28 protein-coding genes (1 of these 28 running past the window's edge) are annotated in these 57,671 nt (G+C 72.7%); 12 read left to right on the top strand and 16 right to left on the bottom strand.

Translation table 11 applies throughout. From position 1 onward, the window contains the following. The 8 genes from ACWCYO_RS21330 to ACWCYO_RS21295 all read right to left on the bottom strand — a co-directional run. Positions 1-5,149, bottom strand: partial view of an amino acid adenylation domain-containing protein gene (locus ACWCYO_RS21330; protein WP_449785102.1) — the 5' portion only. It extends 416 nt beyond the left edge of the window; only the first 5,149 of its 5,565 coding nucleotides appear in the window; it begins with the start codon at positions 5,147-5,149; the stop codon falls past the left edge of the window. A 19-nt stretch (positions 5,150-5,168) separates the two neighbouring features. Further along, positions 5,169-17,417, bottom strand: a complete 12,249-nt coding sequence (locus ACWCYO_RS21325; protein WP_449785101.1) for an amino acid adenylation domain-containing protein — start codon at positions 17,415-17,417, stop codon at positions 5,169-5,171. A gap of 28 nt (positions 17,418-17,445) precedes the next feature. Next, positions 17,446-21,930, bottom strand: a complete 4,485-nt coding sequence (locus ACWCYO_RS21320; RefSeq protein ID WP_449785100.1) for an amino acid adenylation domain-containing protein — start codon at positions 21,928-21,930, stop codon at positions 17,446-17,448. Further along, the gene (locus ACWCYO_RS21315; RefSeq protein ID WP_449785099.1) at positions 21,927-28,139 is read right to left on the bottom strand and encodes an amino acid adenylation domain-containing protein; all 6,213 of its coding nucleotides are present in this window, start codon (positions 28,137-28,139) and stop codon (positions 21,927-21,929) included. The genes ACWCYO_RS21320 and ACWCYO_RS21315 overlap by 4 nt, the downstream gene beginning before the upstream one ends. Next, the gene (locus tag ACWCYO_RS21310; RefSeq protein ID WP_270149223.1) at positions 28,136-29,986 is read right to left on the bottom strand and encodes an ABC transporter ATP-binding protein; all 1,851 of its coding nucleotides are present in this window, start codon (positions 29,984-29,986) and stop codon (positions 28,136-28,138) included. Before ACWCYO_RS21310 ends, ACWCYO_RS21315 begins: the two co-directional genes overlap by 4 nt. Before the next feature lie 339 nt (positions 29,987-30,325). Then, positions 30,326-31,435, bottom strand: a complete 1,110-nt coding sequence (locus ACWCYO_RS21305) for a sensor histidine kinase (RefSeq protein ID WP_449785098.1) — start codon at positions 31,433-31,435, stop codon at positions 30,326-30,328. Continuing rightward, entirely contained in the window at positions 31,422-32,117 is a 696-nt protein-coding gene (locus tag ACWCYO_RS21300; protein ID WP_270149221.1) for a response regulator transcription factor, read from the bottom strand. Before ACWCYO_RS21300 ends, ACWCYO_RS21305 begins: the two co-directional genes overlap by 14 nt. A gap of 116 nt (positions 32,118-32,233) precedes the next feature. Continuing rightward, a complete protein-coding gene (locus ACWCYO_RS21295) occupies positions 32,234-33,145 on the bottom strand; it encodes a LysR family transcriptional regulator (RefSeq protein ID WP_270149219.1) in 912 nt (303 codons plus the stop codon). Positions 33,146-33,338: 193 nt separating this feature from the next. Here ACWCYO_RS21295 and ACWCYO_RS21290 point away from each other — a divergent pair, with 193 nt between their 5' ends. After that, positions 33,339-34,745 carry a TolB family protein gene (locus ACWCYO_RS21290; RefSeq protein ID WP_449785097.1) on the top strand — a complete coding sequence of 469 codons (1,407 nt, stop codon included), beginning with the start codon at positions 33,339-33,341 and terminating at the stop codon, positions 34,743-34,745. A 138-nt stretch (positions 34,746-34,883) separates the two neighbouring features. On the opposite strand, the gene ACWCYO_RS21285 is transcribed toward ACWCYO_RS21290, so the two are convergent. The 3 genes from ACWCYO_RS21285 to tdh all read right to left on the bottom strand — a co-directional run bounded on the left by ACWCYO_RS21285 (position 34,884) and on the right by tdh (position 39,031). After that, a complete protein-coding gene (locus ACWCYO_RS21285) occupies positions 34,884-36,476 on the bottom strand; it encodes a CocE/NonD family hydrolase (protein ID WP_270149216.1) in 1,593 nt (530 codons plus the stop codon). Between the two features lie 303 nt (positions 36,477-36,779). Further along, entirely contained in the window at positions 36,780-37,973 is a 1,194-nt protein-coding gene (locus ACWCYO_RS21280; protein WP_270149214.1) for a glycine C-acetyltransferase, read from the bottom strand. A gap of 29 nt (positions 37,974-38,002) precedes the next feature. After that, on the bottom strand, positions 38,003-39,031 hold the full coding sequence (tdh, locus tag ACWCYO_RS21275) for an L-threonine 3-dehydrogenase (protein ID WP_270149213.1): 1,029 nt from the start codon (positions 39,029-39,031) through the stop codon (positions 38,003-38,005). A 475-nt stretch (positions 39,032-39,506) separates the two neighbouring features. Here tdh and ACWCYO_RS21270 point away from each other — a divergent pair, with 475 nt between their 5' ends. Further along, positions 39,507-40,919 carry a serine hydrolase domain-containing protein gene (locus ACWCYO_RS21270; protein ID WP_449785096.1) on the top strand — a complete coding sequence of 471 codons (1,413 nt, stop codon included), beginning with the start codon at positions 39,507-39,509 and terminating at the stop codon, positions 40,917-40,919. A gap of 63 nt (positions 40,920-40,982) precedes the next feature. On the opposite strand, the gene ACWCYO_RS21265 is transcribed toward ACWCYO_RS21270, so the two are convergent. Next, complete coding sequence (locus ACWCYO_RS21265) at positions 40,983-42,044, bottom strand: ATP-dependent DNA ligase (RefSeq protein ID WP_449785095.1); 1,062 nt, start codon at positions 42,042-42,044, stop codon at positions 40,983-40,985. Between the two features lie 66 nt (positions 42,045-42,110). Between ACWCYO_RS21265 and ligD the strand changes: the two genes are divergently transcribed. From ligD to ACWCYO_RS21250, 3 genes are read left to right on the top strand one after another with little or no spacing between them, the layout of a single operon-like run. Then, a complete protein-coding gene (gene ligD / locus ACWCYO_RS21260) occupies positions 42,111-43,127 on the top strand; it encodes a non-homologous end-joining DNA ligase (RefSeq protein ID WP_449785094.1) in 1,017 nt (338 codons plus the stop codon). Between the two features lie 9 nt (positions 43,128-43,136). Beyond that, positions 43,137-43,739: a class I SAM-dependent methyltransferase gene (locus tag ACWCYO_RS21255; RefSeq protein WP_449785093.1), complete on the top strand. Its 603-nt coding sequence runs from the start codon at positions 43,137-43,139 to the stop codon at positions 43,737-43,739. 37 nt (positions 43,740-43,776) lie between these two features. Beyond that, entirely contained in the window at positions 43,777-44,424 is a 648-nt protein-coding gene (locus ACWCYO_RS21250) for an N-acetyltransferase family protein (protein ID WP_449785092.1), read from the top strand. Positions 44,425-44,428: 4 nt separating this feature from the next. Here the strand turns inward: ACWCYO_RS21250 and ACWCYO_RS21245 are convergent, their stop codons facing one another. The 3 genes from ACWCYO_RS21245 to ACWCYO_RS21235 are packed head-to-tail and all read right to left on the bottom strand — an operon-like array spanning position 44,429 to position 46,679. Further along, positions 44,429-44,893, bottom strand: a complete 465-nt coding sequence (locus tag ACWCYO_RS21245) for a hypothetical protein (protein WP_449785091.1) — start codon at positions 44,891-44,893, stop codon at positions 44,429-44,431. A gap of 50 nt (positions 44,894-44,943) precedes the next feature. Beyond that, positions 44,944-45,435: a hypothetical protein gene (locus ACWCYO_RS21240; RefSeq protein ID WP_449785090.1), complete on the bottom strand. Its 492-nt coding sequence runs from the start codon at positions 45,433-45,435 to the stop codon at positions 44,944-44,946. A 41-nt stretch (positions 45,436-45,476) separates the two neighbouring features. Beyond that, a complete protein-coding gene (locus ACWCYO_RS21235; protein WP_449785089.1) occupies positions 45,477-46,679 on the bottom strand; it encodes an 8-amino-7-oxononanoate synthase in 1,203 nt (400 codons plus the stop codon). 248 nt (positions 46,680-46,927) lie between these two features. On the opposite strand from ACWCYO_RS21235, the gene ACWCYO_RS21230 reads away from it, so the two are divergent. The 4 genes from ACWCYO_RS21230 (at position 46,928) to ACWCYO_RS21215 (ending at position 52,947) form a co-directional block, all read left to right on the top strand. Beyond that, the gene (locus tag ACWCYO_RS21230) at positions 46,928-47,353 is read left to right on the top strand and encodes a WXG100 family type VII secretion target (protein WP_270149195.1); all 426 of its coding nucleotides are present in this window, start codon (positions 46,928-46,930) and stop codon (positions 47,351-47,353) included. Between the two features lie 29 nt (positions 47,354-47,382). Continuing rightward, positions 47,383-49,614, top strand: a complete 2,232-nt coding sequence (locus tag ACWCYO_RS21225) for a hypothetical protein (protein ID WP_449785088.1) — start codon at positions 47,383-47,385, stop codon at positions 49,612-49,614. A 42-nt stretch (positions 49,615-49,656) separates the two neighbouring features. After that, positions 49,657-50,391 (top strand): hypothetical protein, encoded by a 735-nt coding sequence (locus ACWCYO_RS21220; protein WP_449785087.1) that lies wholly within the window; start codon positions 49,657-49,659, stop codon positions 50,389-50,391. Positions 50,392-50,454: 63 nt separating this feature from the next. Then, positions 50,455-52,947: a DEAD/DEAH box helicase gene (locus tag ACWCYO_RS21215; protein ID WP_449785110.1), complete on the top strand. Its 2,493-nt coding sequence runs from the start codon at positions 50,455-50,457 to the stop codon at positions 52,945-52,947. 55 nt (positions 52,948-53,002) lie between these two features. On the opposite strand, the gene ACWCYO_RS21210 is transcribed toward ACWCYO_RS21215, so the two are convergent. Beyond that, a complete protein-coding gene (locus ACWCYO_RS21210) occupies positions 53,003-53,890 on the bottom strand; it encodes a hypothetical protein (protein ID WP_449785086.1) in 888 nt (295 codons plus the stop codon). Positions 53,891-54,126: 236 nt separating this feature from the next. Between ACWCYO_RS21210 and bioB the strand changes: the two genes are divergently transcribed. From bioB to bioD, 3 genes are read left to right on the top strand one after another with little or no spacing between them, the layout of a single operon-like run. After that, on the top strand, positions 54,127-55,329 hold the full coding sequence (gene bioB / locus ACWCYO_RS21205; protein WP_449785085.1) for a biotin synthase BioB: 1,203 nt from the start codon (positions 54,127-54,129) through the stop codon (positions 55,327-55,329). A gap of 19 nt (positions 55,330-55,348) precedes the next feature. Continuing rightward, positions 55,349-56,653: an adenosylmethionine--8-amino-7-oxononanoate transaminase gene (locus tag ACWCYO_RS21200; protein WP_449785084.1), complete on the top strand. Its 1,305-nt coding sequence runs from the start codon at positions 55,349-55,351 to the stop codon at positions 56,651-56,653. Further along, positions 56,650-57,408 carry a dethiobiotin synthase gene (gene bioD / locus ACWCYO_RS21195; RefSeq protein WP_449785083.1) on the top strand — a complete coding sequence of 253 codons (759 nt, stop codon included), beginning with the start codon at positions 56,650-56,652 and terminating at the stop codon, positions 57,406-57,408. Before ACWCYO_RS21200 ends, bioD begins: the two co-directional genes overlap by 4 nt. Positions 57,409-57,671 lie beyond the last annotated feature (263 nt).

The raw sequence follows: 57,671 nt of genomic DNA, 5'->3' as shown, positions 1-57,671 counted from the left end.
CCCGCTCGCCCTCGGCCTCGAGCAGCGCGGCCATCGTCTGCGCGATCCGCCCGCCGAGGGACCAGCCGAGCAGGTGGTACGGCCCGGTCGGCTGCACGGTGCGGATCTGCGAGACGTAGTCGGCCGCCATCTCGTCGACGCCGCCGGGCAGGGCTTCGCTGCGGGCCAGGCCGCGCGCCTGGATTCCGTAGACCGGCTGGTTCGCCGGGAGCTCCCGCAGCAGCGGTCCGTAGTTCCAGCTCAGGCCGCCGCTCGCGTGGACGCAGAACAGCGGCGGACGGTCGCCGCCGGGGCGCAGCGGCAGCAGGACCTCGAAGTCGCCCGTGGCGGTCTTCACCGTGCCGCTGGACCGCCGCCGCTCGCCCAGGAGGGTCAGGGTTCCGGCCGCGGACCAGCGGGCGAGCGAGCCGGTGCGCAGCATGCGCCGCCCCTCGGTCCCGAACGGGCAGGCCAGGCTCTGCTCGGCCGGGACCGCGTCGGCCGCGGGGCCGGTGACGTAGAGATCGCCGACGGCTCCGGGCGCGACGGGGCGCAGCAGTTCGTCGAGCACGAGCGCGCCGAGCGGGCCGTCCTGGGCCAGGTCGGCCACTGCCGGGGGCACGGATCCGGTCCACACGGCCGGGGCCTCGGCCGGACGCTCGCGTTCGACGTCGTCCAGCAGGATGTCCAGGTCGCTGACGCGCCGGTGGGGGTCCTCCGCCACCTGTTCCAGGACGCGGATCAGCCGTCGTGCCAGCGATTCGGCCGTGGCCCCGTCGAACAGGTCGGTGGCGTAGCGGAGGTCGCCGTCGATGCCGGCGCCGTGGTCGCCCTCGTCGCGGTGCTCGGTGAGCTTGAACGCGAGGTCCAGCTCGATGGCCTCGGGCCGGCCGGGTTCGACACTGGTGCGCAGGGCCGGCAGTTCCGTCGCGGCCCACGCGCCGGCGTCCTCCTCGGCCACCTCCAGGCCGACCTGGAACACCGGGTGGCGGGAGAGCGAAGCGGGCAGGTCCAGCAGATCGACGATCCGCTCGAAGGGGACGTCCAGGTGCTGGCGGGCGTCCCGGACGGTCTCCTGCACCCGGGTGAGGACCTCCAGGAAGGTCGGGTCGCCCGCGACGTCGGTGCGCAGGGGGAACGGCCGGGCGAACGGCCCGATCATCGGCTCGAGGTCGATGAGGTCCTCGTCCCGCGGCAGCGTCGTGCCGATCACGAGGTCGTCGCCCGCGCCGTACCGGGTCAGCAGCATGGCGAGCGCGGCGTGCACCAACTGGTGGGCGTCCGCGCCGGACGGGTCCACGGCCGCCAGCAGCCGGGCGTGCGCGGCGCCGTCCAGCCGCAGCGCGATCGTGCCGGCCCGTCGCGACGGGACGGCCGGGCGCGGACGGTCGAAGGGGAGGACCGTGTCCCCGTCGATGCCGGCGAGGTGGTCCCGCCAGAAGGACATCTGGTCGTTGATCAGGCTCTCCTGCTCGCGCTCGCCCTCGAGCAGCCGTTGCTCCCAGATCGCGTAGTCGGCGAACTGCAGGGTCAGTGGCGCGCGCTCCGGGACCCGGCCCGCCCGCCGCGCGCCGTACGCGGCCGCCAGGTCGCGGAAGTACACGTCCAGCGAGTCGTCGTCGGCGGCGATCCGGTGCACCGTCAGCGCCAGTACGTGCTCGCGCTCCGCGACCGCGAAGAGGTCGCAGCGCCACGGCAGGTCACGGGTGAGGTCGAAGGGCCGCTCGGCCCGCTCGGCGAGCAGCCCGGGAAGTTCCTCCTCGGCGGCCGGAATCGGCGTCAGCCGAACCGCCGCGGAGTCATGGACGTGCTGGTGGACGGTCGTGGCCCGGCCGGGGAAGGTCGTCCGGAGGATCTCGTGCCGGGACGCGACGTCACCGAGCGCCGCCTCCAGTGCGGGCACGTCCAGACGGCCGCGCACGCGCAATGCGACCGAGGTGTGCAGGCCCGCGGTCGTCTCTCCGGGACGGGCCAGCAGCCAGGCGCGGAGCTGCCGGGCGGTGAGGGGCACCTGCTCCGGCCTGGTGGCGGCCTCCAGCGCGGGACGTGACTTCGCTGCCAGCGCGCGGGCGATGCCCGCGGGCGTGGGCGAGGAGAACAGCTGCCGGATGGGCAGGTCCGCGCCGATCTCCTCGCGGATCCGCGCGATGAGCCGCATGGCCAGCGCCGAGCTGCCGCCCAGGTCGTGGAAGGCGTCGTCGACGCCCACCCGCTCGAGGCCGAGGATCTCGGCGAACAGCGCGCACAGCACCTTCTCGGTCTCGCTCTCGGGGGCCTTCGCCGAAGCGCGTTCCGCGAAGTCGGGGGCGGGCAGGGCCCCGCGGTCCACCTTTCCGTTCGGAGTGACGGGCAGGCCCGGACGCAGGACGATCGCCACGGGGACCATGTAGGAGGGCAGGACGAGGCTCATCCGCCGCCGCATCTCCTCCACGTCGGCCTGGTTTCCGTCGGTGACGACGTAGCCCACCAGCCGCCGCTCGCCGGGCTCGTCCTCGCGCGCCACGGCGACCGCCTCGGTCACGCCCGGCTGGGCCGCCAGCACGGCCTCCACCTCGGCCAGCTCCACCCGGAAGCCCCGGATCTTCACCTGGTCATCGGCCCGCCCGACGAACACCGCCTCTCCGTCGCGGTTCCAGCGCGCCAGGTCGCCGGTTCGGTACATCCGCTCACCGGCGCGGAACGGGCACGCGACGAACCGCTCGGCCGTCAGGTCCGGCCTGCCGAGGTACCCGCGGGCCAGGCCGGTGCCGGCGATGTACAGCTCGCCGGTGATCCCCGGCGCGACCGGCCGCAGGAAGGCGTCGAGGACGTATATCCCGCGGTTCGCCATGGGGTGACCGATCGGCAGCTCGCTCCCGAGCACGTCACCGGGCTCGATCGGCTTCCACGTCGCGCACAGGGTGGTCTCGGTCGGCCCGTAGGTGTTCCGCACCCGCAGGCCGGGCTGGGCCCGCCGCAGGTTCTCCACCGCGTAGGCGGGGACGACGTCCCCACCGGTGCCGACCTCGATCAAGCCCGTGAAGCATTCCGGTGCCGCCTCCGCGAGGGCGCGGAAGGTTCCGGCGGTGAGGTGGACGGAGGTCGCGCCCCGTTCGACGGCCCGGCGCACCCCGCCGGCGTCCACCACTCCCGGCTCGGCGAGCAGGATCCGGCCGCCCGTGGCGAGCGGCACCCACATCTCGTAGACCGAGGCGTCGAAGACGTGCGTCGCGTGCATCAGCACGCCGTCCGCGGGACCGATCCGCCAGCCCGGGTCGCCCGCCAGACCGGCCACCGCGCCGTGGGTGACGGCCACGCCCTTCGGGACGCCGGTGGATCCGGACGTGTACATCACGTACGCCAGGTCGTCGGCGCGGACCCGGATCTCCGGAGCGGTGGCGGCCTGGTCGGCGACGGCCGCGCGGGTCTCCGGCGCGTCGAGGACGATGGCGTTCTCCGGCGCGACCGCGCTGGTCGCGGTCGTGCACACGACGGTCGCGACCCGGGGGTCGGCGAGTACGAGCGCGATCCGCTCGGCCGGGCTCCCCGCGTCGACCGGGACGAACGCGGCGCCCGCCTTCCAGATCGCCAGGAACGTGATCAGCAGGTCGGCGGACCTGTCCATGGCCACTCCGACCAGGGCACCGCGCCGGACGCCGCGCTCGGTGAGGTGTCCGGCCAGCCGGTTCGACGCCCGGTCGAGCTCGGCGTAGGTCAGGTTCGTACCGCTCGCATCGGTGATCGCCACCGCGTGGGGTGCGGCGGCGACCCGCCGCCCGAACAGCTCGACCATGGACTCCCCGGGCACCGGGCCCGTGGTCGCGTTCCAGTCGTCCACCACCACGGCGCGCTCGGCGACGCTCAGCAGGGTCAGCCGGCCGACCAGGACGTCGGGCTCGGCGACCAGCTGTTCCACCACCCGGACGAACGCGCCCAGGACGGATTCGGCGACCTCCCGGTCGAACAGACCCCGGTCGTAGTTGAGGATGACCGGCATCCGCTCGCCCGGCCCGGTGACCAGGGTGAACGGGTAGTGCGAGGAGTCGCGTCCCTTCCGCACGGGGCGCATGTCCAGGCCGTCGTGCTCCGACCGGTCGAGTCCGGTGCGGGGGAAGTTCTCGTAGATGACGAGGGTGTCGAAGACCGCTCCGGGTCCGGCGGCGGCCTGCGCCTCCTGCAGGCCGAGGTGCTGGTGGGGCATCAGCGCCGACTGGTTCCGCTGCAGCTCGGCGAGCGATTCGACGAACCGCCGCCCGCCGTCGAGCCGGACGCGCACCGGCAGGGTGCCGAGCAGCATGCCGACCATCGTCTCCACGCCGGCCAGCTCGGCCGGCCGTCCCGAGACGGTCGCGCCGAACACCACGTCGGTGCGGCCCGCCAGCTGTGCCAGCACGACGGCCCACACGCCCTGGACGACGGTGTTCAGCGTGAGCCCGTGGCCGCGGGCCAGCTGCGCCAGCTCGTTCGTCAGCTCCGGGGAGAGCTCGGCCAGCACCGTGTCGATGTCCGGGACTCGGCTCGGATCGGCCGGGACGACCGTGGAGGGGGTGTCCAGGCCGGCGAGCTCCTTCCGCCAGGCGGCCCGGGCCGCCTCCTTGTCCTGGCGGCCCAGCCAGGAGAGGTAGTCGCGGTAGGAGGTCGTCGCCGGCAGCCCGGACGGGTCCCCGCCCGCCGCGTAGATCGCGGAGAGCTCGCGGTGGATGATCGGCATCGACCAGCCGTCGGCCAGTACGTGATGAAGGGTGTGCACGAGCCGGTGGCTCTCCGGGCCGAGCCGGATCAGGTGCAGCTTCATCAGCGGGGCCGTCTCCAGCCGGAAGCGCTCGGCCAGCTCCTCCTCCGCCAGCCGCCCCACCTCACCGTCGGCCTGGTCGTCCGGGAGTCCGGACAGGTCCGTCTCACGCCACGGGAGTTCGACGTCACGTAGGACGACCTGCACCATCTGCGCGCCGCTGACGTACCGGAAGCAGACCCGCAGCGCGGCGTGCCGGTCCAGGAGCGCCTGCCAGGACGCCCTCAGACGCTCGGGGTCCAGCGGTCCCTCGATGCCGTAGACGGACTGCACGGTGTAGGTGTCCGGACCGTCCTTGTCGAGAGCGGTGTGGTAGAGCATCCCCTCCTGCAGCGGCGACAGGGGCCAGACGTCTTCCACACCGGAGCGCGGCTTCGCACGAGTGTTGTCAACGGTCATGATCTGCTCCTTGGGGAAGTCATTCATCGGCCGGCCCGGTCTGGAGTCGGTCCATCTGTTCGGGCGTGAGAGCCAGGAGCATGCCGTCCCGGGGCTCCGGCTGCCCGCTCTCCCCGCCCTCGGCCGGGAGCTCCTTGGCGAGCACCGCCAGCCGTTCGGGCGTCTTCTCCTCGAACACTTGCCAGGGCGACAGCTCCAGCCCTTCGCCGCGAAGCCGGGCCGACAGCTGCATCGAGCTGATCGAGTCGCCGCCGAGCTCGAAGAAGCTGTCCTCGACCCCGACCCGTTCCACCCCGAGGACCTCGGCGAACATCGCGCACAGCAGCTCTTCGACGGCCGTGCGCGGATCGCGTCCGGAGGAGTTCCCGGCGAAGTCGGGGGCCTGTAGCGCCCGGTGATCGACCTTTCCGTTCGGGGTCAGGGGCATCGCGTCCAGCGGTACGAACGCCACCGGCCTCATGTGCTCGGGCAGGCGTTCGGCCGCTGTCCCGCGGAGGGCGGCGATCAGCTCGTCGACCGGCTGCGCGGCCGCCGGGACGACGTACGCCACCAGCCGCTTCTCGCCGGGCCCGTCCGCACGAGCGGCCACCACCACCTGGGCTGCCCCCGGATGGTCCGCCAGCACGGCCTCGACCTCACCCGGCTCGACCCGGTGACCGCGCACCTTGACCTGCGCGTCGGCCCGGCCGACGAAGACCAGCTCTCCGTCGCGGGTCCAGCGGACCCGGTCGCCGGTGCGGTACACGCGGCCCCCGGAGGAGTACGGGTCGGCGACGAACCGCTCCGCGGTCAGGCCCGGACGTCCGAGGTATCCACGCGCGAGCCCTGCCCCGGTGACGTAGAGCTCACCGGCCACGCCGGGCGGCACCGGCTGCAGGAAGGCGTCGAGCACGTACGCCCGCACGTTGGTGATCGGGCGGCCGATGGGGACCACGTCGTGTCCCGGAGACAGCGGCGAGCTCATCGTCGCGCACACGGTCGTCTCGGTGGGCCCGAAGGCGTTGATCATCCGCCGGTCCCGCGACCAGCGGTCGACCAGCGGCAGCGGGCACGCCTCACCGGCGACGACCAGCGTCTCGAGGCAGTCCGGCAGGTCGTCCTCGACGGCCAGCACGCTCGGCGGCACGGTGACGTGGGTGATGCGCCACCGGCGCACCGCGTCGCCCAGCGACACTCGTGGCGGCATGCTGCCGGGGTCGGCCAGCACCACGGTCCCGCCTGACAGCAGAGCCATGCACAGCTCGGAGATCGCGGCGTCGAACCCGAGGGACGCGAACTGCAGGATCCGTGACGACGGCGACACGGCGAACCGGTCGATCTGTGCCGCCGCCAGGTTCCCCAGACCCGCGTGGGTGACCTGGACCCCCTTGGGCGTCCCCGCCGACCCGGAGGTGTAGATCACGTACGCTCCGTCGCCCGCCGCCACGGCCGGCAGCGCCACCGCCGGGTCGGCGGCGGGCCGCTCGTCCAGTGCGACCACCACGCCCGTGAACCCGTCCGGTACGGCCGTCCGGGTCGCCCTCGTGCACAGCAGCACCTCGGGCGCGGAATCCGCCAGCATCAGCTCGATCCGACCGGCGGGATAGTCCGGGTCGACCGGTACGAACACCCCGCCCGACAGCGACACCCCGACCAGGGCCACCACCAGCTCCACCGACCGTCCGACCAGCACGCCCACCCGCGTTTCGCGTCGGACGCCCAGCCCCACCAGCAGCCGCGCCAGATCCTCCGCCTCGCCCAGCAGCCCTTCGTACGACAGGCTCCGCGCCGCGTCCTCCACCGCGACCGCGTCCCGCGAGAGTTCCGCCCGGCGGCGGAACAGTACCGGCAGCGGCTCCGGCACGAACGGCGCATCGGTGGCGTTCCACCTCTCGACCACCAGGCCGCGTTCCGCCGTGCCGATCAGGCCGACCCGGCCCACCGGAGTCCGCGGATCGGCCGTCACCTGTTCCAGCGCCCGGACGACCGCCGCCAGCATCTCCTCCGCCCGGGTCCGGTCGAAGACGTCCGGACGGAAGATGAACTCGCCACGGACGCGGCCGTCGTGGGAGACGCGCATGGACATCGGATAGTGCCCGCTGTCGTTCGGGATCCCCGCAGGGCGCATGACGAGCGCATCGGGGTCTTCGGACGGGAGCGGCGGGTGGGGGTAGTTCTCGAACACCACGATCGTGTCGAACCCGGCGCCCTGCCCGGCGAACTGGACGATCTCCGACAGCCCGACGTGCTGATGCGCCATCATCTCGACCTGGCGCTCCTGCAGCTGCGTCAGCATGTCGCGGAACGGTTCACCGCCCGCGAGGCGGGCCCGGACCGGCAGCGTGTTCATGAACAGGCCGACCACGGACTCGACGCCGGGGATCTCGGGCGGACGCCCGGCCACCGCGGAGCCGAAGACCACGTCGTCCCGGCCCGTCAGCCGGGCCAGGAGCAGCGCCCAGACCCCCTGGAAGAGGGTGTTCATCGTGACGCCGTGCCGACGCGTGAACTCCACCAGCCGACGGCTCAGGTCGTGGTCGAGTTCGAACCGGACGCGTTCGGGATCGACGGGCGCGCCGTGGGTGTCCGGCGGCACGACGTGGGTCGCCTCGTCGAGCCCGGCGAGCTCGGTCCGCCACGCCTGCCAGGCGGCCTCCTTGTCCTGGCGGGAGAGCCAGGCGAGATAGTCGCGGTACGACGTCGGGGCGGACAGGGACAGGCCTTCACCGCCCGATTCGTAGGCCGCCATCACATCGCCGGAAAGGATCGGGAGCGACCATCCGTCGCAGGAGATGTGGTGGGAGGCGAGGGCCAGCCGGTGGCTGCGTTCGCCGATGCGCACCAGGTGCAGGCGCAGCAGCGGGGCCCGGTTCAGGTCGAACCGGTCGGCATGCAGCTCCTCCGCGAGTCGCTCGAACTCCGCCAGCGCCTCGTCCTCGGGCAGATGGGACAGGTCGGTCTCGGTCCAGGGCAGTGCCACCTCACGGGCGATCGCCTGGACGGCCCGGCCGGACCCGAGCTGATGGAAGCTCGCCCGCAGGGCGGCGTGCCGGTCGAGGAGCGCCTGCCAGGACGCGCGGAAGCGAGCGACGTCCAGCGGGCCGTCGAGGGCGAGGGTGCGGATGCCCGCGTAGACATCCGGGCCTCGCTGGTCCATGGCATGGAACAGCAGGCCCTCCTGGAGGGGAGAGAGCGGCCAGATGTCTGCGAGGCCCGGAACGGCGGCCTCGATCTCCTCCACCTCCGGCTGCGTCAGCTCGACGAGGGAGAAGTCGCTGGGGGTGTGCCCGCCGGCTCCGGGGACGGTGTGCGCGGCGAGGCCGGACAACAGGTCCAGCCAGGCCAGGCCGAGCGACTCCGCCTCGGCCTCGCCGAGGATCCGTCCGGCCCAGGTCACGGTCAGCCGGAGCTCTGGTCCGTCCGGGGAGTCGAGGAGGACGGCGTCGATCTCCACGGCGTGGCGCAACGGCGCGTGCTGCTCCGCCGCACCGCCGACGGTCCCCGTCATCTGCCAGGGCTGCGGATCGCCGTCGGGGTGGGCGGAGAACCGGCCCAGGTAGTTGAACCCGACCTCCGGCTTCGGCAACGCCGCCAGGACCGGTGCCGTCTCGGCGTTCAGGTGGCGCAGCATTCCGTAGCAGAGGCCGCCGTCGGGCACGGCCCGCACGTTCTCCTTGACCGTCTTCAGCAGGCGGCCGGCCGCCTCACCACCGGCGATCGCCTCGTCGGTGTCGATCCCGGTCACATCCAGCCGGAGCGGGTGGACGTCGGTGAACCAGCCGACCGTCCGCGTGGGATCCAGCTCCGCGACGGGCCGGCGGCCATGGCCTTCGACGTCCACCACGACGGAGTCGCCGCCGCGCCAGTGTGCGACCGCGCCCGCCAGGGTGGCCAGGAGCACCTCGTGGACACCGCAGTGGAAGGCCGAGGTGACCTGCTCCACGAGCACGTCCGCGCGGTCGCGCGGCAGGGTCCATGACCTGCGTCCCGCGGTCGCGACGGTGTCGCGCGTGGGGTCGAGGGAGGCCAGTCGCGGTTGCGCGTGGTCGAGGACCTCCGTCCAGGTCTCGAGTTCCCCGGCCCGGATCGCGGCCTGGTCGACCAGGGTCCGCGCCCACTGCCGGAACGGGACCTCCACCGGGTCGAGAGCGGGCTCCTCGCCCCTGATCACGGCCTCGCATGCCGCACGCAGGTCCAGCAGCAGGATCCGCCACGACACCGCGTCGACCACCAGATGGTGCGCCACCAGCACGAGCCGTCCGACCCGACCTGGTCCGGCATCCACCCACACCACCCGGATCATCACACCGGCGGCGGGATCCAGCCGCGCCGCCGCCTCGCCGGCACACCGGTCCGCGGCCTCGTCGAGGTCACCGGTGTCCGCCTCGACCCGCTCGACCAGACCCGCCGCGTCCACCGCCCCCCGGCCGGACACGACCAGGCGCGGCTCTTCGCCTCGGTCCGTGACGATCCGGCTCCGCAGCAGATCGTGGGCGTCGATCACCGCGCCCAACCCGGCCGCCAGCGCGTCCACCGACAGGTCGCCGGGAGCGCCCACGGTCACCCACTGGGTCAGGGCCCCTCCGGTCAGCGCGCCGGGGTCGCGTTCGATGAGCGCCCGCATCACCGGCGTCCACGCGACCTCGCCGACGCCGTCGGCGAGGTCCGCCCGCCTCGCGCCGCCGCGCTCGGCGACGGCCGCGATCCCCGCCGGTGTCTCGTGCGCGAAGACGTCCTTCGCGCCGAAGACGACGTCGGCGCGGCGGGCACGGGCGGCCAGTTGCATGGAGAGGATCGAGTCGCCGCCCAGCTCGAAGAAGCTGTCATCGACTCCGACCCGGTCCAGCCCGAGGATCTCGGCGAACAGTGTGCACAGCACCCGCTCCGCCTCGGTGCGCGGCTCGTGGCCGGCGGGCTTCCCGGAGAACTCGGGAGCGGGCAGGGCCTCGCGATCGACCTTCCCGTTGATCGTCAGCGGGAAGGCGTCCAGGACCACCACCGCGGCCGGGACCATGAACTCCGGCAGCCGCGCCGCGAGGTGTTCGCGGAGCGCGTCGGGGTCCGGGGCCTGGTCCGGTTCCGCGATCGCATAGCCGACCAGCCGCTTCTCACCCGGACGGTCCTCCCTCGCGACGACGACCGCCTGCGCGACCAAGGGAGCCTCGGCGAGTACCGTCTCGATCTCCGCCGGTTCGACCCGGTAGCCCCGGATCTTCACCTGGGAGTCGGCCCGTCCGGCGAACAGCAGCTCGCCGCGGTCGGTCCAGCGTGCCAGGTCGCCGGTGCGGTACATCCTCCCTCCTTGCCCGCCGCCGGGCAGGAGGGGCCCATTGCCGGGGGCGAACGGGTCGGCGACGAACCGCTCCGAGGTCGCACCGCGGGCCTCGGGATAGCCGAGCGCCAGACCGGCGCCCGCGAGGTAGAGCTCGCCGGTCACGTTCGGAGCGACCGGCTGGAGGAAGGCGTCGAGCACGTACGCCCGCCGCCCGGCCAGCGGGCGGCCGATCGGCAGGACGTCGCCCGTCTCGTCCCCCGGCTCGAGTAGCTGCCACGTGGCGCACAGGGTGCTCTCGGTCGGGCCGTACAGGTGCCGGACCCGCAGATCCGGGCAGGCCCGGCGCAGCCGTGCGACGGAGGCGAGGGGCACCACGTCCCCGCCGGTGAGGATCTCGCGCAACCCGCTGAAGGAGTCCGGCGACTCCTCGGCCAGCACCCGGAAGCTCCCGGCCGTCAGATGGACGGTCGTCACGCCGCGTGCGATCGCCTCCCGCAGGCGCTGCGTGTCGACCGAGCCCGGTTCGGCGACCATGACGCGGGCCCCGCTGACCAGCGGCGCCCAGATCTCGAGCAGCGACGCGTCGAACGCGTGCGAGGCGTGCATCAGCACGCAGTCATCGCCGTCGAGTGCCCAACCGGGGTCGCCGGCCAGCGCCGCGACGCTTCCGTGCGGCACCGCGACGCCCTTGGGCACCCCGGTCGATCCCGACGTGTACATCACGTAGGCCACGTCGTACGCCGTGACCGTCGGCGTCCGCCGCCCCGTTCCCCCGGTCCACGGCGCGTCCACGAGCACGGGCTCGACCCCGTCCGGCACCGCGTCGCGGGTCGTCCCGGCACAGACCGCCACCGCCACGCCGGCGTCGGCCAGCATCCGCTCGATCCGCACCGGCGGGTAGTCCACGTTCACCGGGACGTACGCGGCCCCGGCCTTCCAGACCCCGAGGAACGCGACGAACAGGTCCGCGCCGCGCTCCATCACCACGCCGACGCGGTCGCCGCGCCGCACACCCATCGCGGCCAGCTGCCCTGCCAGCCGGTCCGATTCCCGGTCGAGGTCGCCGTAGGACAGGGTGCGGTCCCCGTCGATGACGGCCACCGCGTCCGGCGCGCCCGCCGAGCGCCGCCGGAACAGTTCCACCACCGACGATCCGCCGGCGGCCTCGCCGGTCGCGTTCCAGCGCTCCAGCACGGACGTGCGGGTCAGGTCACTCGTCACGCCCAGGCGGCCGACCGGAAGCGAGGGCTCCGCCAGCAGCCGTTCGATGACCCGCACGACCTGCCCGGCGACCTCGACGGCGGTCTTCTCCTCGATCCGGTCGGGCCGGAAGGACACCCGGATCTGCAGGCGCTCGCCGGGACTGGCGCTCATCGTCAGCGGGTAGCCGGTACCGGTCCGGGTGAGGGCCGAGCTGATCGTGACACCGCCGTCGTCGCCGAGGCCGGCCGCGTCGCGCGGGTAGTTCTCGACCATCATGATGGTGTCGAAGGCGGCGCCCGGCCCCACCGCCTTCTGGATCTCCGACAGACCCATGTACTGGTGCTCCGACAACTCCGACTGGCGTCGCTGCAGGTCCTGGAGCAGCTCCAGCACCGGCAGGCCGCCGTCGAGCCGTACCCGGACCGGAACGGTGTTGATGAACATCCCCACCATCCGCTCCACGTCCGGTACGTCCGCCGGGCGGCCCGACACCACCGTCCCGAACACCACGTCCGTCCGGCCCGCCAGCCGGGCCAGCACCAGGGCCCACGCGCCCTGCACGATCGTGCTCAGCGTCAGCCCGTGGCCGCGGGCGAAGTCGGTGAGCGTCCGGGTCGTCTCGGCGGACAGCCACGCGCAGTGCTCGTCCGGCATCACCATCGCCTTGCCCGCCTCGGCGTCCACCACGGTCGGCTCGTCCGACCCGGCGAACTCCGACCGCCACGCCGATCGCGTCGCGTCCTGGTCCTGACGGCTCAGCCACGCCAGGTAGTCGCGGTACGAGGGTGACGTCGACGAGCTCGGTCCGCCCGCGTAGCCGGACGACATCTCGCCCAGGATGATCGGCGTCGACCAGCCGTCCAGGAGGACGTGGTGCGACGTCAGGACGAGCCGGTGCCGGTTCTCGCCGAGACGGATCAGCAGCAGCCGGAGCAGCGGCGGGCGGGACACGTCGAACCGCTCCGCCTGGTCCTCCGCGAGAAGGCGTTCGACCTCGAGGGCCGCGTCGGCCTCGCCGAGGTGCGACACGTCCGCCGTACGCCAAGGGATGTCGGCCTCACCCACGACGACCTGCACCGTCTCGCCCGAGCCGAGCTGGTGGAAGCTCGTCCGGAGCGACTCGTGCCGGGCGGCCAGCGGCTGCCACGCCGCGCGCAGCCGTTCCGGGTCGAGCGGCCCGTCGAGGTCCAGGATCCGCTGGCTCTGGTAGACGTCCACTCCCTCGTCGTCGAGGGCCCGTTCGAAGAGCATGCCCTCCTGCAGGGGCGACAGGGGCCAGATGTCGATCAGCCCGGGCGCGGCGGCCTCCAGCTCCGCCACGTCCCGCTGCGACACCTCGACGAGGTCGAAGTCGGACGGCGTGTGGCCTCCGGCGCCGGGGACGGCGGCGTGGGCGGCGAGGCCGGTGAGCATCTGCAGCCAGGCCTCCCCCAGCCGCTCCACCGTGGCGGGGTCGAGATCCCGGCCGTCCATGGTGAGCCTCAGCAGGGGACCGGCCGGCGTGTCCTGAACGTCCGCGCCGACCTCCAGGGCGTGGGCGAGTACCGGTTCGGGGCCGGCGGCCCCCGCGCCGAGCGGCCCTTCGCTGACCTGCCACGGAGTGTCCGGGGAGGTGGCGGCCGACCGGCCGAGATAGTTGAACCCGATCTTCGGGGACGGCAGTTCGGCCAGCCTGGCCCCGGTGCCGGGGTTGAGATGGCGCAGCAGCCCGTAGCCGAGCCCGTCGCCCGGCACCGCGCGGACCTGCTCCTTCACGGCCTTCAGCAGCTCTCCGGCCGCCGCGTCGCCGGCCGCCGCCGCTGCCAGGTCGACGCCGGAGACGTCGAGGCGGACCGGATGGACGCTGGTGAACCAGCCCACGGTGCGCAGCAGGTCCTCGCCGTCGGCCGGGTGGCGGCCGTGGCCCTCCACGTCCAGGAGCACCCCGGCGTCACCGCCCCGCCGGCGCGCCACCGCGCCCGCCAGGCCCGCCAGCAGGACTTCTCGGATTCCGCAGTGGAAGGTTCCCGGGGCTTGGTCGACCAGGCCCCGCGCCGTGGGCCCGGACAGTGTCCAGGACCATGAGTGCGGCCGCCCCTCGTGCTGCGCGGGGAACGGGTCCGCGCCGTCCAGGACCCCGACCCAGTGGTCGAGCTCGGCGACGGTGCGCTCGCTGAACGCCTGCTCGGTCAGCCGCTGCGACCACTGCCGGTACGACGTCGTCGCGGGTTCGAGGGACGGGGTCGCTCCGGAGATCACCTGGTCGTAGGCCGTGCGCAGATCCGGCAGCAGGATCCCCCACGAGACGGCGTCGACCACCAGGTGATGCGCCACCAGCGCCAACCGGCCCGGCTCGGCGTCTCCGGCATCGATCCACACGGCCCGCACCACGGTCCCCGTCGACGGGTCCAGGCGGCCTGCGGCCGTCGCGGCCTCGCGTCCGGCGGTCTCATCGAGGTTCCCGGTCCCGGCCTCCACCCGGGTCACCAGTGCGGCCGGGTCCACGGTGCCCCGATCGGGCACGATCAGCCGTCCGTCGGGCTCCACCCGGCCGCGCAACTGGTCATGGACGTCCAGCACCGCTCCCAGGGCGGCCACCAGCGCGTCCCGGTCGAGGCCGGGCGGGGCGACGACGACCCGCGCCTGGGCGAAGCCGGGGCGCAGCGCGTCGGCTCCGAGGGCGCGCATCACCGGCGTCCAGGGAACCTCCCCGATGCCCGCGTCCGGCTCGGAGCGGCCCCGCCGCGTCGTTCCGGCGGCCCCCGCCAGCGCGGCCAGCCGTCCGGGGGTCCGCTGCTCGAACACCTGCCGGGGGGTGAGGGCGATTCCCTCGCGCCGGGCGCGGGCGGCCACCTGCATCGAGGAGATCGAGTCCCCGCCCAGCTCGAAGAAGCCGTCCTCGACCCCGACCCGTTCCAGGCCGAGGACCTCGGCGAACACCCGGCACAGGATCCGCTCGGCCTCGGTGGCCGGGTCCCGGCCCACCGACTTCGACGCGAAGTCCGGTTCGGGCAGGGCCTGCCGGTCCACCTTCCCGTGGACCGTCAACGGCAGCGCGTCCAGCACGATCACCGCCGCCGGCACCATGAAGTCGGGCATCGTCTCGACGAGGCGGTCCCGGAGCCGGACCGGGGCGAGGTCCCGTCCCGCTTCGGCCACCACATAGGCGGTCAGCCGCTCGTCCCGGGCGGCGACCACGGCCTGGCCGACGCCCGGAAGCCCGGCGAGAACCGCTTCGACCTCTCCCGGCTCCACGCGGTAGCCGCGGATCTTCACCTGATCGTCGGCCCGTCCGCCGAACACGAGCGTGCCCTGGTCCGTCCAGTGGGCCAGGTCACCGGTCCGGTACATCCGCCCGCCGGGGACGAAGGGATCGGCGACGAACCGCTCGGCCGTCAAGGCCGGACGACCCAGGTAGCCGCGCGCGACGCCGGCCCCGGCGACGTAGAGTTCGCCCTTCACGCCCGGAGGCACCGGGCGCAGGAACGCATCGAGGACGTAGCCGCGCCGGCCCGCGAGGGGACGTCCGATCGGCAGCACCGGACCGGTCTCGTCACCGGGTTCGAGCAGCCACCAGGTCGCGCACAGCGTCGCCTCCGTCGGGCCGTAGAGGTGCCGCACCCGGACGTCCGGGCACGCCCGCCGTACGCGCTCCACCGCCGCCGGCGGCACCTCGTCCCCGCCGGTCAGCACCTCCCGGAGCCCGGCGATCGACTCCGGTGACTCCTCGGCCAGCACCCGGAAGGTCCCCGCGGACAGGTGGGCGGCCGTGACGCCGCCCGCCACGTACCGGGCCAGGGCCTCCCCGTCCACCGCACCCGGTTCGGCGATCACCAGTCGGGCGCCCGACAGGAGCGGGACCCAGATCTCGAACAGGGAGATGTCGAAGGCGTGCGAGGCGTGGGTCAGCACGGCGTCGCCGGGCCCGATCCCCCACCGCGGCTCCCCGACCAGCCCCGCCACGTTGCCGTGCGACACCGCGACGCCCTTGGGCGTGCCCGTCGACCCCGAGGTGTACATCACGTAGGCGAGGTCGTCGGCTCCGACCCCCACCGTGGGGCGGGCACACTCCGCCACGGCCCGCCGCGTCCCGGGATCGTCCAGGACGATCGGATCGAGCCCGCAGTCCAGCACCGCCGCCCGGCTCGCGGTCCGGCAGACCACCGCGGCCGGATCCGCGTCCGCCAGCATGAACTTCACGCGTTCCACCGGGTAGGCGGGGTCCACCGGCACGAACGCCGCCCCCGCCTTCCACACCGCGAGCAGCGTCGCGATCAGGTCGGAGGACCGTTCCATCACCACGGCGACCCGGTCCCCGCGCCGGACGCCGCGGCCGGTCAGGTAGCCCGCGAGCCTGTCCGCACGCCCGGCCAGGTCCCGGAAGGACGTCGGCCGGTCCCCGTCGGTGATCGCCGTCTCGTCCCCGCGACGCTCCACCTGGCGATCGAACAGGGCCAGCGGCAGTCCTCCCGGCTCGGCGCCGGGTGCCGTGCCCCAGGCGTTCACCAGGTCGCGCTCGGCGGCGGTCGTCACGGCGACGTCGGCCACGGTGATCCCGCTGTCGGCCGTCAGCCGGCGCAGGACCCCCTGGAACCGCTCGAGGACGGCGAGCGCCGCGCCGGTGTCGAAGAGGTCGGTCAGATGGTCGAGCTTGAGGAGCATCGTGTCGCCGGGGACGGCGACCAGCGTCAGCGGATAGTGGGCGGCCTCCCTGCCCTGGTTCACCCGGACGGTGAAGGTCTCGGCGGAGTCCGGTTCGCCGAGGTCGCGGGGAAAGTTCTCGAACACGAGCAGGGTGTCGAAGACCGCGCCGGGGCCGGCCGCCTTCTGGATGTCCGTCAGCCCCACGTACTGCTCCGGGATGAGCGCCGACTGCCGCCGCTGCAACTCCGTCAGCAGCCCGATGACCGGGGTGGCGCCGTTCAGCCGTACGCGCACGGGCACGGTGTTGAGGAACAGCCCCACCATCGCCTCCACGCCGGGCAGGTCCGCGGGGCGTGCCGACACGGTCGCCCCGAACACCACGTCCGTCCGGCCCGACAGCTGCGCCAGCACCAACGCCCACGCGCCCTGCACGACCGTGTTCAGCGTCAGCCCGTGGCTGCGGGCCAGGTCTTCCAGTGATCGGCTGAGGTGTTCGGGGAGCTCGACCGTGACGCTCTCCGGTATGCCGGGCGCCCGGCCCGGGTCCGCGGGCGCCACCAGGGTCGGCTCCTGCGCTCCGCGCAGTTCCGCCGCCCATGCCGCCAGCGCCCGCTCCCGGTCCTGCCGGTTCAGCCAGGCGAGGTAGTCCCGGTAGGACGCCACTTCCGGCAGTTCCGGAAGTTCCGGCCGACCGTCGGCCGCGTACAGCGCCAGCAGCTCGTTGAAGACGATGGGCAACGACCAGCCGTCCATGACCGCGTGATGGCAGGTCACCACCAGGCGGTGCCTGGCGTCGTCGAGACGGATCAACGTGAGGCGCAGCAGTGGGGCCTTCGCGAGGTCGAACCGCCGTAGCCGGTCCTCCTCGGCCAGCTCCCGCACCGCCTCGTCGGGATCGTCGAGGTGGGAAAGGTCGACCACGCGCCACGGCAGCTCCACCCGGCTCGCGATGACCTGCACCGTCTCGCCCGACGCACGCTGCCGGAAGCCCGCCCTGAGCGCGGCGTGCCGGGTGAGCAGTTCCTCCCACGCCGCACGCAACCTGGCCGGATCGACCGGACCCTGCAGCTCCAGGATCCAGTGGCCCAGGTAGATCTGGGGCCCTTCGTCGTCGTAGACCGTGTGGAACAGCAACCCTTCCTGCAGCGGCGACAGCGGCCAGATGTCCTCGATCCGCGACTGAGCCATCGGTGTCTCCCTCGATCCAGCAAACGGCTTAAAGGTCGTCGTCGAACTCGGCTTCGAGTTCCTCGATCTCGTCCTGGTTCAGGTCGAGGAGGTCGAAATCGGACGCGGTGTGCCCCCCGGCGGAGGGATCACCCGCCAGGCGGGCCAGGGCGGACAACACGTCCAGCCACACCCGGCCGAACCGTTCGATCTCGGCCTCCGGGAGGAGACCGGCCGGCCAACTCACCGCGAGCGCCAGTTCCAGGCCGTCCGGCAGTTCCCGGACGACCGCCTCGGTTTCCAGTGCGTGCGACGGCCTCGTGTCGGGGGCCGGTGAACGGCCGATTCCTCCGGACCGCTGCCACTCCCGCACTTCGCCCGTGGCGGACCGGCCCCGGTAGGCGAACCCGATCCGGGGCGACGGTGCGGCTTCCAGTACCGGTCCCGTCTCACCGTTCAGATATCGCAGCAGCCCGTAGCCGAGTCCGTCGCCGGGCACCGCCCTCGACTGCTCCTTCACCGCCTTCAGCAACGACCCGGAGGCCGGGTCGGTCCCGCCCACGTCCAGCCGCACGGGGTGCACGCTCGTGAACCGGCCCACCGTCCGGGACGGATCCATCCCGCCGGCCGGGTGACGGCCGTGATCCTCCACGTCCACCAGCACCACGTGGACTCCGCGCCACCGCGCCACCGCGCCTGCCAGGCCTGCCAGCAGCACCTCGTGGACACCGCAGTGGAAGGCCGAGGTGACCTGCTCCACGAGCGCGCCCGCGCGGTCCTTCGGCAGGGTCCATGACCGGCGTCCCGCCGCCTGGCCGCCGCCGGGCTCGCCCAGCCGTGGCTCCGCCTCGTCGAGGAGCGCCGTCCACGCGGTCAGCTCCGCGACGCGTGCCGGGGCGGTCGCCTGCTCCGCCAGTGCGGCCGCCCATCGCCGGTACGAGACGTCCGAAGGGGCGAGCACCGGCTCCCTGCCCGCGGCGACGGCCTCGTAGGCGGCCTTGAGGTCCGGCAGCAGGATCTGCCACGACCACGCGTCGACCGCCAGCGGATGCGCCGCCAGCACGAGCCGTCCGACCCGGCCGGGTCCCGCGTCCACCCACACCGCACGGACCATCACACCCGCGGCGGGATCCAGCCGCGCGGCCGCCTCCCGAGCACACCGCTCCGCGACCTCGTCGAGGTCCCCGGGGTTCGCCTCCACCCGCTCGATCAGGTTCGCGGCGTCCACCGCGCCCCTGCCGGACACGACCACCCGGGGCTTCGGGGCCGCCTCGACGATCCGGCTCCGCAGCATGTCATGAGCGTCGATCACCACGCTCAGCCCGGCCGCCAGCGCGTCCACCGCCAGATCGCCGGGAGCGCCGACGGTCACCCACTGCGCTGGTCCCGTCCCCGCCACCTCCATCATCGGCGTCCAGGCGACGTCTCCGGTGCCCTCGGCCGGGTCGGGCGACGCGGCCGGATCGCCGTCCAGGTCGAGGATCCGGGCGATTCCCGCCGGGGTCCGGTGCTCGAACACCTCGCGCGCGCCGAAGGCCATTCCGGACCGACGGGCCCGCGCCGCCAGCTGCATCGAGGTGATGGAGTCCCCGCCCAGCTCGAAGAAGCCGTCATCCGCGCCGACCCGTTCCAGGCCGAGGACCTCGGCGAACAGCGCGCACAGCGTCCGCTCGGCGTCGGTGGCCGGTTCCCGGCCGGTGACGCGTCCGCCGAAGTCGGGGTCCGGCAGCGCCGCCCGGTCCACCTTGCCGTTGGCCGTCACCGGCAGTGCGTCCAGGACCACCACCGCCGCCGGCACCAGGTAGCTCGGCAGCGCCCTGGCGACGTCCTCGCGCAGCCGTTCCGGATCGATGCCGCCGCCGGACACGACGTAGCCGATCAGGCGCCCTTCGCGGGCCACCACCACGGCCTGGTCGATGCCCGGCCGCTCGGCCAGCACCGCCTCGACCTCGCCCGGCTCGACCCGGTAGCCGCGGATCTTCACCTGGTCGTCGGACCGCCCGACGTACACCAGCTCGCCCTCGTCCGTCCAGTACGCGACGTCGCCCGTCCGGTACATGCGCTGCCCGGGGGCGAACGGGTCCGCGACGAACCGCTCCGCAGTCAGCCCCGGACGGTCCAGATAGCCGTGCGCCACCCCTGCGCCCGCGATGTGGAGATCGCCCGCGACGCCCGGAGGCAACGGACGCAGGAAGACGTCCAGCACGTACAGCCGCCGGCCCGGCAGTGGGCGACCGATCGGCAGGACCGATCCCAGCCGGTCGCCGGGCGCGATCGCCTTCCAGGTCGCGCACAGGGTGGTCTCCGTCGGACCGTAGGTGTGCCAGACGACCAGCTCGGGGCAGGCCCGCCGGACCCGCTCCACCTCGCTGAGCGGCACCACGTCGCCGCCCGCCAGCACGTCGCGCAACCCCGCGAAGGACTCCGGCGACTCCTGCGCCAGCGCCCGGAACTGGCCCGCCGTGATGTTCACCGAGACGAGGCCCTGGGCGACCTGGGCGGCGAGGCGCTCCGCGTCGACCACACCCGGCTCGGCGAGCATCACCCGTGCGCCCGAGACGAGCGGCACCCAGAGGTCGTACAAGGAGGCGTCGAAGGTGTGCGGCGCGTGCATCAGCACGGCGTCGCCCGCTCCGACGCCCCACACCGGGTCTCCCGCCAGGGCCGCGACGCCGCCGTGCGGGACGGCGACGCCCTTCGGCGCGCCGGTCGACCCCGAGGTGTACATCACGTACGCCAGATCGTCCGCCCCGATCGGGACCAGCGAGGTCTCACCGTCGACGGCGGCGTCCATCGTGATGAGCTCGTGGCCCGGGGGCACGGCGGCCGCGGTCCCGGCACTGCACACCACCGCGGCGACCGCGGCGTCGGACAACATGAACGCGACCCGGTCCGCCGGGTAGTCCGGATCGACGGGCACGAACGCCGCTCCCGCCTTCCACACCCCGAGCCATGCCGCCGGCACGTCCGGCGAACGTTCCAGCAGGACACCGACGCGGTCGCCGCGTCGCACGCCCCGGTCCTTCAGCACCCGCGCCAGCCGGCCTGACCACTCGTCGAGTTCCGCGTACGACCAGTCCCGGCCGCCGGCCGTCATCGCCGTCGCGTCCGGAGCCTTCTCCACCTGCCGGCGGAAGAGGTCCACCGCCGTCGGCGCGGCGATCGGGTCGCCCGTCTCGTTCCACCGGTCGACGACCAGCTCACGTTCGGCGTCGCTCACCAGGTCCAGGCGGCCCACCGGGGTGCCCGGCTCCGCGACCATCCGTTCCAGGGCTCGAACGAGCCAGTGGAGAGCGGTCTCGGCGACCGAGGCGTCGACCATCCCCGGCTGGTACTGCAGCTCGGTCTCGATGCTCTCGCCCGGCAAGACGCCCAGAGTGATCGCGTAGGGGGACGCCTGGTGGAACTCCCGCAGGGTCAGGCTCAGATCGCGCGGGGACTTCGAGCCCGCCGCGGGATCGACGTAGTTCTCGAACACCACGATCGTGTCCAGGCCCGCCCCTCCGAGCTTCTGGATCTCCGGGAGCCCGAGGTGCTGGTGCGCGATCAGTGCGGACTGCCGCTCCTGCAGCTCCGTCAGCGTCTCCAGGACGGTCTTCGCCCCGTCCAGCCGCACGCGCACCGGCACGGTGTTGATGAACAACCCCACCATGCCCTCCGCGCCCGGCAGGTCTGCCGGACGCCCGGAGACCGTCGCGCCGAAGAGCACGTCCCGGCGGCGCGCCAGTCGGGCCAGCACCAGCGCCCACGCGCCCTGCACCACGGTGTTCAGGGTCAGCCCGTGGCCGCGGGCGAACTCCACCACGGCGGAGGTGAAGGCCGGTGAATGGCGGATCACCTTCCGGACCGGCAGTTCCGGAGCCCGGCCGGGCCGTTCGGGAATGCCGAGCGCCGATCCGTCGACACCGGACAGCTCCGCGCGCCAGGCCGCCCGGGCGGCGTCCTTGTCCTGCCGCCCCAGCCACGCCAGATGGTTCCGGTAGGAGGCCGCTGACCGCGGACCCGACACGACGCCGCCGGCCGCGTAGACCTCGAGGAGTTCCGACTCGAGGATCGCCCGCGACCACCCGTCCATGAGCAGGTGGTGGCTCGTCGTCACGAGACAGTGCCGCTCCGGGCCGAGCCGGATCAGCGTCAACCGCAGCAGCGGAGGCCGCGTCAGATCGAATCCCCTGGCGCGCTCCTTCTCCGCGATCACGGTCGCCTCGGCGAGCGCGTCCTCCTCGGCCAGGCCGGACAAGTCGCGTTCGGTCCACGGTAGTTCCGCCTCCCGGGGAATGAGCTGGACCGTCTGGCCGGACTTCCGCCGGTGGAAGGAGGCCCGAAGCGTCGCGTGCCGGTCGAGGAGGGCCTGCCAGGACATCCGGAGCCGCTCCGGGTCCAGCGGCCCGTCGATGAGCTGGGACTGCTGGATGACGTAGATGTCGGGGGCCTCGTCGTCGAAGGAGGAGTGGTAGAACATTCCCTCCTGCATCGGTGACAGCGGCCAGATCTCCGCGAGCGCCGATCCGGGGGACGTGGTCGACTCGGTCACGATTCCTGGCCTCCTCCGAAGTGCGCCGCTATCGCCTCGAAACCCTCGATCTCGTCCTGATCGAGGTCGAGAAGACCGAAGTCGGACGCGGTGTGTCCCCCGGCGGAGGAATCGTCCGCCAGGCGGGCCAGGCCGGACAGCACGTCCCACCACAGCCGGCCGAACCGTTCGATCTCGGCCTCCTCGAAGAGGCCGGCCGGCCAGCTCACCATGAGCGTCAGTTCCGGGCCCTCCGGCGTTTCCCGGACGACCGCATCGGCCTGCAGCGCATGCGGCAGTGCCATGGCCGGATCCAGGGAACCGCCGATGTCTCCGGCCTGCTGCCATTGCGCCACGTCGTTCTGCCAGCCCACGACGAACCGGCCCATGTAGTTGAATCCGATCCGGGGCGCCGGCATGGCCTCCAGCACCGGTCGGGTCTCGGCGTTCAGATGACGCAACAGCCCATGGCCGAGCCCGTCACCGGGCACCGCCCGCGACTGCTCCTTCACCGCCTTCAGCAGATCTCCGGACGCCAGGTCGATCCCCGACGTGTCCAGTCGCACCGGATGCACGCTGGTGAACCAGCCGACCGTCCGGGACAGGTCCAGCCCGCCGACCGCGTGACGGCCGTGGCTCTCCACGTCCACCAGCACCACGTGACCGCCGGACCAGCGCGCCACCGCCCCCGCCAAGCCCGCGAGCAGCACCTCGTGGACCCCGCAGTAGAACAGCACCGGAACCGGGCCCAGCAGCGCCGACACCTCGGCCCCCGACATCGCCCACGACCGTGAGCGCGTGCTTCCCGGGCTCACCTGCGGCCCGCCGATCGGCCCGTCCCCCTCGCCCAGGATCGCCTGCCACGCCGGCAGTTCGCCGACCCGTTCCGCCGTGGCCGCCCATTCCTCCAGCAGGCGCGCCCACTGCCGGTACGGCACCGCCACCGGCTCCAGCGCGGGAGTCCGTCCCGCCGCGACCGCCTCGCACGCTTCCCGCAGATCCGGTACCAGGACTCGCCACGACATTCCGTCGACGGCCAGATGGTGCACCACCAGCACCAGTCGGCCCACCCGGCCGGGCCCGGCGTCCACCCACACCGCCTGCACCATCACGCCCGTCTCCGGGTCCAGCCGTCCCACGGCGTCCCGCACCGCGCCCGCCACGGCCTCGTCCAACGAGCCCGCGCCGAGCCCCACTCGCCGGACCTGACCGGCCGGGTCCACCGAGCCGCGGTCACCCACGATCAGGCGTCCCTGCTCCACGCGTGCTCGCAACATGTCGTGCGTGTCCACCACGGCGCCCAGCGCGGCGGCCAGGACCCCCTCGCCCAGATCCACGGGCGCGCCCACCACCACCCACTGCGCGAATCCCGCACCGGTGATCCCGTCGCCCAGCATTCTCATCACCGGCGTCCACGGCACCTCGCCCACACCGTCGGCCGTCGCGGGCCGGGCGCGTTCCGGCAACGGCGACTCCGGCACCAGCCGCGCGAGTCCCTCCGGCGTCTTCTGCCCGAAGACGTCCTGCTCGGCGAGGGCCAGTCCGGCCCGCCGCGCCCGCGCCACCAGCTGCATGGCGGTGATCGAATCTCCGCCCAGGGCGAAGAAGCTGTCGTCCGCGCCGACCCGCTCCAGGCCGAGCACCTCGGCGAACAGCCGGCACAGCACCCGTTCGTACTCCGTGACCGGCTCTCGACCGACCGTCCCGGCGGTGGGATCGGGGTCGGGCAACGCGCCGCGGTCGATCTTCCCGTTCGGGGTGGTGGGCAGCGCTTCCAGCACCACCACAGCGGGCAGCATGTGCTGGGGCAGCCGGGAGGCGAGGTACTCCCGCACCGCGTCCGGATCGACCTCGGCCGGCGACACGTAGGCCAGCAGCCGGTCGTCCCGGACGACCGCCACCGCCTGAGCGACCCGCGGGTGGCCGGACAGGACGGACTCGATCTCGCCGAGCTCGATCCGGAAGCCACGGAGCTTCACCTGGTCATCGGCCCGCCCGGCGAACACCAGCTCACCGCGGCTCGTCAGATGGGCCAGGTCTCCCGTCCGGTACATCCGCTCGCCGGCGGCGAAGGGATCGGCGACGAACCGCTCCGCCGTCAGCGCCGTACGGCCCAGGTAGCCACGGGCCAGCCCTATCCCCGCCACGTACAGCTCGCCGGTGATCCCCGGCGGCAACGGCCGGAGGAACGCGTCCAGTACGTGGCAGCGGCCTCCCGCGATCGGTGCCCCGATCGGGACCACGTCCCGGCCCGCCGTCAGCGGCGTGCTCATCGCGGCACACACCGTGGTCTCGGTCGGCCCGTAGGCATTGATCAGCCGCCGTCCCTCCGACCAGCGATCCGCCAGGCCCGGTGGGCAGGCCTCCCCCGCCACCACCACCGTCTCCAGCCCCGCCGGCAGCATGTCGGCCGTGGCGAGCACCGACGGCGGAACCGTCACGTGAGTGGCGCCCCACCGCTCCAGTGCCTCGGCCAGCGACACCCGCGGCGGCAGGTCCCGCTCCGGCGCCATCACCAGCGTCGCCCCCGAGAGCAACGCCATCAGCGCCTCCGAGACCGTGGCGTCGAAGCCCAGCGCCGCGAACTGCAGGACCCGTGACGACGGCGACACGGCGAACCGGTCGATCTGTGCCGCCGCCAGGTTCCCCAGGCCCGCGTGGGTGACGACGACCCCCTTCGGGGTTCCGGTCGATCCCGACGTGTAGATCACGTACGCCGCGTCGTCCGGCCCCACCCGCGGCGGCACCGCATCCGGGCCCGCCGCGAGATCCACTTCGTCGATCACCACCGACCGGTCGGCGAACTCCTCGGGCACCGCGTCCCGCGTCCTCCCCTCGCACACCACCAGCACGGGATCCGCGTCTCCCAGCAGCAGTCGCACGCGCTCGGCCGGATACCCGGGATCCACCGGAACGAAGGCGCCTCCGGCCAGCGACACCCCCAGCATCCCGACCACCCACCACGCCGACCGCCCCACGACGAGGCCCACCCGGGACTCCGGTCCGGCCCCTCGGGCCCTCAGCACAGCGGCGAGCGCCGACGCCCGTTCCCAGAGCCGCTCGAAGGTCAGCTCGCCGTCGCCGTCCACCACCGCCACCTCGTGCGGCCGCTCCGCCACGACCCGCGCCACCAGCACCGGCAAGGACTCCCCCACCGCCAGCGCCGCGTCCGAGCGGCTCACCCGGCCCCCGGCCACACCGAGCCGCCCCACCAACCCGGAAGGGTCGGCGGCCAACGCGCCGAGGGCACCGACGAACCATCCCAGCGCGGACTCGGCGACGGTCTCCTCGATCTGCCCCTGCCGGTAGGCGAGTTGGATCCTGAGTCGGTCCCCCGGGATGATGCCGAGGGTCAGTGGATAGTGGGTGCCCTCGACCGTGCCCAGGTACGTGAACCGGTCGGCGAAGTCCCGCGGATAGTTCTCGAACACCAGCAGCGTGTCGAACTTCGCACCCGGCCCGCCCGCTCTCTGGATCTCGGGCAGTCCCAGGTGCTGATGCGGGATCAGGGCCGCCTGCCGCTGCTGCAGACCGGTGAGCAGGTCGGCGACCGTCTGCCCGCCGTCCAGCGCCACCCGGACCGGCACGGTGTTCATCATGAGACCGGGCATCGACTCCACCCCGGGGAGCTCCGCGGGACGGCAGGCGACCGTGGTGCCGAACACCACCTCGGTGCGCCGCGCGAGCCGGGCCAGCACCATCGCCCACGCGCCCTGCACCATCGTGTTCAGCGTCAGCCCGTGGTCACGGGCCACCTGCGTCAGCCTGGTGTAGAGCTCCGGCATGACGTGGGCGATGCGGTACTCGTATCCCGTCCCGGCGGCCGTCCTCGCGATCGACGCGTCCCCGTCGAGGCCGGACAACTCCGCCTGCCAGGCCGCGCGGGCCGCGTCCTTGTCCTGCCGATCCAGCCAGGCCAGGTAGTCCCGGTAGGACGCCGCACCGATCCGCTCCGGGAGCCGGCCGCCGCCCGCGTACGCCTCGGCCACCTCGTTGAGGATGACCGCCACCGACCAGCCGTCGGTCAGGATGTGGTGGTGGACGACCAGCAGGCGGTGCCGGTCCTCGCCGATCCGGACCAGCAGCAGCCGGAACAGCGGGCCCGCGGCCAGGTCGAACCGCTGTTCCTGTTCCCGCCGGGCGAGGGCCTCGACGGCCGCCTCGGCGTCGTTCACGCCCGTGAGGTCGACCTCCCGCCAGGGCAGGACGACGTGTCCGGCGACGGCCTGGAGCGCCCTCCCCGACGCGAGCCGTACGAAACTCACCCGGAGCCCGGCGTGCCGTGCGAAGACCGCCTCCCACGCGGCCCGGAGCCGGGCCACGTCCAACGGCCCGTTCAGCTCCAGGATCCACTGCGCCTGGTAGATGTCGAGGCCTTCTTCTTCGAGGCTCGACTGGAAGAGCAGCCCTTCCTGGAGCGGGGCGAGCGGCCAGACCTCCTCGGCACCCGGTACGGCGGTCGCCAGCTCGCTCTCCTCCTCCGCGGTGAGAGCGACCAGGGGACGGGCGTCGGGGGCGTCGGCGGGTACCGGACGCGCCGCGGACGCCAACCGTGCGGGGGTCCTCTCCTCGAAGACCTGGGAGGGCGTCACCAGCAGACCGGCCCCGGACGCGCGGGCCGCCAGCCGCATCGCGGAGATCGAGTCGCCGCCCAGGGCGAAGAAGTCCTCGTCGACACCGACCCGGTCCAGGCCGAACAGCTCGGCGAACAGCCCGCTCAGGACGCGCTCCGCCTCGGTGGCGGGTTCGCGGCCCCCGGCATTCCCCCCGAAGACGGGCGCGGGCAGCGCCGCCCGGTCCACCTTGCCGTTGGCGGTGAGCGGAAGCCGGTCCAGCGTGATCACGGCAGCCGGGACCATGTACTCCGGCAGCATCGCCCCGAGACGCCCACGGAGGACGACGGGATCCACGTCCGTCACCGCGTAGCCGATCAGGCGACCGTCGATCGCCACCACGACGGCCTCGTGGACATCCGGCCGGGCGGTCAGCGCGGCCTCGATCTCACCCGGCTCGATCCGGAACCCGCGGATCTTCACCTGGTCGTCGGCCCTGCCCGCGAACAGCAGCTCGCCGTCGGCGGTCCAGCGGGCGAGATCCCCTGTCCGGTACATCCGGCCGCCGGGTACGGACGGATCCGCCACGAACCGCTCCGCCGTCAGCGCCGCCCGGTCCAGGTAGCCGTCCGCGAGGCCGGCGCCGGAAAGGTAGAGGTCGCCGACCCTACCCGGCGGCACGGGCAGCAGCGACGCGTCGAGCACTTGGGCCCGGCGGCCCGGAAGCGGACGGCCGATCGGCAGGGCGGGGCCCAGCGCATCGCCCGGCCGGAGCAGGTGCCACGTCGCGCACAGCGTCGTCTCCGTCGGACCGTACAGGTGCCGGATCCGCGCTCGGGGGATCGCCCTTCGCACCTTCTCCACCGCGGCCGCGGGCACCACGTCGCCGCCCGTCAGCACCTCGTGGAGGCCGGCGAAGGATTCCGGTGACTCCTCGGCCAGCGCGCGGAAGCTCCCCGCGGTCAGATGCACCTTCGTCACGCCGGCGGCGACCGCCTCCCGCAGACGCCGGGCGTCCACCGCGCCCGGCTCGGCGATCACCACGCGGGCGCCCGAGGCGAGCGGTACCCAGATCTCGAAGAGGGACGCGTCGAAGGCGTGCGGCGCGTGCACGAGGATCGCGTCACCGGCGTCCACCGCCCAGCCGGGGTCCCCCACCAGCTCCGCGACGCTCCGGTGCGGGACGGCCACTCCCTTCGGGACCCCGGTCGACCCGGAGGTGTACATCACGTACGCCAGGTCCCCCGGACCCACCGGGACCGTCGGCGCGTCGCCCGGAACCTCGTCCGTGACGACGATCGACTCGACCTCCTCCGGAACGCGGTCGCGCGCCGCGGCCGAACACGCCACCAGGGACGCCCCCGAGTCCGCGACCACGAACGCCACCCGCCGCGCGGGATGGGCGGCATCCACCGGCACGTACGCGGCTCCCGCCTTCCATACCGCGAGCAGCGTCACCACCAGGTCCGCGGAGCGTTCCATCAGGACCGCCACGCGGTCGCCGCGGCGGACGCCCCGACCGATCAGCCGCCCGGCCAGCCGGCCCGCGAGCTCGTCCAGCCGCCGGTAGGTCAGCGCCCGGTCCCCATCAACTACGGCCACTGCGTCGGGCGTCCGCTCCACCTGGCGGGCGAACAGCTCCGGCACCGTCGGCGTGGCCAGCGCTGCGGAATTCATCGTCCCCCTTCAGGAACCATCTGGTGGACCGGCCCGGCCCCATTGCCTTCGGGTACGGCGCCGTTGCCGCCCGGCCCGGCGAACTGCGTGTGATAGAGCTCCGCGTAGAGTCCGCCCTCGGCCAGCAGCTCCTCGTGCGTCCCGCGCTCCCGGACGCCTCCGTCGTCGATCACGACGATCTGATCGGCCTCACGGATCGTGGACAACCGGTGGGCGATCACCAGGGAGGTGCGGTCGCGCAGCACGGTCCTGAGGGCCCGCTGGACGGCGGCCTCCGACTCGGGGTCCAGGTGAGCGGTGGCCTCGTCGAGCACGACGACCGAGGGCGCCTTCAGGAGCAGCCTGGCGATGGCCAGTCGCTGCTTCTCCCCGCCCGACAGCCGGTAGCCGCGGTCTCCGGCGACGGTGTCGAGCCCCCTCGGGAGGGATTCGATCAAGTCCCAGATCTGGGCTCCCTTGCACGCCTCGATCAGCTCGTCCTCGGTGGCGGTCGGACGGGCGTAGCGAAGGTTCTCCCGAATCGTGTCGTGGAAGAGGTAGGTGTCCTGGCTGACCACGCCCACCGCCTCGCGGAGCGAGCCGAAGGAGAGGTCCCGAAGGTCGTGTCCGCCGACCCGGACGGTGCCGGAGGTCGGGTCGTACAGCCGGGACACCAGGTGGGTGAGAGTGCTCTTCCCCGCGCCGGACGGGCCGACGAGTGCGGTCATGGTTCCGGCCGGCGCCCGCAGGCTCACGTGGCGCAGGACCTCCGGCGCCGTCTCCCCTCGATCCCCTCCGCCACGCACGTTCTGCTCCAGCGACGGCAGCGAGACCTCGTCCGCGCCCGGATAGCGGAACGACACGTCCTCGAACTCGATCTCCGGGGCCGTGTCCCGCGTGAGCGTGACGGCGTCGGGGCGTTCCTCGATCAGCGGCTTCAGCTCGAAGAGCTCGAAGATCCGGTCGAAGCTCACCAGGACGACCAGCGCGTTCGCCTGCATCCCGGACAGTTGGGTGATCGGCCCGAACAGCCGCCCGAGCAGGGCGGCGAGAGCGATCAGCGTGCCGAGCTGGAAGACTCCGGAGAGCACGAGGCCGCCGCCGACCCCGTAGGTGAGCGCCGTGGCGAGCGCGGCGATCAGCATCATGATGACGAAGGCCATCCGACCGTAGACGACGACGCTCACGCCGATCCCGCGCAGCCTTGCCGCCCGGTCCTCGTACTCGGCCATCTCCTCGTCCGGACGGCCGAAGAGCTTGGAGAGCATCGCCCCCTGGGCGTTGAACCGCTCCTGGAGGAGGCCGGCCAGGCCGGCGTTCACCTCCATCGACTGCCTGGTGTACCGCTGTGTCACTCGCCCCACGTACACCCAGGGAACGACGAACAGCGGGATCAGCACCACCGTGATGACGGCGACGAGCCACGACAGGTAGAACAGCTCGGCCATCACCAGGACGACCCCGATCACGCTGGGGAGCGCCATCAGCAGCTGGCTGAACGCCTGCTGCGTCATGATCAGATCCGTGTGGAGCCGTCCGACCAGCACACCGGTCTGGGTGCGGGTGAAGAACGCGACCGGCAGCCGCTGGACGTGCTCGATCGACTGGATCCGGACGTCGTGGCTGACCCCCTGCCCGATCGATCCGGCGAGGTGGGCGAGCACCAGCTGCAGCAACGCGTCGAGGACGGCGAGCCCCGCGGTGAGGCCGGCCAGCAGGGTGACGGCTCCGGAGTCGCCCTTGAGGATCCCGTCGTCGACGATCTGCTTGAGCAACAGCGGAGTCGCCACCACGATGAGCGACTCCAGGACGGCGCCGATTGCGAAGAGTGCGATTCTGCCGGTGTACGGGCGAAAATAGGCCAGCACCCTGCGTGGCGTTTCAGGGCGGAGCTTGGCCGGCTCGGGATCGTCGCCTCCGCCGGCCCTTGGCGCCCCCCCGATGGACGGCATCATGACCATACGGACATCCCCTCTCCGACGACACCGAAGTCCGCAGGTCCATGGTGCTGATCGGACTCGCTGTCCACGAGTCGCCGTCCATGAGTCGGTGTCCAAGCGAGCATTTCCGACACTTGGACGCGGCCCCGGATTCCGACCTTCGGAAATTCCTCGGTGTCGCGAAATGAACCGATGGGGGAATGCGAGGAGCGGAAAGCAGAAGGACTCACCGGTCGAATGTCGGTGAGTCCCTGAGTGCGGGGTGCATCAGTGGGCGAGAGGCCCCCTGGCCGGCGCAGGGGCGATCGGCAGCCGCACCGTGACGTGGAGGCCGCCTCCGGGGCGCGGGGCGATGGTGAGGGTTCCGTCGTGCGCTTGGACGATGCTCTTGACGATGGCCAGGCCCAGGCCGACGCCCGCGTGGTCGTGGCGGATGCGTTCGGTGCCGCGCTGGAAGGGCTCGGTGAGGGTCGAGACCAGCTGCGCCGAGAGGATCTCGCCGGTGTTCTCGACGGTGAGCGTCACGCTTCCGGGATGGATGCCGGTCGTCACCCACACGGTGCCCCGACCGGGCAGGTTGTGGACGATCGCGTTGTGGATGAGATTGACTGTCATCTGCAGCAGGAGCGCGCGGGAGCCGATGGTCGGGGTGATGTCGCCCGAGGCCTCGATGGTGACGCCGTTCTTCTCCGCCATGGGAAGCAGCGTCTCGACGGCCTCCTCGACGTTCAGGGACAGGTCGACGGGCTCCCGGGTGAAGGATCGCTGGTCGGCCCGGCTGAGCAGGAGCAACGCCTCGGTGAGGTCGATCGCCCTGGCATTGACGTGGTGGAGGCGTCGGAACTGCTCGCCCGAATCTCGCGCCGGGTCGTCGAGAGCCACTTCGAGCAGGGCCCTCGTGATCGCCAGCGGGGTGCGCAGCTCGTGGGAGGCGTTGGCCGCGAACCTCCGCTGCTCGGTGACGTGCGCTTCGAGGCGCGCGAGCATGGTGTCGAACGCGTCGGCCAGCTCGCGGAACTCGTCCTGGCGGCCTTCCAGCTCGATCCGGTGGGAGAGCGACCCGTTCGCGGCCAATGAGGTGGCGTCGGTGATGCGGGTCAGTGGGGCGAGCATCCGGCCGGCGAGCAGCCAGCCTCCCAGCAGGCCGAACACCAGGAGGAACACCAGCACTCCGGCCACCGCCGGAGCGTAGGCGTGCAGCACGATGGTGCGGATGGGCACGAGCCCGTTGGGGCTGCTCGCCGCACCGGGCAGGCCGCGCAGCAGGTACACCCACACGGTGGCCAGCATCAGCACGCCCGCGAGCATGACGAAACCCGCATAGCTGAGGGCGAATTTGAGGCGGACGCTCAAGCCCGGTGTCCTAGGCGCCCGCATTGCCCTCACGCTCGATGTCCGCCGGGGTGATGATCCGGTATCCGACGCCGGGCACGGTGGCGATGATCTGGGGTTCACCGAGGCGTTTGCGCAGAGTCGAGACCGTGATGCGTACGGCATTGGTGAACGAGTCGGCGTTCTCGTCCCAGGCCCGCTCCAACAGTTCCTCGGCGCTGACGACGCCGCCTTCGGCGGCGACGAGCACGTCGAGCACGGCGAACTGTTTGCGGGTGAGTGCGATGTAGCGGTCGTCGCGGTAGACCTCGCGACGGAAGGGGTCCAGCCGCAGGCCCGCGATCTCCCGCACGGGCGGCCTGATGTACGCGCGCCTGCGGTCGAGCGCCCTGAGCCTGAGGACGAGTTCACGCATCTTGAACGGCTTGGTGAGGTAGTCGTCGGCACCGAGCCCGAACCCGGAGGCCTTGTCGTCGATCCGGTCGGCGGCGGTGAGCATGAGGATGGGCATGCCCGATCCCGCCGCGACGATCCGTTCGGCGACCTCGTCACCGGAGGGGCCGGGGATGTCGCGGTCGAGGACGGCGATGTCGTAGGCGTTGACGCTCAGCAGTTCCAAGGCGGTGTCGCCGTCACCGGCGATGTCCGCGGCAATCGCCTCCAGGCGCAGCCCGTCACGGATGGCCTCTGCCATGTACAGCTCGTCCTCGACGATCAAGACACGCATGTACCAATGCTACGCACCGGTGCCTGTCGTCCACCTATCGAAAACGCATGACAGCGGTCGAGGGCGTGAGGTCCCTCCTGGGGGTGGCGCCGGGCGCTGAATCTCCGTCATCACGCCTATGCCCCCGAGGCGGCGGCTTCGGCGAGGGAGTCGAGGACCGGACGGATCAGCGGGTGGCCGTCGGCGCCGGCGCGGACGGCGGCGAAGACCCGGCGGGTGGCGAGATCGCTGTCGACCGCGCGGACGGCGACCATGGCCAGGTCGACTCCGCGCAGGGCGGAGCGCGGGACGAGGGCGACGCCGGAGCCGGCGGAGGCGAGGGCGACGACGGCGCGGAAGTCGTCCGAGGAGTGCAGCAGGCGCGGCTGGAAGCCGGCGTGCTCGCAGGCCAGCAGGACGACGTCGTGGCAGGGGTTGCCCGGGTAGGGGCCGATCCACGGCTCGTCGGCGAGGTCCGCCACCGCGAGCGGCCCGGCTTCGGCGGCCAGCGGGTGCGCCAACGGCAGGACGGCCTCGAAGGGCTCGGCGTACAGCGGGACCCGGGTGAGCCGGGCGTCGTCGGCGCGCGGGGCACCCCGGTACTCGACGGCCACCGCGAGGTCGGCCCGGCCGTCCAGCACCATCGGCAGGCTGGCGTCGCCCTCGGCGTCCAGCACCTTGAGCCGGACGCCCGGCGCGCGCGAGGCGAGCAGGCCGATCGCGGGGGCGAGCACGTGCGAGATGCCGGTGGCGAAGGAGGCGACGGTGACCTCGCCCGCGACGCCGGCGCTGTAGGCGGCGAGGTCGGCCTCGGCGCGCTCCAGCTGGGCGAGCACCGCGTCGGCGTGGCCGAGCAGGATCTCCCCGGCGGCGGTCAGCCGCACGCCCCGGCCCTCCCGGGCGAGCAGGTGGTGGCCGGTCTCCTGTTCCAGGGCGGCCAGCTGCTGGGACACCGCGGAGGGGGTCAGGTAGAGGGCGGCCGCCGCGGCGGTCACGGTGCGGTGGTCCGCCACGGCCCGCAGGGTCCGCAGCCGTCGTGCGTCGATCACAGGCCAATTCTGCCAGCGCGGCTCGGCGAACCCGTCCGGGAGCCGTTCCGGGCGCCCGTACCACCGGTGGCGTATTTCGGGCGGAGATCGCTTCGGGCCGTTGACCGCCCGGGCCGGGCGGCGATTGGCTCATGAACGAGCCGGGCCGCGGGGGAGACGCGGGCCCGGCACTCGTCATCAGGGGAGGAAGTCCATGACCACCGCACGTTCCCGCCGCCGGCTGGCCCGCGCCGCCTGCGTCCTGGTCGCCGCCGTCGTGGCCGGTGCCGCGATGCCCGCCGCCGAGGCCCGTCCGCCCAAGGGCGACACCGCCCGGGTCAGCGAGGGCGCCAAGGGCGAGCAGCTCAACGGCCGCTCGTACGCACTCGGCCTGAGTGCCGACGGCCGCACCGCGCTGTTCGCCTCGGCCGCGACCAACCTGCTGCCCGGCGGCGGCACCCCGAACGACTCCGAGATCTACGTCAGGGACCTGCGCAACGGGCACGTCCAGCGGGTCAGCGTCGCCGACGACGGTTCCCGGCTGAACGCCGGCACCGCGGCCGGCTCGATCAGCGGAGACGGCCGGTACGTCGCCTTCACCACCGCCGCCACCAACGTGGTGCCCGGCCAGGTCAAGCACCCGAGCGACGTCTTCGTCCGCGACCTCTGGACCGGGCGCACCGAGCTGATCACCACGGGCAACCTCACCACCGGCGACGACGAGTCCATCCGCACCGTCGACAGCCCCAGCCTGAGCTGGGACGGCCGCTACGTCGTCTACGCCTCCAACCGCACCGACCTGGCCCCGGGGGTGCGCCGCGGCAAGGAGAACGTCTTCGTCACCGACCGCTGGACCCACACCACCCGGCTGATCAGCACCGGCTTCGGCGGCAGCACCGCCGACAACAACTCCTTCGACCCGAGCATCAGCGCGGACGGCCGCACCGTCGGCTTCACCTCCCGGGCCGGCAACCTCCTCCCGCCGCCCGCTACGGACGCGGCAGCGACGGACCCGGCCTCCTCGGCCTCCCCCTCGGTGGCCGGGACGGCCCAGCTCGCCGGGCAGCGCTTCTACCCGTACTACGTCTGGAAGGCCGACACCGGCACGGTCACCGGCGCCAGCCTGGACGACACGGGCGCCCTGGTCGGCGCCGCCGCCGGCCCCCGGATCAGCCCCGACGGCCGCTACGCCCTCTACGGCCTGCCGGTCCCCGTCGTCCTCCGGTCCGGCATGCACGGCTACCGGATGGACCTCTACGCCCGCGAGCTGGCCACCGGCAGGGTCACCCGGGTCAGCACCTTCCTGCCCGGCACCACGACCACCGGCAGCTCCTTCCGGCCCGTCATGACCTACGACGACCGCTTGGTCTACTTCGACTCCGACGCGGACAACCTGGTCCCCGGCGACACCAACCAGCAGACCGACGTGTTCCGCCGCGACCTGTGGACCGGACGGGTCGAGCGGGTGAGCGTCACCGAGGACGGCTCGCAGAGCACCGGCACCTCCTACGACCCGTACGTCGACGCCACCGGCGACACCGTGGTCTTCACCGCGGACGACGCCAACCTGGTACCGGGTGCCACCAACACCTTCACCGACGTGTTCCTGCGCCGTCAGTGAGCTGCCCGGCGCGGGGGCGGGTCACGGCCCGGCCCCGCGCCGCTTACAACAGTTGACGTAGATGCCGATCGAATCCATCCCAGCTGTTGACCCACGGCCCGCCCGAGCAGCCGGGCGGGCCGTGCTGGGAGGCGAACGTCAGCGGACCGGCAGCGAGACGTCCGCCGGACCGAAGGTCACCGTGCTGCCCTTCGGTGTCTCGCCGCCGTACAGGTCGTCATGGGTACCGAGCACGAGCGTGAGCCGGTGGCCGGCCGGCAGGTCGTACGCGGCGGGGAACAGCGTCACGTCCAGCGGGAAGGACCGGCCCGCCTGCCGTCCGCTCCAGCTCTGCGGGGCGTGCGCGATCAGGCGGCCGACGCCGAGGGCGTCCGTGTCGTAGAGGTACGCGACGGCCGTGCCCTGGGGCGCGGAGGCGGTGACGGTGGTGTGCACCCGGGCGGCTCCGCGCACGGAGAGGCCCTTCCAGTACGGCTGCGACCGCCGGACGGCCGCGGCGTCGCGGTCGAGCAGGGGCACCAGGGTGGTCGGCGGCTGGTGCAGCCACTGGTCGACCAGGCCGGAGAGCAGCACGACGCCGCCGCTCGCGCCGGAGGGCTCGTCGCCGCGGACGGTGGAGGTTTCGCCGAAGGTCAGTTGCTCGGTACGGGAGTTGACGGAGCTCCAGTCCGGGTACGCCTCGTGGGCGCCGGTCGGGCGGACCTCCAGGTCGACTCCGTCGCGGGCGCCGGCGGTGCCCTTGAGACCGCCCGATCCCTTGAGGTACCGGTCGAGCCAGGCCCGGGCACCGTCCCAGGTGGCGTTGGAGAAGCCGAGCAGGCCGGTGAACTCCTGGCTGGCGTGGTCGCCCGGGCGCAGTTCGAGGCGCTTGGGGACGGTGAGCTTCTGGTAGAAGTCGGTCATCTGGCCGGGGTTGAAGAAGCTGTCGCTCCAGCCGTTGGCGAGGTAGACGGCGGTGCCGTTGGCGTTGATCCGGTCCAGGTAGGTGGCGGGCGAGCGGACGTTCGCCCACTTGACCACCTCGGGCAGGTCGCGGTCGGCGAACAGGTCGTCCAGGGCGGTCGCGAACTCCGGGCTCTTGCGGCCGGTCAGGCCCTCGATCGTGGCCAGCCTGGTGGCGGCGGAGGTGTGCCGGGTCTGCCCGCTGTACAGCGCGTCGGTCAGGTCGGCCCAGCCGCTCAGCGAGGCGACGGCCTTGATCCGCGGGTCGAACGCGGCTCCGAGGAGGGTGAGGCCGCCGCCGAGCGACAGTCCGATCATGCCGACCCGGTCGGGGTCCGCCGGGGTGTGGGCGAGCGCCCAGTCGATCACCGTCGAGATGTCGGCGACGTCCTTGGGCCCGGCGACGTCCACCTCCCCGCCCGAACCCCAGAAGCCGCGCACGGTGTACGTCACGACGACGTACCCGGCGGCGGCGAAGCGGTGCCCCTGGGCGACGTACTCCAGGTCGTTCTGCCCCCAGCTCGCCGGCTGCACCACCACCGGGTAGCGACCCTGGGCATCCGCGCCCGGCGTCCCGGCGGGCGGGATGAACACGTCGGCCTTGAGGACGACCCCGTCCGCGGCGGTGATGTCCGCCAGCCGGAAGCCGCCGAACGCCGCCGGTGCAGCACTCAACACCGGTGCCGCGACGGCGGGTTGGGCCACCACCGCCCCCGCGCCGAGCCCGAGTGCCGCGACGAGGACCGCGCTCACTGCCCGGTGACCGCCAGTCCGGTGGGGTCGTGCCATCACGCTCTGCTCCTTCTGTTCACCCGATGTGATCGCGGCGAGCCTAACGATCTGACGGCGGCTCGGGGGAGGTGATGATCAGCCAAATTACTGGCCGGTAACGTGCAGTGGCACCGGAACCGCGAACGGGGGTGGGACGCCGGTGCGGGCCGGCGTCCCACCCCCGAAGCGGGAGGGTGGGGCAGGTGGTTGGTGACCGTGCGGCGGGGGGTGAATCGATTTCGCCACCGCCGCACGGAGATTGTGAGCCCGCGGGCCGGTCCGGTTCCGAGCGGTCCGGCCCGCGGGCGGTCTATCGGGCGGTCACTCCCCCAGCGCGGCGCGCGCGTCCACGAAGGCGGCGACGGCGCGCTCGACGTCCTCGGTGGAGTGCGCGGCGGACAGCTGCACCCGGATCCGGGCCTGGCCGTGCGGGACGACCGGGTAGGAGAAGCCGATCACGTACACGCCGCGCTCCAGCAGGAGTTCGGCGAGCCGCCCGGCCTTGGCCGCGTCGCCGATCATCACCGGGGCGATCGGGTGGTCGCCCGGCAGGATCTCGAAGCCGGCCTCGGTCATCTTGGTGCGGAACAGCGCGGTGTTGGCCGCCAGCTTCTCGCGCAGCTCGTTGGACTGCTCGACCAGGTCGAGCACCTTCAGCGAGGCGGCCGCGATCACCGGGGCCAGCGAGTTGGAGAACAGGTACGGGCGGGAGCGCTGGCGCAGCAGGGCGACGATCTCACGGCGGGCGGCGACGTAGCCGCCGGAGGCGCCGCCGAGCGCCTTGCCCAGGGTGCCGGTGATGATGTCCACCCGGTCCATCACGCCGTGCAGTTCGGGGGTGCCGCGGCCGCCGGCGCCGACGAAGCCGACGGCGTGCGAGTCGTCGACCATGACCATGGCGTCGTAGCGGTCGGCCAGGTCGCAGATCTCGCGCAGCGGGGCGACGTAGCCGTCCATCGAGAAGACGCCGTCGGTGACGATCAGACGGCGGCGGGCGTCCTGGGTCTCCTTGAGCTGCTGCTCCAGGTCGGCCAGGTCGCGGTTGGCGTAGCGGTGGCGGCGGGCCTTGCTGAGCCGGATGCCGTCGATGATGCTGGCGTGGTTGAGCGCGTCGGAGATGACGGCGTCGCGGTCGTCCAGCAGGGTCTCGAAGACGCCGCCGTTGGCGTCGAAGCACGAGGAGTAGAGGATGGTGTCCTCCTGGCCGAGGAAGGCCGAGAGGCGGTCCTCGAGCTCCTTGTGCACGTCCTGGGTGCCGCAGATGAAGCGGACCGAGGCCATGCCGTAGCCCCAGCGGTCCAGCGCGTCCTTCGCCGCGGCGAGCACCTCGGGGTGGTCGGCCAGGCCGAGGTAGTTGTTGGCGCAGAAGTTGAGCACCTCGCCCGGGCGGCCGCCACCGGTGACGGTGACCGCGGCGCTCTGCGGGGTGCCGATGACCCGCTCCGGCTTGAACAGGCCGGCCTCGCGGATCTCGTCGAGGGTGGCGGCGATGTCGGCGCGCACGTTGTCGAACACAACAGGCTCCTTTGGCGTCAGCGGGGTGCTCAGGCGGTCCAGTCGAGGATGATCTTGCCGCAGTTGCCGCTCGCGGCGTCGTCGAAGGCGGCCTCGAAGTCGGTGGCGGCGTAGCGGCCGGTGATCACCGGGCTGAGGTCCAGGCCGCCCTCCAGCAGCACGGACATCGCGTACCAGGTCTCGAACATCTCGCGGCCGTAGATGCCCTTGATGGTGATCATCGAGGTGACGATGCGCGCCCAGTCGACGGCGAAGTCGTCGGCGGGCAGGCCCAGCATGGCGATCTTCCCGCCGTGGGTCATGTTGGCGATCATCGACTGCATCGCCTCGGGGCGGCCGGACATCTCCAGGCCGACGTCGAAGCCCTCGCGCAGGCCCAGCTTCTGCTGGCCCTCCTCGATGGTGTGCTCGGCGACGTTGAGTGCCAGCGTCACGCCGACCTGGCGGGCCAGGTCGAGGCGGTACGGGGAGACGTCGGTGATCATCACGTTGCGGGCGCCGGCGTGCTTGGCGACCGCGGCGGCCATGATGCCGATCGGGCCGGCGCCGGTGACCAGCACGTCCTCGCCGACCAGCGGGAAGGACAGCGCGGTGTGCACGGCGTTGCCGAAGGGGTCGAAGATCGCGGCCACGTCGAGGTCGACCGGCACCCGGTGCACCCAGACGTTGGAGGCGGGCAGCGCCACGTACTCGGCGAAGGCGCCGTCGCGGTTGACGCCCAGGCCGATGGTGTTGCGGCACAGGTGGCGGCGGCCGGCCAGGCAGTTGCGGCACTTGCCGCAGACCAGGTGGCCCTCGCCGCTGACCAGGTCGCCGATCGCGATGTCCGCGACGCCGGCGCCCAGCTCGGCGACCTCGCCGACGAACTCGTGACCGAGGACGAGCGGGGTCTTGATGGTCTGCTGCGCCCAGCCGTCCCACTTGCGGATGTGCAGGTCGGTGCCGCAGATGCCGGTCCGCAGCACCTTGATCAGCACCTCGCCGGGGCCGATCTCGGGCTTGGGGACGTCCATCAGCCAGAGCCCGGGCTCGGCGTTGTGCTTGACGAGTGCCTTCACGGGCGACGGCTCCTGACGTGCGGATCGGGGGACGGCCTCCGGGTGCGGGCGAGGCCGAGGGCGCGGTTCGGCCGCTCCTGACGGGCACGCTCCGGCAGGCAGAAATCTGCCTGGTGGGAGGGGGTGCGGTCCATCGAGGAATTCTTAAGGGCGGCCACAGCTGGGCTAAACGATCGTGCCCGAGCTGGGGCCGAGGGCGGTCGCGGCATGCCGGTGCTCACCCGTCCGGCCGAGCGCGGGGCATCGGCGGCGACACCAACCGGCCGTCGCACCCGGGTACTTGACAAGGAGCCGCCAGCGGGAGCGGCCACCCGGGTGGGGGTCGGGCCCGTTCGGGCCAGCCGGGCCGCCACCGGCGCGCGGGCCCCCGACGGCGGTGCTTACGGTGGCGACGCTCCCCTGCGGCCCCGTGGAGCAGGCGCTCCGGGGCCCGTTTCAGCAAAGGGCCCTTCGCCCCAGAGAGGCGCCTCGACCCATGACCAAGCCCCGACGGCCGCGCCCGGCCGCTGTCCACACCGCCGGCCGCGCGACCGCCGCCGCCCTGGCCCTGACCGGCCTGCTCGCCACCGCGGCCTGCTCCGGCGACTCGAAGCCCGCCCCGCGGGCCGCCGACCCGGCGGTCATCGCCGAACCCGCCGCGCTCAGCCCCTCGCCCAGCTCCTCGGCGACCGCCTCGCCGAGCCCGGGGAACGCCTCCTCCGGCGCGGTGGTGCCGCTGACCCCCGACGTCACCTCCCGGCTGGACGCCGCGATCCAGCGGGTGATGAGCCAGGCCTCCGTCCCCGGCGTCTCGGTCGGGCTGATCACGCCCGGCGGCACGTACCAGAAGTCCTTCGGCGTCGCCGACAAGTCCGCCGGGACGCCGATGGACCCGGGGCTCTTCACCCGGATCGGCAGCGAGACCAAGACCTACACGGCGACAGCCGTGCTGCGCCTGGTGGACCAGGGCAAGGTGGCCCTGGACGACCCGATCTCCAAGTACGTCGACGGCGTCCCCGGCGGCGACGGGATCACCGTCCGCCAGCTCGGCGACATGCGCAGCGGGCTGTTCCCGTACAGCTCCGACCCGGACTTCGTCAACGACCTGATCAGCGACCCGCAGCACGTGTTCACCCCGGACCAGCTGCTCGCCTACGGCTACAAGCACCCCGCCGTCTTCCCGCCCGGCACCAAGTTCCAGTACAACAACAGCAACTACATCCTGCTGGGCAAGCTGATCGAGAAGGTCGGCGGGCAGTCGGCCGGCGACTTCCTGAAGACCCAGGTGTTCTCGCCGGCCTCGCTCGCCAAGACCAGCTTCCCCACCGACGGGACCCTCCCCGACCCGCACGCCCACGGCTACACCAACCAGACGCCCGACGGGTCGATCCAGGACGCCACCAACTGGAACCCGTCCTGGGCGTGGACCGCCGGGGCGGTCATCACCCAGCTCGCCGACCTGGAGAGCTGGGCCAAGACCGTGGCCACCGGCGGGATCATCAGTCCGGCCAGCCAGGCCGAGCGACTGAAGACCCTGCCGACCGGCGACCCGGGCGTCAGCTACGGCTTCGGGCTGTTCAACAACAACGGCTGGATCGGGCACAACGGCTCGATGCCGGGCTACGAGAGCGTGGCCGTCTACCTGCCGGACGCCCAGAGCACCTTGGTGCTGCTGCTCAACACCGATGTGCTGTACCAGGGTTCGGAGCCTTCGTCGCTGTTCGCGAACGAGATCACCAAGATCGTCTCGCCGAAGAACGTCTACTCCGTCCCGCCGGCGACCCCCGCGCCCTCGGCTCCGGGCTCGGCCTCCGGCTCCCCGTCGGCCGGCTCCCCGTCGACCGGCGCCTCGGGCAGCGGATCGCCCTCGCTCCCGTCCGGCACCTCCCCCGCCACCGTGCGGTCCTGACCGCCTGGCGCTGCGCCGGAGGCCCGACCCGTTGCCCCGGGTCGGGCCTCCGGCTGCGTCCCGTCAGATCCCCAGCACCTGGCCGAGGTCGTATGAGACCGGCTCCTCCAGCTGCTCGTAGGTGCAGCTCTCCGGCGTGCGGTCCGGCCGCCAGCGGCGGAACTGCGCGGTGTGCCGGAAACGGCTGCCCTCCATGTGGTCGTACGCCACCTCGACCACCCGCTCCGGGCGCAGCGCGATCCAGGACAGGTCCTTGCCGCCGGTCCAGCGGCTGACCGCCCCCGGCAGCCGGCCCTCGGCGTGCGCGGCCTCCTCCGCCCAGGCGCCCCACGGGTGTTGGGAGAGGTCGTCCATCCTGAGCGGGGCCAGTTCCTCGACCAGTTCGCGGCGGCGGGCCATCGGGAAGGCCGCGCAGACGCCGACGTGCTGGAGCTTGCCCTGCTCGTCGTGGAGGCCGAGCAGCAGCGAGCCGACCACCGGGCCGCTCTTGTGCTCGCGGTAGCCGGCCACCACGCAGTCGGCGGTGCGCTCGTGCTTGATCTTGTACATGGTCCGCTCGCCCGGCCGGTACGGCTGGTCCAGCGGCTTGGCCACCACCCCGTCCAGCCCGGCGCCCTCGTACTCGGCGAACCAGCTCTCGGCGACGTCGCGGTCGGTGGAGGCGGGGGCGGTGAAGACCGGGTCCGCTACCCCGGCCAGCGCCGCCTCGAGCGCCGGGCGGCGCACCGAGAGCGGCTCGTCGACGAGCGAGTCGTCACCGAGGGCGAGCAGGTCGAAGGCGACGAAGGAGGCGGGCGTCTGCTCGGCGAGCAGCTTCACCCGGCTCGCCGCCGGATGGATCCGCTCCAGCAGCTCCTCGAAGCGCAGCCGCCCCTCCCGGGCGATCACCACCTCGCCGTCCAGCACGCAGCGCGGCGGCAGCTCCCGCCGGAAGGCCTCCACCAGCTCGGGGAAGTACCTGGTCAGCGGCTTGCCGGTGCGGCTGCCGAGCTCCACCTCGTCGCCGTCGCGGAACACGATCGTGCGGAAGCCGTCCCACTTGGCCTCGTACTGCATCCCCGGCGGGATCTTGGCCACCGACTTGGCGAGCATCGGCTCCACCGGCGGCATCACGGGCAGGTCCATGAGTCCCAGACTCGGGCCAACGGGCTCGGGGCGCGCGCCGGGCGCCGCGCCCTTACGGTGAGGGGCATGGGCTCCGCCGTCGAACTCGAAGTCGCCGGGCGCACCGTCCGGCTGTCGAACCCGGACAAGGTGTACTACCCCGAGCGCGGCCTCACCAAGCTGGACGTCGCGCAGTACTACCTGGCCGTCGCCGACGGGGTGCTGCGCGGACTGCGCGACCGGCCCACCACCCTCCAGCGCTTCCCGGACGGGGTCGACGGCGAGTTCTTCTACCAGAAACGAGCACCCAAGGGCCTGCCGGACTGGCTGCCCACCGCCCGGATCGACTTCCCCAGCGGCCGCTCCGCCGACGAGATCTGCCCCACCGAACCGGCCGCCGTGCTGTGGGCCGCCAACCTGGGCTGCCTCACCTTCCACCCCTGGCCGGTCCGGCGCACCGACACCGACCACGTCGACGAGCTGCGCATCGACCTCGACCCCCAGCCCGGTACCGACTTCCGCGACGCCGTCCACGCCGCCCACGAGCTGCGCGCCCTGCTCGAGGAGCACGGGCTGCGCGGCTGGCCCAAGTCCTCCGGCGGGCGCGGCCTGCACGTCTACGTCCCGCTGGTGCCCGAGTGGACCTTCACCGACGGCCGGCACGCCGTGATCGCCCTCGGGCGGCTGCTGGAACAGCGGATGCCCGGGAGGGTCACCACCGCCTGGTGGAAGGAGGAGCGCGGCGAACGGATCTTCGTCGACTACAACCAGATGGCCCGCGACCGCACCATCGCCTCCGCCTACTCCCTGCGCGCCCGCCCCCGCGCCACCGCCTCCACCCCGCTGCGCTGGGAGGAGCTGGACGACGCCGCCCCGGAGGACTTCGACCTGCGGACGGTGCCCGCCCGCTTCGCCGAACTCGGCGACCTCAACGCGGAGATGGACGACCACGCCTACCGGCTGGACGGCGTGCTGGAGCTGTACCAGAAGCAGCTGCACGACGAGGGCCTCGGCGAACTCCCGTACCCGCCCGACCACCCGAAGGCGGCGGGCGAACCGACCCGGGTCCAGCCGAGCCGGGCTCGCAAGAAGGACAGGCCCTAGGCTGACCGGATGCCCTTCGACCACAACGACCACTACCACCGGTTACTGCTGCGCTCCTTGCCGCCCGGCGCCCGCCGCGCCCTGGACGTCGGCTGCGGCACCGGCACCTTCGCCCGGGCGCTCGCCCGGCGCGGTCTCGAGGTGGACGCCGTCGACCGCGACACCGTCGTGATCACCGCCGCGCAGTCGCGCGGTGACTCCTCACGGATCCGGTACCGGCAGGCGGACCTCACCACGCTCGAACTGCCGCCCGGTCACTACGACTTCATCTCCAGCCTGGCCAGCCTCCACCATCTGCCGCTCGACACCCTCGCCCGGCTGCGCGACGCCCTGGCGCCCGGCGGGGTGCTGGTCGTGCTGGGCTGCTACCGGGAGACCACGCCCGGGGACCGGCTGATCAGCCTGGCGGCGGTGCCGGTGAACGCGCTGTGCCGGCTCGTCGTCCACCTGCGCGAGCGCGGCGCCCCGCCGAGCCGCGTGCAGGCCCCGGTCACGATGCCGAAGACCTCGCTCCCCGAGATCCGGGCGTACGCGGCGCAGCACCTGCCGGGGTTCCGGGTGCGCCGACTGCTGTTCTGGCGGTACCTGTTGGCGTATCGCCGCAACCGGTGATCAACTGGGCCGGACGATTCTTCGGGAGGGAGCGGGCATGGGTGTGCGGGGGCTGGCGGAGATCCTGGCGGACGCGGCGGGCGGGGTGTTCCCGCCACCGGACGGCACGGTGACGGTGCTGCCGCAGCCCTCGCCGCACGAGGCCGGGGTGATCGCCTTCGCCGCACACGCCGTGGTGTTCACCGACCAGGACCCGGACTGGGTGCACGCCGTCCTCGCCGCCGACCCCGGCGACCCGCTGTCCGCACCGCTCTGCCCGCCTTTCCTCAGCGCCTTCGCCGAGCGCACCGGCCGCACCGTCAACAACATCGATCTGCTCTCCGTCGCCGACCCCCTGCCCGGCGAGCCGCCGCTGCCGCTCACCCCGGTCGAGGACCGCGAACACCCGCGCGTGGTCAGGGCGTTGCGCTACCGCGAGGATGTCCGGGTGTACGAGGCCGACGGCGGCGTGCTGATCCTCGGCCGCGGCGTGGCGGGCCGGTGGGAGACCGCCATCGAGGTGGACCCGCACGCCCAGGGCCGCGGCCTGGGCCGCGCCCTCGCCACCGCCGCCCGCCACCTGTCCCCCGGCGAGCCCGTCTGGGCGCAACAGGCCCCCGGCAACGCCCCCAGCGTCCGCGCCTTCCAGGCGGCCGGCTACCGGCCGGTCGGCGCGGAGGCGCTGCTGGTGGTGGGGCAGCCGTAGCGTCTCATCGCACCAGGACCCGGTCGGCTTCGAGGTCGTACCCGAGGAAGGGCGCACCGCCGCCCTCGGTATGCGTCGGCACGGACCTGCCCAACCGCCGCCCGACCGCGGCCAGGAACCCGCACAACGCGTCCAGCCCTGCCTGGCCGCGGAGTTGGGCGACATCGACGTCGAAGTCGATCCGCTCCGCACTGCGGAACCGGAACACCACCCCGACCTCCGGGCCCGGCCGCACGCTCAGCACCGGCTGCGCGGGGCCGGGCCGGAACAGCACCTCCTCGGCCCGGGGCAGCGGCAGCTCGAAGCAGCCCACGACGAACGTGGGGGCCCAGCCCCGCTCTACCACCAGGTCGAGCAGGGCCTGCCAGTCCGCCACGGTGGTGTCCGCGACCCACCTCTGCGGCAACCAGCCGTCCCGCACCGGATCGATCAGCCATGCGGCGTGGTCGTCCCACAGCAGATCAGCCATCCCGCCATCCTGCCCCCGCAGGGCCCCTCCCGGCGAGTGGCGGCCGCCGGTCATGGGGCCGGCGGCTCCTCGCGCATGAGCACGACCCCGTCGGCAGCCGCGTCGAAACCGATCATCGGGAACGCGTCGTAGCCACCCTCGGCGTACATCACCACCGCCTTGCCCAGCCGCCGCCCGACCGCCGCCAGGAACCCGCAGAAGGCCTCCAGCCGCTCCTGCCCCTGGAGCTCCCAGAGCGAGACGTCGAAGTCGATCGCCTCGGCCGCGTAGAAACGGAAGATCGCGCACAGGTCGGCGGTCGGCCACACCAGCAGGCTCGGGCACTCCGCGTCGTCCGGGCGCGCCAGCACGGCCTCGGCCGCCGGAAGCGGCAGTGCCACATCGCCTTCCCGGTACTCATACGCCCAGCCGCGCTCCACGACGAGGTCGAGCACCGCCTGCCAGTCGGCCGCCGTGGTGCCGTCGACGACCACGTCCGGCAGCGTCGCCCCGTCGCTCGGGTCGAACATGTACGCCACGTCACCCCAGCGCAGATCAGCCATCCCGCCATCCTGCCCGACAGCCGGCCCCTGCCGCCGAGCGGCTATTCACTCCGCGCACCCGCCGGGGCCAGCTCGGCGATGATCCGGACGGCGTCCGCGATCTGCGCGTCGGTGAGGTCCCCGCGGGCGGTCAGGCGCAGCCGGGAGACGCCGTCCGGGACGGACGGGGGCCGGAAGCAACCGACCGCGAGGCCCGCCCGGCGGCAGTCGGCGGCCCAGGCGACGGCGGCCTCCGGGCCCGGGGCGCGGACCGAGACCACGGCCGCGTCCGGCTCGCAGGCCCGCAGACCGGCGGCGGTGAGCCGGGCGGCGAGGCTGCGGGCGACCTCGCGGGCCCGCTCGGCGCGCTCCGGCTCGGCCCGCAGCAGCCGCAGGGCGGCGAGGGCGGCGCCGGCGGCTGCCGGGGCCAGACCGGTGTCGAAGATGAAGGTGCGGGCGGTCTCGGTCAGGTGCTGGATCACCCGGCGCGGGCCGAGCACCGCGCCGCCCTGCGAACCGAGCGACTTGGACAGCGTCACGGTGGCGACGGTGTCCGGCTGCCCGGCCAGCCCGGCCGCCGCCAGCGCGCCGCGCCCGCCGGGGCCGAGCACGCCCAGCCCGTGGGCGTCGTCCACCAGCAGCGCGGCGCCGTGCGCCCGGACGGCCTCGGACAGCCCGCGCAGTGGCGCCGCGTCCCCGTCCACCGAGAACACCGAGTCGGTGACCACCAGCGCCCGCCGCTGCGCCCGCCCGGCCAGCACCTCGGCGACCGCCGCCGGGTCGCTGTGCGGGGCCCGGTGCACGTCGGCGCGGGCGAGGCGGCAGCCGTCGATCAGCGAGGCGTGGTTGTAGGCGTCGGAGACGATCAGGGTGTCCGGGTCGGTCAGCGCGGTGAGCGCGGCCAGGTTCGCCGTGTACCCGGAGGAGAACACCAGCGCGGCCTCCACCCCGCAGAACTCCGCGAGCTCCTCCTCCAGTTCGGTGTGCAGCGCGGTCGTCCCGGTCACCAGCCGCGACCCCGTCGCACCCCCGCCCCACCGCAGCGCCGCCTCCCCCGCCGCCCGGGTCACCACCGGGTGCCTGGTCAGCCCCAGGTAGTCGTTCCCGGCCAGGTCCAGCACCGGATCCTCCGCCGCCCGGCTGCGCAACGTACGGGTCAGCCCGGCGTCGGCGCGCAACGCGGCGGCCTCGTCGAGCCAGTCGAAGACGTCCGCCGGGGCCGGCGCGGCGGCGGGGCGGGTCTGGGAGGCGAGAGAGTTGACCATGCCCGGCACTCTGACACGCCTCCCGAGCCCCGATCAATGTGCGACTCGGCACAGCCCCGGCGTGCTGTTTTTGTGGCGTTCATCTTGAATTCATTTGAATTACAGATCCCAGACACCGAAACTCTGTCACTTCGACTGAATTCGACAGCTCTGCAGCCACCCCCAATGACTCGACAATATTTTCGATACACTCCACGTCGTTCTTCACCTGGGGGCAAGAAGTGACAGACCTTGAGTTCGAGCGTCGAATGAACCCGTGGCTCTTCGACGACAAGGGCAATCTGACCGAAGAAGCGAAGAAGCGGTTTCCGGACCTGGCCGGCGCCAACGCCGCCCCGGTCTCGCTGAATCCGGCCGGCGGCGGGAAGACCGTCACGGTCAACACCGGCGTGCTCCAGCAGGCCGCCCAGAACGCCTTCTCCCTGCGGGACTCCGTCAAGTCCGAGTGCGACCAACCTGGCGAGCACGTGACCGCCGCCGCCGGTGCGCTCAAGGGCTGGGCCCTCGGCACCGTACTCCCCGCATCCTGGGCAACGTGGTCCACCCAGGCCGACGCCCTGAAGGGGACGGTCGGAGATATCGGCACCAACCTCCAGACCACCGCGCAGGCGTACATCCAGACCGAGTCCGACATCCACGCCAGCTTCAACAAGCCGCAGAGCGCCAAGAGCTAGCACCGCGCACGGGGGAAAGCAGTACGATCATGGTGACATTCAGCCAGCTCCAGCAGGTCGACCTCAGCAGCCTCAACTCGGCGGCGGGCGACTTCGAGGCCCTGGTCCGCAAGTGGGACCTCACCCAGCGGATGCAGAACGAGGTCATCGGCACCATCACGCAGTCCGGCTGGCACGGTGACGCCGCCGGCCTCGCCAACGCCAAGCTCACCTGGGCCCGCGACCAGATCCACGCCGCCTTCGAGGAGGCCTCAGCGCTGGCCAAGGCCCTTCGGGACGCCCACACCGAGATCACGGCCGCCAAGCAGGACCTCACCAATGCCGTGCACAACGCCACCACGGTCGGCCTCACCGTCAACAGCGAGGGCGCGGTGAGCTGGCCCGCGCCCACGACCGAGGAGGACAAGCGCGACCCGGACTACGGCAAGAGCTGGAAGGCCAAGGCCGATTCGGCGGCCAAGGCCATCGGCGACGCGATCGACCGCGCCACCGAGGCCGACCTCGACGCTGCCAGGGCCCTGGGCGACGACACCGGCAGTGACGGCACCGCCTTCAACGCCAATCCGGCCGGCGGCATCCCGGAGGAGGAGGCCAAGGCGGCCACCTACATCCTCAGCCTCGGCGACAAGGCCAGCGACGCCCAACTCAAGCACCTCCAGAGCATCCTGGACCACCACAACAGCGACCCGCGCTTCGCCACCTCCTTCTACGGCAACCAGGACCCGGCGACCTTCCTGTCGAAGTACGGTGCCATGGCGCAGAGCGGGGACTACGCCAACAGTCCGGCCCGCTCCGCCGCGATCAAGGGCATCCAAAAGGACCTGGGCCTCACCCTGGCCACCGCGACCGACACCAAGCAGCCGCTGCACGTCTCGGACGACTGGGAGACCAAGCTGCGCGCGGCCGGTGCCAAGCAGATCCCCGTCCCGGCGGGCGCCGACCCGGCGCACAGCCCGTACGGCTACCAGATCATGGCCAACCTGTTGCGCAACGGGAAGTACGACCCGCACTTCATCAACCCGATCGCGGAGCACGTCACCCAGCTCACCGAAGAGAACCCGATGCGCTGGGACGCGGCCACCAAGGCCACCTACCCGTTCACCGAGCTCAAGTTCATCGGCGTGCCCGACAAGGACGGGAACCTGCGCGGCATCAACCCGATGTCCGCCGTCCTGGAAGGCCTCGGTCACAGCCCCGAGGCGGCCACCAAGTTCTTCCACGATCCGGCGACCACCTACAACCCGGACGGCACGGTCAAGAGCACCGGCGGCGCGAACACCTACCTCAAGACCCTCACCGACAACGGCACCCGCTCTCTCCTGCTCGACCAGCAGTACCCGCCCCGGCCGAACCCGGGCACCGCCGACCCCTTCGACGTCACCTCCCTCGGCCACGCCCTCGAGGCCGCCACCACCGGCCGGGCGTACGACGACGTGCACGGCAAGTTCCCTCCGCACACCAGCGACATGAACGCCGTCATGCAACAAGTCGTGACCAGGTTCGGCACCGGCGACGGTCCGGACGCCCTCAACGGGGGACGGTTCGCGAACCTCAACGGCAGCCTCGGCAACATGACCGCCAACTACATGGGCGACATCCAGGGCGCCCTGGAAGGGCCGGGCTCCAACTCGCACCTGTTCAAGGCGGGCGAGGTCGAGCGACTGCTGGGCACGCTCGGCCGGAACCCGGACGCCTACGCCTCGATCGCTGCCGGGCAGCAGGCCTACACCACTGCCCAGATCCAGGACGTGCTGGCCCACCCCGAGCTGCACAAGGACCTGGCCGTGGCGATCGAGAACATCGCCAAGCCGGCCGGCCAGGTCAACGGCCTGATCACCAGCGCCATGGTCGACGCGATCTACGACAAGCACACCGCCAGCGACGCCCAGTTCAACGGCGCCATCGACACCAAGCGGGAACTCGCCGGCCAGCTCTGGTCGTTCGCCGGCGACGCGATCAAGGAGAGGGCCCCCCTGATCGGCGAGGGCGTCGACTACGTGGCCAACCAGATCATGGACAACGTTGCCGCCGGCTACAAGGTCGACACCCACGACGCCGCGAGCGACGAGGCCGTCACGGCGAAGCAGAACGCCGAGACCAACGCCCAGCAGGCGATCATCAACGCAGTCCGCGACGCCGGCCGCAATACGGGCGCCGACCCGAACTACATCGACGACGTGGCCCGACGGGCCGCGCAGGAGGAGAACACCGGCTACGGCAGCGGCAGGGACTCCTTCGGAACCGCGTTCCCCAAGAAGTAGACCCCGAACGCCACACCCCAGGCCCACCGAGAGCATTGAGACATGGCTGACGTCGCCCACATCATCCCGCCGTCCCCGGACGACCCGCCCCGGCGCCGGTCCCGGGTCCGCCCCTGGCACGCCGCCGTCGCCCTCGTGGCGGCGGCGGCCGTGGGCGGCGGGTTGTGGGCGTGGAAGCCGTGGCAGGAGGTGGAGCTGCCGCAGAGCGCCTGCTGGTCCCAGGTCACCAAGGACGAGCTCAAGGTGCTCGCGGGCCCGGACGGCCGTGGCTACGAGGGCGCCCGCCAGGACCGGATGGCAACCCCGTCGGCCCCGGTCAACGGCGACCGGTACGGCAAGTGCGAAGTCTGGTGGGCCGGGCAGCACAGAACGGCCGACGTCCTTCTGTCGGCAACCGTCTCCCCCGCCTACGACGGGATCGACGCCGACCGGCAGAAGGACACCCGGGAGGCCGGTCGCACCACGCCGCTGGACTTCGGCCCCGACACAGTGGGCTGGGTGGCCGACGCGGGCGGCGACAAGTCTCCCCGGGTGCGGTTGTACGTCCGATGCGACGGCTACCAGCTGCCGGCGGAGCTCCGTAAGGGCGAGGCCGACCCGGCGTACGTCCAGGTCTCCGTCGAAGGCGAGCCCTGGGTCTCCACCTCGCCCCGTGCCAGGATCCGGCAGACGTACGCCGATGTCGCCCTGAAGATCGCGCGGGCCGCCCCGGGCGCGTACAGGTGCGCCAACACCCCCCAGCTCGTCTCCACCGCCCCGACCGTTCCCGTCGCGTGATCGCGGGCTTTGCCCGGGGTGGCGGCGAGCAGGCAAGATAGCCGGGTGACCCTCCTTGATCTGATGCCGAAGCCCGCCACCCCCGACGCGCTGTACGAGACGTTCGCAGCCTGGGCGGAGGAGCGTGGGATCACGCTGTACCCGGCGCAGGAGGAGGCGCTGATCGAGCTGGTGTCCGGGAACAACGTGATCCTGGCGACGCCGACCGGCTCGGGCAAGAGCCTGGTGGCGGCGGGGGCGCACTTCGCGGCGCTGGCGGAGGGGCAGCGGACGTTCTACACGGCGCCGATCAAGGCGCTGGTGTCGGAGAAGTTCTTCGACCTGGTGAAGATGTTCGGCACCGAGCAGGTCGGCATGATGACCGGCGACGCGAGCGTGAACCCGACCGCGCCGATCATCTGCTGCACGGCCGAGGTGCTGGCGCAGATCGCGCTGCGGGACGGTGCGCGGGCGGACATCGGCCAGGTGGTGATGGACGAGTTCCACTTCTACGCCGAGCCGGACCGCGGCTGGGCCTGGCAGATCCCGCTGCTGGAGCTGCCGCAGGCGCAGTTCCTGCTGATGTCCGCGACGCTCGGTGACGTCCGCCGCTTCGAGGAGGACCTGACCCGCCGCACCGGCCGCCCGACCACGGTGGTGCGCAACGCGACCCGCCCGGTGCCGCTGTTCTACGAGTACCGCCGCACCACCCTGCACGACACCCTGGAGGAGCTGCTGCAGACCGGCCAGGCGCCGGTCTACGTCGTGCACTTCACGCAGAAGGAGGCGGTGGAGCGGGCGCAGTCGCTGATGAGCATCAACATGTGCTCGAAGGCGGAGAAGGACGCCATCGCCGAGCTGATCGGCAACTTCCGGTTCACCACCAAGTTCGGTCGCAACCTGTCCCGTTACGTGCGCCACGGCATCGGCGTGCACCACGCGGGCATGCTGCCGAAGTACCGTCGGCTGGTCGAACGCCTCGCCCAGGCGGGCCTGTTGAAGGTGATCTGCGGCACCGACACGCTCGGCGTCGGCGTCAACGTGCCGATCCGCACGGTGCTGTTCACCGCCCTGTCGAAGTACGACGGACAGCGCGTGCGCATCCTGCGCGCCCGCGAGTTCCACCAGATCGCCGGGCGCGCGGGCCGGGCCGGCTTCGACACCGTGGGCCAGGTGGTCGCCCAGGCGCCGGAGCACGTGATCGAGAACGACAAGGCGATCGCCAAGGCCGGGGACGATCCGAAGAAGAAGCGCAAGGTGGTGCGGAAGAAGGCGCCGGAGGGCTTCGTCGGCTGGACCGAGGAGACCTTCGACAAGCTGATCGCCGCCGACCCGGAGCCGCTGGTCTCCCGGTTCAAGGTGAGCCACGCGATGCTGCTGTCGGTGATCGGCCGCCCGGGCAACGCCTTCGAGGCGATGCGCAAGCTGCTCACCGACAACCACGAGGACAGGTCCGCCCAGCGCCGGCACATCCGCACCGCGATCGCCATCTACCGCTCGCTGCTGGAGGGCGGCGTGGTGGAGCGGCTGCCGGAGCCGGACGCCGAGGGCCGGATCGTCCGCCTCACCCTGGACCTCCAGGAGAACTTCGCGCTCAACCAGCCGCTGTCCACCTTCGCGCTGGCCGCCTTCGAGCTGCTCGACCCGACCTCGCCGTCCTACGCGATGGACGTCGTCTCCGTCGTCGAGGCGACCCTCGACGACCCGCGCCAGATCCTCGCCTCGCAGCAGAACAAGGCGCGCGGCGAGGCCGTCGGCGAGATGAAGCGGGACGGCATCGAGTACGAGGAGCGGATGGAGCGGCTCCAGGAGATCACCTACCCGAAGCCGCTGGAGGAACTGCTCACCCACGCGTACGAGGTGTACCGCCGGGCGCACCCGTGGATCGGCGACCACCAGCTCCAGCCGAAGTCCGTGGTGCGGGACCTGTACGAGCGGGCGATGACCTTCACGGACTACGTCGGCTTCTACGAGCTGGCGCGCACCGAGGGCATCGTGCTGCGCTACCTGGCCGGGGCGTACAAGGCGCTGGAGCAGACCGTCCCCGAGGACGTGAAGACCGACGACCTGAAGGACGTCATCGCCTGGCTCGGCGAGCTGGTCCGCCAGGTCGACTCCAGCCTGCTGGACGAGTGGGAGCAGCTGGCCAACCCGACCGAGCCGCAGGCCGCCGAGGTCACCCTGGACGACAAGCCGGCTCCGGTCACCGCCAACGCCCGCGCCTTCCGGGTGCTGGTGCGCAACGAGATGTTCCGCCGGGTCGAGCTGTGCGCGCTGGAGCACTGGGACGAGCTCGGCGAGCTGGACGGCGAGTACGGCTGGGACGCGGACCGCTGGGCGGACGCCATGGACGGCTACTGGGACGAGTACGACGACCTGGGCACCGGCCCGGACGCGCGCGGCCCCAAGATGCTGATCATCGAGGAGGAGGACTCCGCCTGGAAGGTCCGGCAGATCTTCGACGACCCGGAGGGCGACCACGACTGGGGCATCAGCGCCGAGGTCGACCTGTACGGCTCGGACGAGGAGGGCCGGGCGGTGCTGCGGGTGACCGCGGTGGACCGGCTCGGGGGCTGACCTTCCGCCAAAAGGGGCCCGGCGCGACGAGTTGCGCCGGGCCCCTGGCCGTCCGTCACATCCAGACGAACGGCTGGCCCGCCGCGTAGGACAGCGCCCGGGTGGCCTCGTCCAGGTTCGGCTCGCCGCCGGTGCCCGAGGCGGTCGGCGTCGGGGTGGTGGCGCCGGGGGTGCCCGGGGTGGCGGTGCCGGCCTGGTGGGCGTCGCCGGGACGGGAGCTGGTGACGGTCACGTAGTGGCCGACCGCCTCGATCCGCGGCTCGCTGCCCGGCTTGGCGCTGCCGGCGGAGGGGGCGGGCGCGATGTTGGTGTCGGCGAGGATGAAGGCGACCGCGCCGGGCTTGGCGCGCAGGGCCTCGGCGGCCTTGGCGGCGGCGGACTGGTCGGTGAAGCGCAGCAGGGTGACGCTGCTCAGCACCGGGTGGTCGACACCGGTGAAGCTGACCGTCAGATAGGCCCGACAGCCGCTGTCCCGGAGCAGTTCCTGGGTGCGGTCCTGGAGCACCTCGTCGCACTGCTCGCCCTGCCGGATGCCGTTGCGCCGGGCCTTGTAGCCGATGGCCTCGACCGTGCGCTGGGCGGGGAAGAGGTTGTCGGCGTTGAGGGCCTCGGGGTCGGTGGTCGGCGGCGGGGCGCCCACCACCGGGGGCGTGCGGGCGGAGTCCTTGGTGGAGGGGCCGAGGCCGGGTATGTAGTCGCCGGGCGTCGGGCGGGTGATGATCCATCCGCCGGCCACGACCACGCCCACCACGACGACCCAGCCGACCGCCCGGCGGCCGGTCAGCCGCCGGCCGCGCCTGCTGCGCGCGGTACCGTCGGCCGCGGTGCTCCCGGCCGCAGTGGCCTCGGCCGAAGTGCCCGCGGCGCCCGCGCCGGTCCGCTGTCCTGCCCGGCCGTCCTGGCCCTCTCCCGGAGTCGGGGTGCGCTCCCCCTGCGTGGTCATGGCGCAGATTCTAAGCACCCTCCGGGTGGCCTGGATCACGGGGTCGGGGGTTGTCGATCTTCGCCCCGCACGCCACTTCGCTACCCGCCGGTAACCGTCCTCCCCGACCCCCGTCAAGCGCGTGACCAGCGCCGACGCCGTGAGCTTCGACACTGTGGCAATCGGCACATCCTTCCGGGGATCTTCTGGTGGGTTTGCTCTGGCGTCATTCGAGCGCCAGCAGGCAGGATCGGCCCATGGATCTGCTCGATACCCTCACCAGCAAGGGCCTGCGCGGCGAAGTCCCGACCCGCGAGGAGGCCCTGGCCGTCCTCTCCACCACCGACGACGAGCTGCTCGACGTGGTGGCCGCCGCCGGCAAGGTGCGCCGCCGCTGGTTCGGCCGCCGGGTCAAGCTCAACTACCTGGTGAACCTGAAGAGCGGGCTCTGCCCCGAGGACTGCTCCTACTGCTCCCAGCGGCTGGGGTCCAAGGCCGAGATCCTCAAGTACACCTGGCTCAAGCCGGAGCAGGCCGCCGACGCCGCCCGTGCCGGGGTGGCCGGCGGCGCCAAGCGGGTCTGCCTGGTCGCCAGCGGCCGCGGCCCGACGGACCGTGACATCGACCGGGTCACCGACACCATGGCCGCCATCAAGGACGCCGACCCCGAGGTCGAGATCTGCGTGTGCCTCGGCCTGCTCTCCGACAACCAGGCCGAGCGGCTCAAGGCGGCCGGCGCCGACGCCTACAACCACAACCTCAACACCTCCGAGGGCACCTACGGCGACATCGCCACCACCCACACCTACGCGGACCGGGTGGACACCGTGCAGAAGGCCCACGGCGCCGGGCTGTCCGCCTGCTCCGGCCTGATCGCCGGCATGGGCGAGAGCGACGAGGACCTGGTCGACGTGGTGTTCGCGCTGCGCGAGCTCGGCTCGGACTCCGTCCCGGTCAACTTCCTGATCCCCTTCGAGGGCACCCCGCTCGCCAAGGAGTGGAACCTCACCCCGCAGCGCTGCCTGCGCATCCTGGCGATGGTCCGCTTCGTCAACCCCGACACCGAGGTGCGGATCGCCGGCGGCCGCGAGGTGCACCTGCGCTCGATGCAGCCGCTCGGGCTGCACATCGCCAACTCGATCTTCCTCGGCGACTACCTCACCAGCGAGGGCCAGGCCGGTCAGGCCGACCTCGACATGATCAAGGACGCCGGCTTCGAGGTCGAGGGCGCCGGCGAGGCCACCCTGCCGCGCCACCGCGCGGACATCGCGTCGGCCGCGTCCGGCTCCTGCGGGACGGCGGCCTCGGCCTGCGGCAGCGGCGGCGGCTGCGGCCCGTGCGGCGGGCACTCCCACTCGGAGCCCGCGCCGGTCGAGCAGGGTGCGGACGACGAGCTGCGCAGCGACCTGGTCAAGGTCCGCCGCCGCGGCGCCGGCACCGAACTCGCCCCCAACGCCTGACCACCGGGGAGAACTCACCATGTCCCAGCTGTCCGCGGACACGCTGCTCGCCCTCGACCGGGCGCACGTCTGGCACCCGTACGGGCCGATGCCCGGCACCGTCACCCCGTACGTGGTCGAATCCGCCTCGGGCGTCAGACTCCGCCTCGCCGAGCCCGTCGCGGACGGGCGGCGCGAGCTGGTCGACGGGATGTCGTCCTGGTGGGCGGCCATCCACGGCTACCGGCACCCGGTGCTGGACGAGGCGGTGCGCGAGCAGCTGGGACGGATGAGCCACGTGATGTTCGGCGGGCTCACCCACGAGCCGGCCGTCCGGCTGGCCGCCCGGCTGGTGGAGATCACCCCGGAGCCGCTGCAGCACGTATTCCTCGCCGACTCCGGCTCGGTGGCGGTCGAGGTCGCCATGAAGATGTGCCTGCAGTACTGGCAGTCGACCGGGCGGCCGGAGAAGCGCCGGCTGCTCACCTGGCGCGGCGGCTACCACGGCGACACCTTCCACCCGATGTCGGTCTGCGACCCGGACGGCGGGATGCACCACCTGTGGGGCGGGGTGCTGCCCGGGCAGCTCTTCGCGCCCCAGCCGCCGACCGGCTTCGACGCCCCGCTCGACGCCGAATACGCCGCCCGTTTCGAGGAGTTGATGGAGCGTCACGCGGACGAGCTGGCGGCCGTCATCGTCGAACCGGTGGTCCAGGGCGCCGGCGGGATGCAGTTCCACTCCCCCGCCTACCTGCGGATGCTGCGCGAACTCTGCGACCGGTACGGGGTGTTGCTGGTCTTCGACGAGATCGCCACCGGCTTCGGCCGCAGCGGCGCACTGTTCGCCGCCGACCACGCGGGCCTCTCCCCCGACGTGATGTGCCTGGGCAAGGCCCTCACCGGCGGGTACCTGACCCTCGCCGCCGCGCTGTGCACCAGCGAGATCGCCGACGGGATCAGCCGGGGCGAGATGCCGGTCCTCGCCCACGGCCCGACCTTCATGGGCAACCCGCTGGCCTGCGCGGCCGCCAACGCCTCGCTGGACCTGCTGCTCGGGCAGGACTGGGCGGTGGAGGTCAAGCGCATCGAGACCGGGCTGGTCGAGGGGCTCACGGCTGCCCGGGACGTTCCGGGCGTGCGCGACGTACGGGTCCAAGGAGCCATCGGCGTCGTGCAGTTGGACCACCCGGTGGACGTCCCGGCGGCGACCGAGGCGGCGGCCCGCGAGGGCGTCTGGCTGCGGCCGTTCCGGGACCTCGTCTACACCATGCCCCCGTACGTCTCCCAGGACGAGGACATCGCGCGGATCACCGCCGCCGTGACCGCCGCGGCGGTGGCCGGATGAACGCGCGCATCCTGTTCGTGACGGGCACCAACACCGACGTCGGCAAGACCGTCGCCACGGCGGCCGTCGCCTCGGCGGCACTGCAGGCCGGGCGGAAGGTCGCCGTCCTCAAGCCCGGGCAGACCGGCGTCGGACCGGGCGAACCCGGCGACGCGGACGAAGTCGCGCGCCTGGCCGGTGAACTGACGATCCGTGAGCTCGTACGCTACCCGGAGCCGCTGGCACCCGACACCGCCGCCCGGCGGGCCGGGCTGCCGTACCTCGCCCCCGCCGAGGTGGCGACGGCGGTCGCCGAACTGGCCGCCACCCACGACCTGGTGCTGGTCGAGGGCGCGGGCGGCCTGCTGGTCCGCTACGACGACCAGGGCCGTACGCTGGCCGACCAGGCCCGGGCCGTCCTCGACGCCGGCCTCCCGGCCGAGGTACTGCTGATCGCCTCCGCCGGGCTCGGCACCCTCAACATCGTCGCGCTCACGGCGGAGGCCCTCACGGCCCGCGAACTCCCGCTGGCCGGCGTCCTGGTCGGCTCCTGGCCGAGCGCCCCCGGCCTCGCCGAACGCTGCAACCTCGCCGACCTGCCGCGCTCGGCCGGCGCCCCGCTGCTCGGCGCCCTGCCGGAACGAGCGGGCGCAGCCGACGACTTCGCGGCACTCGCGCTCTCGTCCCTGGCGCCTGAGCTGGGCGGCAACTGGGACGCGGAGCACTTCGCACACGTCCACCGGCCGGAACAGGGTCCGCTTCGCTCGAAGGTGTGAAGCCCGTCCCCGAACCGTGCGTCCGGGGGTACCGGCTCAATACCGTTCCAGCTGTCAACTACCCGGCCCTGAAGGACCCGGCTTGAGGTTAACCATGTGCCCGATGAGTCGCCCCACCGGTGGTCACCTCGTCCTGCGCGGCGTTCTACGCCGCGCTGGGGCGGTTGGCTGCGCCCCGCTGCCACGCATCAGCCGCGCGGTGGCGGATGTTGCGGGAGCCTCCCCCAGCCTTCGGCCGGGAGGTGCCCCCATCATCCGCGTGC

This window comes from Kitasatospora sp. NPDC001683, from assembly GCF_053596495.1.
The sequence above is the reverse complement of the archived record's forward strand: the minus strand, read 5'-3'. Positions and strand labels throughout refer to the sequence as shown.

Bases quoted from the DNA above. Each gene is read 5' to 3' on its own strand.
- ACWCYO_RS21265 (WP_449785095.1), bottom strand. From the start codon at position 42,044: ATGGACCTGCCCGTGATGCCGCCGGTGGAGCCGATGCTCGCCAAGTCG.
- ACWCYO_RS21300 (WP_270149221.1), bottom strand. From the start codon at position 32,117: ATGCGTGTCTTGATCGTCGAGGACGAGCTGTACATGGCAGAGGCCATC.
- ACWCYO_RS21325 (WP_449785101.1), bottom strand. From the start codon at position 17,417: ATGGCTCAGTCGCGGATCGAGGACATCTGGCCGCTGTCGCCGCTGCAG.
- ACWCYO_RS21225 (WP_449785088.1), top strand. From the start codon at position 47,383: ATGGTGACATTCAGCCAGCTCCAGCAGGTCGACCTCAGCAGCCTCAAC.
- ACWCYO_RS21305 (WP_449785098.1), bottom strand. From the start codon at position 31,435: ATGCGGGCGCCTAGGACACCGGGCTTGAGCGTCCGCCTCAAATTCGCC.
- ACWCYO_RS21255 (WP_449785093.1), top strand. From the start codon at position 43,137: ATGCCCTTCGACCACAACGACCACTACCACCGGTTACTGCTGCGCTCC.
- ACWCYO_RS21200 (WP_449785084.1), top strand. From the start codon at position 55,349: ATGTCCCAGCTGTCCGCGGACACGCTGCTCGCCCTCGACCGGGCGCAC.
- ACWCYO_RS21235 (WP_449785089.1), bottom strand. From the start codon at position 46,679: ATGGTCAACTCTCTCGCCTCCCAGACCCGCCCCGCCGCCGCGCCGGCC.
- ACWCYO_RS21270 (WP_449785096.1), top strand. From the start codon at position 39,507: ATGACCAAGCCCCGACGGCCGCGCCCGGCCGCTGTCCACACCGCCGGC.
- ACWCYO_RS21215 (WP_449785110.1), top strand. From the start codon at position 50,455: ATGCCGAAGCCCGCCACCCCCGACGCGCTGTACGAGACGTTCGCAGCC.
- ACWCYO_RS21240 (WP_449785090.1), bottom strand. From the start codon at position 45,435: ATGGCTGATCTGCGCTGGGGTGACGTGGCGTACATGTTCGACCCGAGC.
- ACWCYO_RS21315 (WP_449785099.1), bottom strand. From the start codon at position 28,139: ATGAATTCCGCAGCGCTGGCCACGCCGACGGTGCCGGAGCTGTTCGCC.
- ACWCYO_RS21250 (WP_449785092.1), top strand. From the start codon at position 43,777: ATGGGTGTGCGGGGGCTGGCGGAGATCCTGGCGGACGCGGCGGGCGGG.
- ACWCYO_RS21285 (WP_270149216.1), bottom strand. From the start codon at position 36,476: ATGGCACGACCCCACCGGACTGGCGGTCACCGGGCAGTGAGCGCGGTC.
- ACWCYO_RS21290 (WP_449785097.1), top strand. From the start codon at position 33,339: ATGACCACCGCACGTTCCCGCCGCCGGCTGGCCCGCGCCGCCTGCGTC.
- bioD (WP_449785083.1), top strand. From the start codon at position 56,650: ATGAACGCGCGCATCCTGTTCGTGACGGGCACCAACACCGACGTCGGC.
- bioB (WP_449785085.1), top strand. From the start codon at position 54,127: ATGGATCTGCTCGATACCCTCACCAGCAAGGGCCTGCGCGGCGAAGTC.
- ACWCYO_RS21210 (WP_449785086.1), bottom strand. From the start codon at position 53,890: ATGACCACGCAGGGGGAGCGCACCCCGACTCCGGGAGAGGGCCAGGAC.
- ligD (WP_449785094.1), top strand. From the start codon at position 42,111: ATGGGCTCCGCCGTCGAACTCGAAGTCGCCGGGCGCACCGTCCGGCTG.
- ACWCYO_RS21245 (WP_449785091.1), bottom strand. From the start codon at position 44,893: ATGGCTGATCTGCTGTGGGACGACCACGCCGCATGGCTGATCGATCCG.
- ACWCYO_RS21220 (WP_449785087.1), top strand. From the start codon at position 49,657: ATGGCTGACGTCGCCCACATCATCCCGCCGTCCCCGGACGACCCGCCC.
- ACWCYO_RS21230 (WP_270149195.1), top strand. From the start codon at position 46,928: ATGAACCCGTGGCTCTTCGACGACAAGGGCAATCTGACCGAAGAAGCG.